This is a genomic window from Chromobacterium sp. Ag138 (assembly GCF_055181315.1).
Genome location: NZ_JBUPWA010000001.1, coordinates 1,035,516 through 1,093,186, shown reverse-complemented (window position 1 = coordinate 1,093,186; position 57,671 = coordinate 1,035,516). Strand labels below are relative to the sequence as shown.

At 63.3% G+C, this 57,671-nt stretch carries 42 protein-coding genes (2 of these 42 cut by a window edge); 26 read left to right on the top strand and 16 right to left on the bottom strand.

Features of this window, described 5'->3' with window-relative positions:
* Positions 1 to 530, bottom strand: partial view of a cation:proton antiporter gene (locus tag ACY3GB_RS04530; protein WP_463087699.1) — the start only. Its footprint begins 676 nt before the window's first position; only the first 530 of its 1,206 coding nucleotides appear in the window; its start codon is at positions 528 to 530; its stop codon lies beyond the left edge, outside the window.
* A gap of 93 nt (positions 531 to 623) precedes the next feature.
* Between ACY3GB_RS04530 and ACY3GB_RS04525 the strand changes: the two genes are divergently transcribed.
* Positions 624 to 1,424, top strand: a complete 801-nt coding sequence (locus ACY3GB_RS04525; protein WP_463087698.1) for a M90 family metallopeptidase — start codon at positions 624 to 626, stop codon at positions 1,422 to 1,424.
* On the opposite strand, the gene ACY3GB_RS04520 is transcribed toward ACY3GB_RS04525, so the two are convergent.
* Positions 1,412 to 2,725, bottom strand: coding sequence for an MFS transporter (locus tag ACY3GB_RS04520; RefSeq protein ID WP_463087697.1), 1,314 nt, complete (start codon positions 2,723 to 2,725; stop codon positions 1,412 to 1,414). The two genes, ACY3GB_RS04525 and ACY3GB_RS04520, sit on opposite strands and share 13 nt — an antisense overlap.
* Before the next feature lie 195 nt (positions 2,726 to 2,920).
* Here ACY3GB_RS04520 and ACY3GB_RS04515 point away from each other — a divergent pair, with 195 nt between their 5' ends.
* On the top strand, positions 2,921 to 3,214 hold the full coding sequence (locus ACY3GB_RS04515) for a hypothetical protein (RefSeq protein ID WP_463087696.1): 294 nt from the start codon (positions 2,921 to 2,923) through the stop codon (positions 3,212 to 3,214).
* 46 nt (positions 3,215 to 3,260) lie between these two features.
* Here the strand turns inward: ACY3GB_RS04515 and ACY3GB_RS04510 are convergent, their stop codons facing one another.
* From ACY3GB_RS04510 to ACY3GB_RS04490, 5 genes are all read right to left on the bottom strand, one after another.
* Complete coding sequence (locus ACY3GB_RS04510) at positions 3,261 to 3,653, bottom strand: hypothetical protein (RefSeq protein WP_463087695.1); 393 nt, start codon at positions 3,651 to 3,653, stop codon at positions 3,261 to 3,263.
* Between the two features lie 100 nt (positions 3,654 to 3,753).
* The gene (locus tag ACY3GB_RS04505; protein WP_104947456.1) at positions 3,754 to 4,599 is read right to left on the bottom strand and encodes a carbohydrate ABC transporter permease; all 846 of its coding nucleotides are present in this window, start codon (positions 4,597 to 4,599) and stop codon (positions 3,754 to 3,756) included.
* Between the two features lie 7 nt (positions 4,600 to 4,606).
* Positions 4,607 to 5,476 carry a carbohydrate ABC transporter permease gene (locus tag ACY3GB_RS04500; protein WP_463087694.1) on the bottom strand — a complete coding sequence of 290 codons (870 nt, stop codon included), beginning with the start codon at positions 5,474 to 5,476 and terminating at the stop codon, positions 4,607 to 4,609.
* Positions 5,477 to 5,555: 79 nt separating this feature from the next.
* Positions 5,556 to 6,812, bottom strand: coding sequence for an ABC transporter substrate-binding protein (locus tag ACY3GB_RS04495; RefSeq protein WP_463087693.1), 1,257 nt, complete (start codon positions 6,810 to 6,812; stop codon positions 5,556 to 5,558).
* A gap of 10 nt (positions 6,813 to 6,822) precedes the next feature.
* Entirely contained in the window at positions 6,823 to 7,704 is an 882-nt protein-coding gene (locus ACY3GB_RS04490; protein ID WP_463087692.1) for a glucosamine kinase nucleotide-binding domain-containing protein, read from the bottom strand.
* Positions 7,705 to 7,860: 156 nt separating this feature from the next.
* On the opposite strand from ACY3GB_RS04490, the gene ACY3GB_RS04485 reads away from it, so the two are divergent.
* The 3 genes from ACY3GB_RS04485 (at position 7,861) to ACY3GB_RS04475 (ending at position 11,530) form a co-directional block, all read left to right on the top strand.
* Positions 7,861 to 9,072 (top strand): ROK family transcriptional regulator, encoded by a 1,212-nt coding sequence (locus tag ACY3GB_RS04485; RefSeq protein ID WP_463087691.1) that lies wholly within the window; start codon positions 7,861 to 7,863, stop codon positions 9,070 to 9,072.
* A gap of 28 nt (positions 9,073 to 9,100) precedes the next feature.
* Positions 9,101 to 10,783 carry a glycoside hydrolase family 9 protein gene (locus ACY3GB_RS04480; RefSeq protein WP_463087690.1) on the top strand — a complete coding sequence of 561 codons (1,683 nt, stop codon included), beginning with the start codon at positions 9,101 to 9,103 and terminating at the stop codon, positions 10,781 to 10,783.
* Between the two features lie 138 nt (positions 10,784 to 10,921).
* Positions 10,922 to 11,530 carry a hypothetical protein gene (locus tag ACY3GB_RS04475; RefSeq protein ID WP_463087689.1) on the top strand — a complete coding sequence of 203 codons (609 nt, stop codon included), beginning with the start codon at positions 10,922 to 10,924 and terminating at the stop codon, positions 11,528 to 11,530.
* A gap of 62 nt (positions 11,531 to 11,592) precedes the next feature.
* Here ACY3GB_RS04475 and ACY3GB_RS04470 read toward each other — a convergent pair whose 3' ends face one another.
* Positions 11,593 to 12,909, bottom strand: coding sequence for a DEAD/DEAH box helicase (locus ACY3GB_RS04470; protein ID WP_463087688.1), 1,317 nt, complete (start codon positions 12,907 to 12,909; stop codon positions 11,593 to 11,595).
* Positions 12,910 to 13,341: 432 nt separating this feature from the next.
* On the opposite strand from ACY3GB_RS04470, the gene ACY3GB_RS04465 reads away from it, so the two are divergent.
* Positions 13,342 to 14,385: an EAL domain-containing protein gene (locus ACY3GB_RS04465; RefSeq protein WP_463087687.1), complete on the top strand. Its 1,044-nt coding sequence runs from the start codon at positions 13,342 to 13,344 to the stop codon at positions 14,383 to 14,385.
* Positions 14,386 to 14,473: 88 nt separating this feature from the next.
* Positions 14,474 to 15,301 (top strand): hypothetical protein, encoded by an 828-nt coding sequence (locus ACY3GB_RS04460; RefSeq protein WP_463087686.1) that lies wholly within the window; start codon positions 14,474 to 14,476, stop codon positions 15,299 to 15,301.
* A gap of 93 nt (positions 15,302 to 15,394) precedes the next feature.
* On the opposite strand, the gene ACY3GB_RS04455 is transcribed toward ACY3GB_RS04460, so the two are convergent.
* Entirely contained in the window at positions 15,395 to 16,192 is a 798-nt protein-coding gene (locus tag ACY3GB_RS04455) for a response regulator (RefSeq protein WP_463087685.1), read from the bottom strand.
* 245 nt (positions 16,193 to 16,437) lie between these two features.
* Here ACY3GB_RS04455 and flgB point away from each other — a divergent pair, with 245 nt between their 5' ends.
* Genes flgB through flgL form a run of 11 tightly spaced genes read left to right on the top strand, consistent with a single transcriptional unit; the run spans position 16,438 to position 26,558 of the window.
* Complete coding sequence (flgB, locus tag ACY3GB_RS04450) at positions 16,438 to 16,851, top strand: flagellar basal body rod protein FlgB (protein ID WP_463087684.1); 414 nt, start codon at positions 16,438 to 16,440, stop codon at positions 16,849 to 16,851.
* Between the two features lie 4 nt (positions 16,852 to 16,855).
* On the top strand, positions 16,856 to 17,266 hold the full coding sequence (gene flgC, locus ACY3GB_RS04445; RefSeq protein ID WP_021477269.1) for a flagellar basal body rod protein FlgC: 411 nt from the start codon (positions 16,856 to 16,858) through the stop codon (positions 17,264 to 17,266).
* A gap of 21 nt (positions 17,267 to 17,287) precedes the next feature.
* The gene (locus ACY3GB_RS04440; protein WP_463087683.1) at positions 17,288 to 18,028 is read left to right on the top strand and encodes a flagellar hook assembly protein FlgD; all 741 of its coding nucleotides are present in this window, start codon (positions 17,288 to 17,290) and stop codon (positions 18,026 to 18,028) included.
* Between the two features lie 40 nt (positions 18,029 to 18,068).
* Positions 18,069 to 19,322 carry a flagellar hook protein FlgE gene (gene flgE / locus ACY3GB_RS04435; protein ID WP_463087682.1) on the top strand — a complete coding sequence of 418 codons (1,254 nt, stop codon included), beginning with the start codon at positions 18,069 to 18,071 and terminating at the stop codon, positions 19,320 to 19,322.
* 15 nt (positions 19,323 to 19,337) lie between these two features.
* Entirely contained in the window at positions 19,338 to 20,078 is a 741-nt protein-coding gene (locus ACY3GB_RS04430; RefSeq protein ID WP_463087681.1) for a flagellar basal body rod protein FlgF, read from the top strand.
* A gap of 34 nt (positions 20,079 to 20,112) precedes the next feature.
* Positions 20,113 to 20,895 carry a flagellar basal-body rod protein FlgG gene (flgG, locus tag ACY3GB_RS04425; protein WP_463087680.1) on the top strand — a complete coding sequence of 261 codons (783 nt, stop codon included), beginning with the start codon at positions 20,113 to 20,115 and terminating at the stop codon, positions 20,893 to 20,895.
* A 39-nt stretch (positions 20,896 to 20,934) separates the two neighbouring features.
* Positions 20,935 to 21,618: a flagellar basal body L-ring protein FlgH gene (locus tag ACY3GB_RS04420; RefSeq protein WP_463087679.1), complete on the top strand. Its 684-nt coding sequence runs from the start codon at positions 20,935 to 20,937 to the stop codon at positions 21,616 to 21,618.
* A gap of 20 nt (positions 21,619 to 21,638) precedes the next feature.
* Complete coding sequence (locus ACY3GB_RS04415) at positions 21,639 to 22,736, top strand: flagellar basal body P-ring protein FlgI (RefSeq protein ID WP_463087678.1); 1,098 nt, start codon at positions 21,639 to 21,641, stop codon at positions 22,734 to 22,736.
* 50 nt (positions 22,737 to 22,786) lie between these two features.
* A complete protein-coding gene (gene flgJ, locus ACY3GB_RS04410; protein WP_463087677.1) occupies positions 22,787 to 23,749 on the top strand; it encodes a flagellar assembly peptidoglycan hydrolase FlgJ in 963 nt (320 codons plus the stop codon).
* 50 nt (positions 23,750 to 23,799) lie between these two features.
* Entirely contained in the window at positions 23,800 to 25,611 is a 1,812-nt protein-coding gene (gene flgK / locus ACY3GB_RS04405) for a flagellar hook-associated protein FlgK (RefSeq protein WP_463087676.1), read from the top strand.
* An 11-nt stretch (positions 25,612 to 25,622) separates the two neighbouring features.
* On the top strand, positions 25,623 to 26,558 hold the full coding sequence (gene flgL, locus ACY3GB_RS04400; RefSeq protein ID WP_463087675.1) for a flagellar hook-associated protein FlgL: 936 nt from the start codon (positions 25,623 to 25,625) through the stop codon (positions 26,556 to 26,558).
* A gap of 63 nt (positions 26,559 to 26,621) precedes the next feature.
* On the opposite strand, the gene astE is transcribed toward flgL, so the two are convergent.
* Positions 26,622 to 27,608 (bottom strand): succinylglutamate desuccinylase, encoded by a 987-nt coding sequence (gene astE, locus ACY3GB_RS04395; protein WP_463087674.1) that lies wholly within the window; start codon positions 27,606 to 27,608, stop codon positions 26,622 to 26,624.
* Between the two features lie 469 nt (positions 27,609 to 28,077).
* Between astE and speA the strand changes: the two genes are divergently transcribed.
* Positions 28,078 to 29,958 carry an arginine decarboxylase gene (gene speA / locus ACY3GB_RS04390; RefSeq protein WP_463087673.1) on the top strand — a complete coding sequence of 627 codons (1,881 nt, stop codon included), beginning with the start codon at positions 28,078 to 28,080 and terminating at the stop codon, positions 29,956 to 29,958.
* Between the two features lie 64 nt (positions 29,959 to 30,022).
* Here speA and ACY3GB_RS04385 read toward each other — a convergent pair whose 3' ends face one another.
* Both ACY3GB_RS04385 and ACY3GB_RS04380 read right to left on the bottom strand, forming a co-directional pair.
* Entirely contained in the window at positions 30,023 to 30,550 is a 528-nt protein-coding gene (locus ACY3GB_RS04385) for a GNAT family N-acetyltransferase (RefSeq protein ID WP_463087672.1), read from the bottom strand.
* 112 nt (positions 30,551 to 30,662) lie between these two features.
* A complete protein-coding gene (locus tag ACY3GB_RS04380; RefSeq protein ID WP_463087671.1) occupies positions 30,663 to 32,063 on the bottom strand; it encodes an L-serine ammonia-lyase in 1,401 nt (466 codons plus the stop codon).
* A gap of 512 nt (positions 32,064 to 32,575) precedes the next feature.
* Here ACY3GB_RS04380 and ACY3GB_RS04375 point away from each other — a divergent pair.
* From ACY3GB_RS04375 to ACY3GB_RS04365, 3 genes are all read left to right on the top strand, one after another.
* Positions 32,576 to 34,267: a ShlB/FhaC/HecB family hemolysin secretion/activation protein gene (locus ACY3GB_RS04375; RefSeq protein WP_463087670.1), complete on the top strand. Its 1,692-nt coding sequence runs from the start codon at positions 32,576 to 32,578 to the stop codon at positions 34,265 to 34,267.
* Between the two features lie 36 nt (positions 34,268 to 34,303).
* Positions 34,304 to 48,583: a two-partner secretion domain-containing protein gene (locus ACY3GB_RS04370; RefSeq protein ID WP_463087669.1), complete on the top strand. Its 14,280-nt coding sequence runs from the start codon at positions 34,304 to 34,306 to the stop codon at positions 48,581 to 48,583.
* A gap of 1,029 nt (positions 48,584 to 49,612) precedes the next feature.
* A complete protein-coding gene (locus tag ACY3GB_RS04365; RefSeq protein ID WP_463087668.1) occupies positions 49,613 to 51,202 on the top strand; it encodes a methyl-accepting chemotaxis protein in 1,590 nt (529 codons plus the stop codon).
* 170 nt (positions 51,203 to 51,372) lie between these two features.
* Here the strand turns inward: ACY3GB_RS04365 and ACY3GB_RS04360 are convergent, their stop codons facing one another.
* Positions 51,373 to 52,290, bottom strand: coding sequence for a SphA family protein (locus tag ACY3GB_RS04360; RefSeq protein ID WP_463087667.1), 918 nt, complete (start codon positions 52,288 to 52,290; stop codon positions 51,373 to 51,375).
* Positions 52,291 to 52,608: 318 nt separating this feature from the next.
* Here ACY3GB_RS04360 and ACY3GB_RS04355 point away from each other — a divergent pair, with 318 nt between their 5' ends.
* Positions 52,609 to 52,872, top strand: coding sequence for a hypothetical protein (locus tag ACY3GB_RS04355; RefSeq protein ID WP_463087666.1), 264 nt, complete (start codon positions 52,609 to 52,611; stop codon positions 52,870 to 52,872).
* A gap of 53 nt (positions 52,873 to 52,925) precedes the next feature.
* On the opposite strand, the gene ACY3GB_RS04350 is transcribed toward ACY3GB_RS04355, so the two are convergent.
* Positions 52,926 to 53,492, bottom strand: coding sequence for a YqaA family protein (locus tag ACY3GB_RS04350; protein ID WP_463087665.1), 567 nt, complete (start codon positions 53,490 to 53,492; stop codon positions 52,926 to 52,928).
* 305 nt (positions 53,493 to 53,797) lie between these two features.
* On the opposite strand from ACY3GB_RS04350, the gene aqpZ reads away from it, so the two are divergent.
* Positions 53,798 to 54,487, top strand: coding sequence for an aquaporin Z (gene aqpZ, locus ACY3GB_RS04345; protein ID WP_463087664.1), 690 nt, complete (start codon positions 53,798 to 53,800; stop codon positions 54,485 to 54,487).
* A gap of 68 nt (positions 54,488 to 54,555) precedes the next feature.
* Here the strand turns inward: aqpZ and ACY3GB_RS04340 are convergent, their stop codons facing one another.
* On the bottom strand, positions 54,556 to 55,590 hold the full coding sequence (locus tag ACY3GB_RS04340) for an LLM class flavin-dependent oxidoreductase (RefSeq protein WP_463087663.1): 1,035 nt from the start codon (positions 55,588 to 55,590) through the stop codon (positions 54,556 to 54,558).
* 198 nt (positions 55,591 to 55,788) lie between these two features.
* Here ACY3GB_RS04340 and ACY3GB_RS04335 point away from each other — a divergent pair, with 198 nt between their 5' ends.
* Positions 55,789 to 56,187 (top strand): nuclear transport factor 2 family protein, encoded by a 399-nt coding sequence (locus ACY3GB_RS04335; protein ID WP_463087662.1) that lies wholly within the window; start codon positions 55,789 to 55,791, stop codon positions 56,185 to 56,187.
* A gap of 67 nt (positions 56,188 to 56,254) precedes the next feature.
* Here ACY3GB_RS04335 and ACY3GB_RS04330 read toward each other — a convergent pair whose 3' ends face one another.
* Positions 56,255 to 56,920 carry a 7-cyano-7-deazaguanine/7-aminomethyl-7-deazaguanine transporter gene (locus tag ACY3GB_RS04330; RefSeq protein WP_463087661.1) on the bottom strand — a complete coding sequence of 222 codons (666 nt, stop codon included), beginning with the start codon at positions 56,918 to 56,920 and terminating at the stop codon, positions 56,255 to 56,257.
* Between the two features lie 262 nt (positions 56,921 to 57,182).
* Between ACY3GB_RS04330 and ACY3GB_RS04325 the strand changes: the two genes are divergently transcribed.
* Positions 57,183 to 57,671, top strand: partial view of a methyl-accepting chemotaxis protein gene (locus tag ACY3GB_RS04325; protein ID WP_463087660.1) — the beginning only. 1,128 nt of this gene lie beyond the right edge of the window; 489 of the gene's 1,617 nt are visible here — the first part of the coding sequence; it begins with the start codon at positions 57,183 to 57,185; its stop codon lies beyond the right edge, outside the window.

The window sequence follows — 57,671 nt, the reverse complement described above, 5'->3', positions numbered from 1 at the left end:
GACAGCGCCAGCGCGAAGCCGGCCATCGCCAGCAGGCTGGACAGCGCGGTGGCGGTCAGCAGCCGCTCGCTGACCTGGCCGTCGGCGCGCGATTCGCGCACGATCTCCAGCACCACGATGGGCGAGGTGGCCATGCCCAGCGCCGCCAGCATCAGGCTGGCCGGCGCGCCGAAGCCGTTGCCGTTCAGCAGCGCGAACAGCGCGCCGAACACCAGCAGGCAGTAGAGCAGGGTGGTGGCGAGCAGGGTTTTCTCCACCCGCAGCCAGCGCAGGTCCACGCGGCGGCCGGCTTCGAACAGCGCGATGCCCAGCGCCAGCTGCACGAACAGCGAGGCTTCGTTCAGCAATTGCTGGTTGAGCAGGTTGAGATTGTAGGGGCCGATGATGAGGCCGGTAACGATGTAGCCGGTGATGGCGGGCAGGCGCGCGACGCGCACCGCGATCTGGCCGCCTATCACGCCCAGCGCCAGCAGGATGCCGAACGCGGCCAGCGGGTTCAGCATCAGATTGTGCCAGAGAGGGAGGGTCATTATGGTTTCTCCTGTATTGCGGGGCGGGGCATTGAATTGCTCCTTCCCCGCCCTAAGGTATCAATGACTGACGCGATTCCGAGCCAAGAGTTCATGCTATTAGACTGGATGCGCCGCCTGGGCGGCAAACGGATACCGGCCGCCTTGCTGTCGCGGTTGCGGGACGAGGCGGGCGGCATGCCGCTGCTGGTCGGCTTGTCGGCCGAAGAAACAGACCGTCTGGTCAGGCTGGCCGGCGAACTGCTGCTGGCCAAGACCATCACCGGCCTGGAAGACATGGAAGTGGACGACGCCATGCGCTGCCGGTTGGCGCTGCAACTGGCGCTGCCGGGCATGAACCTGGGCATGCGCGCCTATGAAAACTGGCGCGAGGCGATACTGTACCCGGCCCCGTTCGTGGCGCGCAACCGCTGGCAGGATGGGATAGGGCTCACCCACGAGGGCGAGCAGGTGCTGATCGGCCAGGCCCACTACCAGGGACCGCTGGTGTTTTCCTGGCCGGACGTCAACGAATCGCCGCTGCTGGACGGCTGGAACGTGGTGATCCACGAGACGGCTCACCAGTTCGACATGCTGGACGGCCCGGCCAACGGCGCGCCGCCTTTGCACAAGGGCATGGACCGCGCCGCGTGGAGCCGGGCCTGGAACCAGGCCTACCGGCAGTTCTGCCGCGAGGTGGACCACGGGGTGGAGGGCTGGCTGGACCCATACGCCAGCGAAAACCCGGCGGAATTCTTCGCCGTGCTCAGCGAGGCCTTCTTCGAAATCCCGCATCTGGCGCGGCGGGATTATCCTGAGCTGTACCGGCTGCTGAGCCAGTTCTATCGCCAGGACCCGGCGGCCAGGCTGCCGCCGGTGGACGAGGAGAGCGTGATGCCGGTTCAGCCTTCCTGAGCCAGCGCCGCCGAGCCGGTTTTCTTGCCGGCGAGCAGCAGGTAGCAGCCGACCAGCAGGCCGATCAGGCATTGCAGCATCAGGTAGTAGGCCGGCGCCAGCGCGTCGTACTTCAGCCAGATGGACAGCAGGATGGGCGTGAGGCCGCCGGCGAAGGCGTAGGCGACGTTATACGAGAAGGACAGGCCGGAGAAACGCACTTGCGGCGGGAAGGCGCGCACCATCACCAGCGGCACCGCGCCGACGATGCCCACGCTGAAGCCCAGCAGCGGATACAGCGTGTACAGCTGGCCGGCGTGCGCCGCCATCGACGAATAGAAGGCATAGCTGCTGGCGGCCAGCAGCAGGCTGCCGCCGAGGAAGGTGGGGCCGCTGCCCAGGCGGTCGCTGGACACGCCGGCCACCAGGCAGCCCAGCGTCAGCGCGACGATGGCCAGGCTGTTGGCGCGCAGCGTGTCCACCGCCGGCAGGCCGAACTGCTTCTGCAGATAGGCCGGCGCCATCAGGATGGCGACGACGATGGAGATGGCCAGGAACCAGGTGACGAACATCGACAGCGCGACGGCGGCCTTGTGCTTCTTCAGCACGGTTTTCAGCGGCAGCTCCTCGGACAGGGCCTTGCGCGCCTGCATCTCGGCGAATACCGGCGTTTCGTGCAGCCATTGGCGCAGCTGCATCGCCACCAGGCCGAACACGCCGCCCGCCAGGAAGGGCACGCGCCACGCCCAGTCGGCGATCTGCTGCGGGCTGAAGGCCAGGTTGATCGCGGTGGCGATCAGCGAGCCCAGCAGGATGCCTATGGTCAGGCCGGAGGTGATCACGCTGCAGGCGAAGCCGGTATGGCGCGCGGGCGCGTGCTCGGCGACGAACACCCAGGCGCCCGGCACCTCGCCGCCTATCGCCGCGCCCTGCAGGATGCGCATCGCCAGCAGCAGCAGCGGCGCGGCCATGCCGATATCGTGATAGGTGGGCAGCATGCCCATGGCCAGCGTCGGCAGCGCCATCAGCACGATGCTCAGCGTGAACATGCGCTTGCGGCCCATCAGGTCGCCGAAGTGCGCCATCACGATGCCGCCCAGCGGGCGCGCCAGATAGCCGGCGGCGAAGATGCCGAAGGTTTGCAGCTGGCTCAGCCAGTCCGGCATGGACGGCGGGAAGAACAGCTTGCCCAGCACCACGGCGAAAAACACGAAGATGATGAAGTCGTAGAACTCGAGCGCGCCGCCCAGCGCGGCCAGGAACAGCGTCTTGCAGTCCTGCCGGTTCAATGGGCGGTGCGGTGCGAGGGAGCGGGTGTCCATGCGGCGATTTCCTTTGTCTTGGTATGGTTATGCATCGACCGTATGGCTGTTGAATGTAAGGTCGTGCCGAGCAGATTAAATGACGGCGGCGATGTCTGACAATAAGACTCGTTCGCGCCGCGGGGTGGCTCAGGCGAGGCTTGCATTCGGCCATGCTAGACTCGGGCCGTCGCGTATCGAATCATGGAGGCGCCGATGCTGGAGTTCATCGGCAGGATGCTGCTGGGCGCGCTGGATTTTGTCCTGGATCTCTACCTGATACGCGTGATCCGGCGGGGAAGGGGCCATCCGCCGCGTCCGAAGGCGGAGGATGCCGCCAACCTGGCGCTATGGGAGTGGCTGATCCTCCCCATCTACGGCTTGGCGGCGGTGCTGGCCGGCTTCCTGATGCGCGCGGCGGGCGCTCCCGTCTTCCTGTGCGTGGCGATACCCGGCATCGCGGCGCTGGTCTGCGCGTTGAGGTCTTTCAGGAAACGGATGGATCTCTAAGCCAGCCCCTGTCGAGGCTGCGGCTATCCCGCGGCGGCTGGCGGATTTAATCCGGATTGTCTTTGCCCTGCGGAAAGGTCTTTGAGCTGGCGGCGTATTGTTTGGTCACTTCGGCATGGGCCATCAGCCTGGATGGCTTCAGGATGGGGCCCGCCGCCGCGTATAGCCGGTCCGGATCGGGGCCGTACAGGTACAAAAAGCCGTCATTGCCGTCCAGGTGCAGTTCGGTTTCGCCCAGTTCGCCGGCCTTGGCGCGTTTGATCGCGCTGGCGAGCTTGCGCTCCAGCGCGCGGATTCTGCCGAGGTCTTGCGGGTAATAGTCGAAGCGGACGGTGATGGCCGGCTCCGGCAGTGTCTGCGTCGGCGGCGCGGCAGCGGCGCCAGCGCAAAAGGCGAGAAACAGGCAGGCGAGAGGCCCTCTTTTGCCGATATCGCTCATGCACGGCTCCCGAGAGAAAGATGAAGCGCAATGATACGGGCTGGCTGGGCCCATGTAGCGGGGCGACGGCGTGGCCGGCCAGTGCCGCCGCGCGGCTTTCTCATTTCACGGCCCCGTCCATTCCCCGCATGAAGTAGCGCTGGCATAGCGCGAATACCGCCAGCACCGGCAGGATGGTCAGCACCGCGCCGGCGGCGACCATCCGGGTGGAGGTGGCGAACGCGCCTTTCAGGTAGAGCACGCCGACCGACAGCGGATACAGATCCGGCGTCTTCAGCACCACGCTGGGCCAGACGTAGACGTTCCACGACCACACCAGCGTGAAGATGCCCAAGGTGGCGAGGTAGGGCAAGGACAGCGGCAGGCAGATGCGCCGGAACACCTGCCAGTCGCTGGCGCCGTCCATCCGCGCGGCGTCGACGATCTCGTCCGGAATCTCCTCGAACGCGTGCTTCATCAGATAGATGCCGAAAGCGCCGGCGATGGACGGCAGCACCACGCCCAGCCGGCTGTCGTCCAGGCCCAGCCGGCTGATGGTGACATAGTTGCTGATGAAGTTGATCTCGCTGGGCAAGAGCAAGGTGGCGATGATGGCGTAGAACACCGCCTGCCGGCCGCGGAAGCGCAGCTTGGCCAGCGGAAACGCGGCCAGCGCCGACACCGCCAGCGTGCCCAGCGTGGTCAGGCCGGAAATCCACAGCGAATTCCAGAAGAAGCGTCCCAGCGGGATGGCGTCCCACACCGCGGCGAAGTGCCGCCAGCCGGCGTCCTTCGGCCACAGCGGCGGCGGGAAGTCGAACACCTGCTCGCCGTCGCCGACGGCGATGCCCAGCGTCCACAGAAAGGGATAGACGCAGGCGAAGGACAGCGCGAGCAGCAGCAGGTAGTCGGGCAGCCGGCGCAGCAGCTTGCGCGGCGCGGCGCGGTTCAGGGCGATGGCGGTCATGTCGTCCTCAGCGGTGATCGGCGCGGATCAGCTTGAAATTCAGCCAGGCCAGCAGCAGGCAGACCAGGGTCAGCACCAGGCCGGCGGCGCTGCCGCGGCCGAAATCCAGCTGGTTGAAGCCTTGATGGAAGGCGTAGTAGAGCGTGGTGTAGGTGGAGTTCATCGGCGCGCCGCGCGTCATCACCAGCACCTCCTCGAAAGCCTTGATCGCGTCCAGCGTGGAGATCAGGCTGCAGAACAGGATGGTGGGCTTGAGCATGGGCAGGGTGATGCGCCAGAAGCGCTGCCAGGCATTGGCGCCGTCAAGCCGCGCGGCCTCCTGCATCTCGGCCGGAATCGCCTGCAGGCCGGCGAGATACAACACCATGTAATAGCCGATGCCGCGCCAGAAGGTGACGAACATCACCGAATACAGCGCCAGGTCCTCGTCGCTGAGAAAACCGACATCGTGTTCCTGCGCCACCCATCCCAGCCAATGCAGCGCGCCGTTGAGCACGCCGTAATCGGCGTACATCCAGTTCCACATGATGCCCACCACCGACACCGTGGTGATCACCGGCAGGTAGAAGGCGGCGCGGAACCACTTGATGCCTGGCAGCGCCCGGTTCACCAGCACCGCCAGCGCGATGCCGGCCAGCTGGATGGCCGGCACCACCAGCAGGTAGCGCAGCGAGTTGCCCAGCGCCTGGATGAACACCGGGTCGTCCAGCAGGTAGCGGAAGTTGTCCAGGCCTGCCCATTGGGGCGGCGAGACCAGATCGTAGCGGGTGAAGGCGACATAGCTGCCGAACAGCAGCGGCCAGAAGGTGAACACGCCCATCAGCAGCAGGGCGGGGGACAGGAACAGCCAGGCGTTGCGGGTGGAAGTCGGCGTCATGCTTGCGGTCCGGCTTGGCCTTCGAAAGAAAAAGCGCCCCTGCCGGAAGACGCGGCGAGGGGCCGAGGAGGGAAGCGGTTTATTTCAGCCGGCGGTTCCAGAAGGCGACGGCGTCGTCCAGCGCCTGCTGCGCGTCCTTCTTGCCGGTGACCGCGGCTTCCACGTTGTCGACCAGATTCTTTTTCAGATCGCCGACATTGGGCACGCCGGTCAGCACCAGGGTGCGGATGTTGAGCGCCACCTTGGCGCCCGCGATGCGCGAGCTCTCTATCGCGCCGCCGCCGGCCGAGGTCTTGACGAAATAACTGTCGGCCAACGCCTGGCGGGTGGACGGGAAGGTGGCGCCGGTCACTTTGGCGAAGGCCAGCTGCTGGGCGTCGCCGGTCAGAAACCTGGCGAACTTGACCGCCTCCTGCTGGGTGCGAGCCGGCAGGCCCTTGGCTACCGACCAGCTGAACAGATAGCCGCCCTGGGCGATCTTGGTCGGCCCCAGCGGCGCCGGCTGCACCACGGTGGCGGCGTAGATGTTGCGCGCGTCGCTCTGAGTGCGCTGGGCCGAGGTCGGCGCGGTTTCCATCATCGCCAGCCGGCCGCTGTTGTACAGCTTGATGCTGGCCTGGTAGTTGTCGTCGGCGAACAGATTGTCCCTGGCCAGCGCGCCGGCCTTGTAGGCGTCGGCCAGCTTGCGGATCAGCGCGACATGCGCGGGGCTGTTGAACACGGCCTTGCCGTTCTGGATCAGCGGCAGGCCCTGGCCCAGCATGATGCCGTCTATCTGGCCCAGTTGCGGCAGCAGGCCGGGCACGCCGGTCTTGGCCTTGATGATCTTGGCCAGGCGTAGCTCGTCGTCCAGGCTGGCGATCGGCTGTTTCGGGTCCAGGTCGGCTTTCTTGAACAGCTCGCCGTTGATCACCAGCACATTGATGTTGTTGTACCACGGCAGGCCGTACAGCTTGCCGCCGAAGCTGAGGTCGGCCAGCGCGTTGGGCAGATAGGCGGCCTTGTCCGCGCCCAGGGCCGCATTCAGCGGGATCAGCGTGCCTTTTTGCGCGTATTTGAACAGGCGCGGCACGTCGTGGTTGACCAGCGCCGGCGGCCGGCCGGCGGCGATGGCGGCGTTGAGCTTGGTTTCGAAGTTGTCGTTGAACACGTCCACCCATTGCACTTCCACGTCGGGATGGTGCGCCTCGTAGGTTTTCTTGACGTTGGCGAAGTAGCCGTCGAAGGTGGGCTTCAGCGAGTCGGTCCAGAATTCCAGCCTGATTTTCTCGGCATGGGCGGACAGGCAGTAGGCCAGCAGCGCGAATGCGGCCAAGGCGGGGCGGAACGGTCTCATCGTCTTCTCCTTATTGTTGGGGGGGCGAGCGTTGCAGCAGTAGCAAGGCGCCTTGGGCGGAGTCGCCGCGTGGCGCGACCAGGCGCTGGCGGAAACCCGGCGGCAGCCAGTCGTGCAGCGCCTGGCCCAATCCGCCGCACAGCGCCACCGGCAGTTCGTCCCGCGGATCCAGCGCGCGGGCGATGGCCCAGGCGTCTTCTCCGGCCTGGCGCAGCAGCGCGTCGGCCTCCGGGTCGACGCGGGCGGCGCTCAGCGCCAGCGGCGCCAGCCGGGCGAACTGGGACGGCGTGGCGCGGCCGTTCCAGTGCATCATCGCCTGCCAGTCGCCGCCGACGAATTCCAGCACCGCGCGCGTCAGCGGGCTGTGGCTGCGGCGGCCGTCCAGCGCCATTTGGGTGAGCTGGGCGGCGCGCTGGCCCAGCCAGGCTCCGCTGGCTTCGTCGCCGCTGGGATAGCCCCAGCCGCCCACCTCGCGGTGGCTGCCGTCGGAATACAGTGCTTCGCCTATGCTGCCGGTGCCCAGCGCGACGATGATACCGGGCTGGCCGCCGTGCGCCCCCAGCAGGGTGGTGTAGCCGTCGGTGGCCAGGCGGAGCTCGGCGAAGTCCGGCGCCTGCGCCTTGAATTCGCTCGCCCACTGCTTGTTGTGGACGCCAGACAGACCCAGGCCCAGCGCGCATTCCTGGACGGGCGGCACAGGAAGGCCGGCCTGCTCGAAAGCGTCGTTCAGGGTGGCGCGCACGGTTTGCCAGGCTTTGCCGATGCCCAGTGACAGCGCCGACGCGCCGCCTTCCGATTGGGCCAGCGGGGAGCCGTCGGCCGCGTTCAGGCGGATGCGGGTGCCGGTGCCGCCGCCATCCACCCCTATCAGGTATCGGATGCTTGGATTCATCGCTTGCCGGGCATGCGGCCCGCCTCGTTCTGATAATGACATTTGAATTTTCATCAGTAAAGCATTCGAAATTTATTTCGTCAACTTGATTTATTTAAATGGCTTGCCATGACAATGGCTTGTTTGGACGGTGCGTCGCCGTCATACTTCCGCTTCATGAGAAAAACATCATCAGCCGCCGAGCCGCGCACGGTATCGGGCACCAATCTGGAATACGCCCGCTCGCATAACCGCCGCGCGGTGCTGGAAACCGTGCGCCTGAACGGCCAGTTGACCCGGGCCGATCTGGCCCGGCTGACCGCGCTGACGCCGCAGACGGTGTCCAATATCGCCGCCGAGCTGCTGGACGCGGGCATGCTGCTGGCCGGCCAGCCTTTACGCGAGGGGGCGCGCGGACAGCCCGCCATTCCGCTTACCCTCAATCCGGACGGCGCCTACGCGGTAGGGGTGCAGCTGGATCACCAGATGCTGGTGGCTTTGGCGCTGGATTTGTCGGGCCGGGTGAGGGCCCGGCTCGAGGCGCCGGTGAAGCGCCCATCGCCGGGCGAAGCGCTGCCGTTGATCTCGGATCAGCTGCAGCGGCTGCGGCGAGAGTCCGGTCTGGACTGGGGGCGTTTGTTGGGCTTGGGCCTGGTGATGCCGGGGCCGTTCGGCGTGGAGGGCATGACCTCGGTGGGGGCGACCACGTTGCCGGGATGGGAAGGCGTGGACGCGGCGGCGCTGGAACGGGCGCTGGGCCTGCCGGTGCTGCTGGAGAAGGACGCCACCGCCGCGGCGATAGGCGAGCGGCTGTACGGAATGGCCAGCGAGCTGCGCAATTTCGTTTACCTGTTCGTCGGCGCCGGGCTGGGGGCCGGCCTGTTTCTGGATGGCCGGTTGTACACCGGCGGCAGGCGCAACGCCGGCGAAGTGGGGCACATGATGGTGGTGCCGGAGGGGCGGCGCTGCGATTGCGGCAATCGCGGCTGCCTGGAGCGCTATGTGTCGCTGCAGGCGTTGTACGAGGAGCTGGGCATCGCCGGCAGCCCGCTGGCCACGCCGGAGCACTTGGCCGTTAGGGGGATGGACGCCGCCGGAGAGCGCTGGTTGGACGCGGCGGCCGGGCCGCTGCGGCAGGCGATCAATATCCTGGAATCCATGCTGGACATCGACGCGGTGGTGCTGGGCGGATTGCTGCCGCCAGTCTGGCAAGAGGCCTTGATGGCGCGGCTGCATCCCTTGCCGCTGTCGGTGCGCAGCAGCAGCGGAGAGCGCGTGCGGCAGGGCAGCGCCGGCCGCGACGTGGTGGCGCTGGGCGCGGCGGCCTTGCTGGTGTTCGACGAATTCAATCCGCAATACGAGGTGCTGCTGAAGGGCGGCCGGCGCTGAGCGCGAGGAATCAGACTGGAGGGCGACGATGGCGATGCGGTTCCTGTTCAATCATCTGGGTTTCGAGCGCAAGGCGGCCAAGCCGGTATTGCTGCAAGCGGAAGCCGGCGCGGCGGTGGATAGCGCGGCGGTGCTGGATTCCGACGGCAAGGTGGTGATGCGCGCGCCCTTGCGGGCGCAGGGCGGCGTGAGCGGCTGGGGCGACGATCGCTATTGGCGCGCCGATCTCGACCAACTGACTAAGCCCGGGCGCTACCAACTGTGGCTGGAAGGCACCGCGCCGCCGTTGGTGTCGGCGCCGTTCGAGGTGGCGGATGGCCTGTACGGTCCGGCGCTGTTGTCGGATCTGGTGTTTTATTTCAAATCGCAGCGTTGCAGCGGCCTGTACGATCAGGCCGACCGCGCGGCGCCGGAAGAGGGCGGCGATGCGCGGCGCGACGCGCACGGCGGGTGGTTCGACGCCTCGGGCGACTGCTCCAAGTACTTGAGCCATCTATCCTATGCCAATTATCTGAACCCCCAGCAGACGCCGCTGCTGGTGTGGAGCCTGACTCAGACGCGGCAAGCCTTGCCACGGCAGGGCAAGTGGTTCGACGAACGGCTGGCGGACGAGGCGCTGCACGGCGCCGATTTCCTGCTGCGGATGCAGCACGAGTCGGGTTTCTTCTACCAGACCCTGTTCGACGGCTGGAGCAAGGACGAGGACAGACGCAGCCTGTGCGCCTATTCCACCCAGCAGGGTGTTCGGTCTTCGGCTTTCCAGGCGGGCTGGCGCCAGGGCGGCGGCATGGCGGTGGCGGCGCTGGCGGCGGCGTCGACGCTGCCGCGCGGCGGCGAAAACGAGCGGGCCGCATATCTGGCGGCCGCGCGGCAGGGGTTCGCCCATCTGCGGGAGCATGGCCGCGATTATCTGCCGGACGGTGAGGAAAATCTGATCGACGACTACTGCGCGCTGCTGGCCGCCTGCGAACTGTACGCGGCCTGCGGCGACCGCGATTACGCCGATGCGGCGGCGGAGCGCGCGGCGGGCTTGCTGGCCCGGCAGCACCGTGACGGCTGGTTCTGGCTGGACGGCCGACAAAGCCGCAGCTTCTGCCACGCGTCCGACGCCGGCCTGCCTTATATGGCGCTGGCGCGCTATCTGGACGCGCTGCCCGACGGGCGTTGCGCCGAGTCCGCCGAGCGGGGATGGAAGCTGGGGCTGCAAGGCGAGCTTGACCGCAGCGCGGCGGGCAACCCTTTCGGTTATCCGCGGCAATGGGTGAGGCAGGCCGGCGAGATCGAAGGCGCGCGTTTTTTCATGCCGCAGCGCAATGCCAGCGGCTATTGGTGGCAGGGCGAGAACGCGCGGCTGGGCTCGCTGGCGGCCGCGGCCTGGCGCGGCGCCGCGCGCTGGCCCGAACTGGCCGGCAGCCTGGATGCCTACGCGCAGTCGGCTGTGGACTGGGTTTTGGGCCGCAACCCTTTCGATATGTGCATGTGGCAGGGGCATGGGCGAAACAACCCGCGTTACGAGCCGGGCTACTACAACGCGCCGGGCGGAGTCTGCAACGGCGTCACCGCCGAGCCGGGAAGGAGCGACGGCATCGCCTTTCTGTTGCCGGAGGAAACCGACATCAGCCAGTCATGGCGCTGGAGCGAGCAGTGGCTGCCGCATGGCGCCTGGCTGATGCTGGCTTTGGCGCGGCGGCAGGCGGTAGGCGGGGAGTAGGGCTATTGACATCAATCAAATTTTTTGCTTGTTTTTTTGATATCAATGTCATTTTTTCTTGGTTTGCTTCACGATAGACGGCGCGGCGAGGAGGCCACTGGCATCGATCGCCGCGATGACAACAGGAAAGGAACCGTGATGAAGTCCAAGATACTGCTTGCCCTGGCGGCAGGCGCGGCTTTGGCAGGAGCCAGTCCCTCCGTTCTGGCCGATTCGAATCAGGATTGCGATACGCGCTTCGCGATCATAGGACCGGGGTTCAACCAGTTGAACACCAACGCCACCATCAACTACATCGGCGCGGTGTCGCCCAACCGGCTGTTGATCGCAGGCAACGTCAACGGCTACAAGGTCACTGGTTACATGGACTTGGTGGGTTTCACCGCCAGCGGATCCTGGGGCGACGAGGCGGGCGCGGCGGGCAGCGGCGGCGGCATCACTTCGATCGAAGTGCGAGACAAGGTGATGATCGTGTCCGGACAGGTCAGGCAAGGCGGGCCGTGGGGGCCCATCGGCTACCGGACTTCCCAGATCCAGTTCTCGGGCGACGTGTCGTTCTCCGGAGGCAGCGCCGGCAGTTCCGGCATCTCCAAGATCAATTACATCATTCCCTGGCCGTCCAATGTGACGAATCCCAACAAGGGCCTGCTTCTTGGCGGGACCGTGTTCGACAATCGCGGCCTGCCCAGCGGCAGCTTCCACTCGCCGAGCGCCATGTTGTGCAAGCCGGGTGCGGCCAAGAAATAAGGCGCGGCGCGGACGCAAAAAAACGGCGGGGATTCCCGCCGTTTTTCATTTCAGGCTCAACCTTACTGCGCGTTGCTGCGCGGACCGCGGTTGCCTTGATAGCCGCCTTCGCGGCGCTGGCCTTGGTAACCGCCTTCGCGGCGATTGCCTTGATAGCCGCCACGATTGCCGCCATTGCCGCGACGATCGCCGTAACCACCCGGCTTGCCGTTGCGGCGCGGGCCGCCTTTGGACGGGCGACGGGTCGGCTCCATGCCTTCGATCACGCCTTCGGTGATGGAACGCTTCAGGTATTGCTCGATGCGGCGCACTTTGTGCGACTCTTTCGCTTCCGCCAGGGTGATGGCAGTGCCGTCGCGGCCGGCGCGGCCGGTACGGCCGATGCGGTGCACGTAGTCTTCAGCTTGCTTCGGCAGGTCGAAGTTCACCACGTGGGTGATGGTCGGCACGTCGATGCCGCGAGCGGCCACGTCGGTGGCAACCAATACCTTGATGCGGCCGCGGCGCAGGTCGTTCAGGGTGCGATTGCGCCAGCTTTGCGGCATGTCGCCGTGCAGGCAGGCGGCGGAATAGCCCTGGTCGGACAGCTTGTCGGCCAGCTCTTCGGTGTACGCCTTGGTGGCGGAGAAGATCACGCACTGGTCGAAGCCGGATTCCTTCAGGATGTGATCCAGCAGGCGATGCTTGTGGTTCAGGTCGTCCGCGTACAGCAGGTGTTCTTCGATGGTGCCGCCCGAGGTTTCGGTGCGGGCGATTTCGATGCGCTGCGGATCGCGGGTCATTTTTTCAGCCATGCGGCCGACGATGCCGTCCAGCGTGGCGGAGAACAGCACGGTCTGGCGCGATTCCGGCGTAGCCTTGACGATGGCTTCGATGTCGTCGATGAAGCCCATGTCCAGCATGCGGTCGGCTTCGTCCAGCACCAGCATTTCCAGGCGGGAGAAGTCGATGCGGCCAGAGCGCATGTGGTCCATCAGTCGGCCCGGCGTGGCCACGATCAGATCGATCGGGCGGGACAGGGCGCGAATCTGGAAGCCGAAGGAGGAGCCGCCCACCAGGCAGGCGGTCTTCATCCAGCGCAGGTCCTTGCCGTATTCCAGAGCGTTCTTTTCAACTTGCTGCGCCAGTTCGCGGGTCGGGGTCAGCACCAGCACGCGCGGGCCTTGGCCCTTGCCGGTGGAGCGTTCCGACAGCTTGGTCAGCGCCGGCAGCAGGAAAGCGGCGGTCTTGCCGCTGCCGGTTTGAGCGGAAACCAGCAGGTCGCGGCCAGCGATGGCGGCCGGGACGGCTTCAGCTTGAACCGAGGTCGGGGAGGTGTAGCCGGCAGCTTCCAGAGCGCGCAGGATGGTCGGGGCGATGCCCAGATCGGAAAAGTTCATGTATATCCTTTCAGGCCGGATGATGCCGGCGTCACTTATAGCCAGATTTCGTGGCGGTTATACGGCGCCTTTGGGCCGCAAATCATCGGCACTAACCTGGCAAGCGGCGAACAGCGGTCCAGTCGAAAGCGACATTATTGCTTGGACGAAGCCTGGAAAGGGTCAGGGACGATGAAAACACACTCGGGCAGAGGCGTGGTGTGGGTTTGCCCGGTGAAATTACAAGAGGCCGGACTGTACATTAATTACGGCCTCAAGGCAACTGTTTTCTGAAAAATGGCTGGATAAGTATTTGATTGTTTGTGTCTTGATTTGGACTGTCCGCAAAAATAGCCAGCGATCGATTCGCGGCGGCGGCGGCGGGGCTGGCGAAGCCATCCCTGCTCGCTACACTGCACTATAAGGCAGAGGGCTGGGGGCGGGCGGATGCGGATGGGGTGGAAGTTGGCGGTGTGGCTGTCGAGGAAGGCCGCCGGGGCGGGTGCCGCGCCGGTGTATGCGCTGGCGGTGCTGGCGTGCGCGCTGCCGGCGCTGCTCTTGCCGTGGTGGCTGGGGCGGGCGGACTTTGATCCGCCCGACTGGCGAGGATGGGCGCTCGGCGCGGAAGTGGGGGCGCTGGCCGCGCTGGCCGGCGCGATGGTCGCCGGCTGGCTGCGGCGCGGCGCGGGCGTGCGCAGCGCGAGCGACTGGGAAATACTGGAAGGCATACGCAACCAGGAGTTTTTCGTCCATTACCAGCCCATCGTCACCGCCGCGGGCGGAGAGTGCGTCGGCGCGGAAGTATTGGCGCGCTGGCGCCATCCGGTACAGGGCAATGTGAGGGCCGACCTGTTCATCCGGGAGGCGACCGAGGCCGGGTTGATCGTGCCGCTGACCCGCTACCTGCTTAAACGGGCGGCCGGCGAGTTGCGCCAGGTGGCCTTGCCGCCGGGTTTCATCGTCGGCGTCAATATCGCCGGCGAGCATCTTGCGATGCAGGAGCTGGCGGGCGATTGCCGCGAGATGCTGGAAATGCTGCGCGCCAAGCAGGCGGCGCTGGTGCTGGAGGTTTCGGAGCGGGCGCCATTGAGCGAGGCGTCCGGCGCGCAGGAGGTGATCCGAAGGCTCAAGCGGGAGGGCGTGAAGCTGGCGCTGGACGACTTCGGCTCCGGCTACGCCGACAAGGACTATTTGCGGCGCTGGGATTTTGATTATTTGAAGGTGGAAAAAGGCTTCGTCTCCGCATTGGGGCAGGACACGTTGCGCGGCAATGTGCTGGACGGCCTGTTGTTGTCGTCCCAGGAGTTGGGCGTGAGCGTGATCGTCAAGGGGGTGGAGACGTCGAGCCAGCAGAACTATCTGAAAGCGAATGGCTTCGAGTTGCTGCAGGGGTTTTATTTCGGCAAGCCGATGGCGCTGAACCATTTCCGGCAGTGGCTGTACTCCGGGGTCATCCAGGACCGGTCGCCGACGCGGCGAAAGGACGGCGGCCGATAGCGGCGGGGAGCGGGTTTTGTCGACGGGTTGGGGCATGGGGCCGCGTTTGCTACAATGCGGCCCTTTTTATTTCGAAGGAAGCAGTGGCATGGAATACGCCGTGCAACGCTACGCCGCCACTCGGCCCTGGGCCAAGCGAGTGGGGCAGCTGTATGCCCAGACGGTCCAGGCCGCCGAGGCGCGGGCGCAGATGAAGGATGTGATCAAGCGCGAGTTGGAGCGCGCGGCGCAAGTGTTCGAGATTCCGCAGGCCACCATCGTCTGCGAATTGGCGCTGGCCCAGGCCTGGGGCCACTTCGCGCGTCATGGGCGCGTGGTGTCCCATCTGGATGACGCGTTGGCGGCCGCCTTGGCCCACACCCGGCAACCGTCGAACCTGCCTGATACCCTGAATCTGCCCGCGGCAGCCTTCTTCCTGCATGTCCCGGGCGAGGGCGGAGCTTTCATCGCGCATCAGCCGGAGCGCCGCGCCTTGCTGTTGACCCTGGTGCGAATGGGCTTCGCGCCGGATGGCGTCAATTGGCTGCAGGCGGCGGATCAGGTCGAGCTGGCGCGGGTGGAGTACCCGGGCGAGCTGGCGCCGCAGTTGGAAAATGTGGCTGCCGATTGGCAGGGGCTGTTGTCCGCCGTGCTGAACGGTCTGGCGATGATGACCCAGCCCAAGCTGGAATTGGCCAAGGGTTGGGAGGCTTCCGCGCCGGCGGAGTGGGTGGCTGACGCCGCGCATCCCTCGTGCGTCAAGACCCGGCAGAAGGCGCGCAGCCGGTTGTTGAAGTCCGGTTTCGGCGAAGTGACCTTTTGCCGGGTGGCGGAGCTGGCCGACGGCGCCGAATATGCCAGCCAGGGTTATTGGCGCCGCCAATCCTTCGGCGCGGACAAGGCGCATTCGCGCCTGGTGTGGGTGGCGCCGCGTTGAGGACGGGCGCCTTGCGCCGAACGCGCTGATCTGAAGAGGCGAAACGCCCGGCGATGCCGGGCGTTTCTTTTTTTGACGCCGATTGCTTGGGCATCAGTACTCGTTGAGCAAGGTGCGGATCAGCTCGCGCATCTTGTCCATGTCGAATGGCTTCTGGCAGCAGGCGGCGATGCCGGCGTCTTCCAGGTCATCCTTGCCGATATTGTCGCTGTCGCTGGTTATCATCATCACCGGCGTGTCCGGCTGGAGGCCGCTGCCGCGGATGTGGCGGGCGAAGTTCAGCCCATCCATGCCCGGCATGTGGTAATCGGTGATGATGAGCTTGAACGCCTCCTGCTCCAGATACGGTATGGCCGCCTCGCTGCTGGCCGCCTCGCAGAAGTGCTCGAAGCCCAGCTTTTCCAGCACCTGCCGGATGTGATGGCGCGAAGTGCTGCTGTCGTCGACGATGAGCACGTTCATCAGCGCCATGTCGGAGTCGATTTCAGCGCCCAGGCTGGGGCAGTTCAGAAAACTCATCACCGACTGCATCGCCTGGTCGAACTCTTCCGGGGTGAACGGCTTGGGCAGGATGGCCAGGCTGCCGGCCTGGCGTATGGTTTCCAGTCTTTCCGGGTTGGTTTCGCTGGAGATCAGGATGAAGGGCAGGTCGTACAGGTCGGTGCTTTCGCGCAGCTCCCGCACCAGCTCCGCGCCCGTGATGTCGGGCAGATGGTAGGCGCTGATGATCAGGTTCGGCCGCCTTTGCCGGGCCTGCTCTATCAGCTCGCGGCCGGATGGGTGGATTTCTATCTGGGCGGCGCCCATCGCCTCCAGCGCCTTGGTGATGATTTGCGCCTGCACCTGCGAGGGTTCGGCCAATGAGATCAGCAGTTGTTCCAAAGCCAGCATCGCTCTGCTCCGACATTCTACTTATTTACATTATTGTCGGTTTGGCACGATTTGGATGGGCCGGCAAGCAAAATCCTCAAATAGCTTGATGCGGATGAGGGCGGCAAGTTTTGCCGCCGCCCGCGCCGCGGCGGACCCGCAAACTTGCCGCCTGCGGCCGAAACGGCGTGAAAACTTGGCTTTGCGCGGCTTTCAAGCACTGGCACACTTCGTGCTTTAGCGTAGGCCAGCGAGGAGATTGCCCAATGCTAGACAAGATTGCCCACTATTTCGATTTTCAGCAGCGCGCTCTGAATTTGCAGGCCTATCGCGCCGAAGTGATAGGCAGCAATATCGCCAACGCTGAAACGCCGTATTACAAGGCGGTGGATTTCGATTTCAAGTCCGCGCTGCAAGCCCAGGTGGACAAGCAGGGGCAACTGAAGCTGGCGCAGACCGACGCGCGCCACATCGCCAACCAGACCGGCGAAGGTTCCGGCACGCCGCTGCAGTACCGCAGCGCGGTGCAGCCCAGCCTGGACGGCAACACGGTGGACATGGATGTGGAGCGCGGCGCTTTCGCCGACAACGCCTTGCAGTATCAGACCACGCTGACCTTCCTCAACAAGAAGATCGGCGGGCTGAGCTCGGCGATCCAGGGCAGCGGCACGGGAGGCTGATTGAATGTCACTGTCCAATCTCTTCAATATTTCAGGTTCGGCGCTGTCGGCGCAATCGATGCGGCTCAACGTGGTGGCCAGCAATCTGGCCAACGCCGAAAGCGCCACCAGTTCCACCGGCCAGCCTTACAAGGGGCGCCACGTGGTGTTCACCGCGATTCCGGTGGACAACGCCCAGCCGCAAGTGGCCGGCGTGCGCGTGACATCGGTGGTGGAAGACCAGTCGCCGCCGAGGCTGAAGTACGAACCGGGCAATCCGCTGGCCGACGAGCGCGGCTATGTGACCATGCCCAACGTCAACGTGGTGGAGGAGATGGCCGACATGATCGCCGCCTCTCGCGCCTACCAGAACAACGTTGAAATGATGAACACCGCCAAGACGCTGCTGCAGAAGACGCTGCAGCTCGGTCAATAAACTAGCTAAAGGGTGACGGCCATGGCTACCGCAGCAACGAACGGCATCGGAAACGGATTCGATTACTCCAACGTGAACAGCGGCCAAGTACCGGCCGGCTCCATTCAGTCGACCAACAACGCCGGTGCGAAGTCCAGCAATTCGTCGGTGACCAGCGCGCAGGCGATGCAGAACAATTTCCTGACGCTGCTGACCGCGCAGCTGAACGCGCAGGATCCGCTGAATCCGATGGACAACAGCCAGATCACCAGCCAGATGGCCCAGATCAGCCAGGTGGCCGGCCTGCAGACCTTGAACCAGACCATGCAGCAGATGGTGTCGGCGCAGAGCGCCACTCAGTCGCTGATGGCTTCCAGCATGATAGGCAAGAATGTGATGGTGGCCGGCAATACGCTGACCGCGCCGGCCGCCGGCCAGACGACGCAGGCAGGCGTGCTGTTGAACGGGCCCGCCGCCTCGGTGCAGGTCAATGTGCTGGATCAGAACGGCAATCTGGTGGATACGGTGCCGCTGCAGAACCCGGGCAAGGGCCTGACAACCTTCAGCTGGGACGGCAAGGACGCCAACAACAACCAGTTGCCGGCCGGCGGCAGTTACACTTTCCAGGTCAAGGTGGCGCAGGCCAGTTCGTCGGGCAACACCACCGCCACCGCCTACAACACCCAGCAGGTCCAGGCGGTATCCTGGGCCAATGGTTCGCCGATGCTGGTGCTGCCGGGCAACAACCTGGTGCCGTTGTCCAATGTCGCGCAGATGTCCTGAAGCACTCTGCCTAAATAAAGCTTGATGAGGAGCAGTTGAGATGGGCTTTCAACAAGGTCTGAGTGGTTTGAACGCGGCGTCCGTGCAATTGGACACCATAGGCAACAACGTGGCCAACGCCAATACCGTCGGTTTCAAGAGCTCGCGCACCGAGTTCGCCGATCTTTACGGCAACAGCCTGTACGGCATCACCGCGACCACGCCGGGCATCGGCACCCAGGTGCAGGCGGTGACGCAGAACATGGGCAATGGCAATCTGGACTCCACCGGCCGCAGCCTGGACCTGGCGATCAACAATGCCGGTTTCTTCATCATGGGCTTGCCCAACGGCACGCAGGCATATACCCGCAACGGCCAGTTCCAGGTCAACAGCCAGGGCTACTTGGTCAACACGGCCGGCAACTTTGTCCAGGGTTGGACCGCGAATGCGAGCGGAGCCGTTTCCCAGGGACCGGTTGGCAATCTGCAGCTGACCACCACGTCCATCGCGCCGCACGCCACCACCAAGCTGAGCATGCCGGTGCAGTTGAATTCCAATCAGAAAACGCCCACCGGCGTGCCCCTCAACAATCCGGCGGACCCGACGTCGTATAACTGGCCGAATACGGTGCAGGTGTTCGACAGCCTGGGTAATCCGCACCAGATGGTGTTTTATTACTCGCTGACGTCGTCGGCGGCCACCGGCAATACCTGGACGGTCAATACCTATGTCGACGGCAAGCCGACGACTACAACCGGCGGCGGCGCAAGCTTCACATTGAATTTCGACACCAGCGGCAACCTGACCCCTTCCCCCTTCACGCCGGTGCCGATCACGTTCACCACCGCGCCGGTGAATGGCTCCGCGATTCCGCAGACCGTGACCGTGGATTTCACCAACTCGGTGCAGAATAACCAGCAGTTCGGCACCTTGTCGCCGCAGATTCAGGACGGCACGGCGCCGGGCACGCTGCAAGGGGTGAACATCTCGGCCAACGGCCTGATTCAGGCCAGTTTCTCCAATAGCCAGACCAAGACCATAGGCCAGATCGCCCTGGCCACCTTCGTCAATCCGCAGGGCTTGCAGGATGTCGGCGGCAATATGTGGTCGCAGACCGGCAATTCCGGCTCGCCGACGGTCAACAACCCGGGGGCGGGCAATGCCGGCACGTTGTCGTCGGGCCAGGTGGAGGATTCCAACGTCAACCTGACCAACGAGCTGGTGAACATGATCACCGCCCAGCGCTACTACCAGGCCAATGCGCAGACGATCAAGACGCAGGACACGCTGATTCAAACCCTGTTGAACATCTAAGCGGCGAGTTGAAGCATGGATAGAATGCTGTATCTCGCGATGACCGGCGCCAAGCATGAAGCTTGGCAGCAGGCGACCACCGCGAACAATCTGGCCAACATCAATACCAACGCCTTCAAGGCGGATCTGGCGGCATACCGCGCGCTGCCGGTGATAGGCGACGGCGCGCCGACCCGAACCTATGTCGTCGACAATACCATCGGCTTCGACGCCAGCCAGGGCGCTTTGCAGCATACCGGCAACCCGTCGGACTTCGCGCTCGGCTCGCCGGGCTTCTTCGCGGTGCAGGGCGCGGATGGGCAAGAATCGTATACCCGCGATGGCGGCTATGTGCTGGACGCCAATGGCTTGATGCATACCCGCACCGGTCTCGTCATCATGGGCGACGGCGGCCCGATCACGGTGCCGGCGGGTACCCAGGTTCAGCTGGGGCAGGACGGCTCGGTGATGGCGGCGCCGCTGACCGGCGCCAATCGCGCGCCGCAGCTGGTGGGGCAGATCAAGATGGTCAACCCCGGTCCCAAGGACGTGTACAAGGGCGAGGACGGCCTGTTTCACGTCAATGGCGGCGGCACACTGCCGGCCAGCGCCGATGTCAAGCTGGTGCCGGAGACGCTGGAGTCGTCCAACGTCAATTCGGTGGAGGCGCTGGTGCAGATGATCTCCCATGGCCGCCAGTACGAACTCAATATCAAGATGATGCAAACCTCGCAGCAGAACGATCAACAGGCTGCGCAGTTGCTGTCCATGAGCTGATGCCGGGACGGAAGAAAGAACAAGGTAAAACGCCATGATGCGCGCACTGTATATCGCCAAGACCGGCATGGATGCCAGCCAGTTTCAGCTGGACGTGGTGTCCAACAACCTGGCCAACGTCAACACCATAGGCTTCAAGCGCAGCCGCGGCGTATTCGAGGAGCTGTACTACCAGACCCTGCGCCAGCCGGGCGGACAGCTCGCCAACGGCAGCACCTTGCCCTCGGGCCTGCAGATCGGCACTGGCGCGGCAGCTGTCGCGACCTCCCGCATCCACGCCCAGGGCATACCGACGCAGACCGGCCAGCCGTTGGACATGCAGATCGACGGCGATGGTTTTTTCCGGATCCAGCTGCCCAATGGCACCACCGCGTACACCCGCGACGGCGAGTTCCAGCGCAATGCCAACGGCGACGTGGTGACGGCGATGGGGTATCCGATGAACCCCAATATCAATATTCCTGCCAACGCGAAGCAAATCACCGTGTCGACCGCCGGGGTCGTGCAGTACACGCTGCCCGGCGCCACCGCGCCGCAGACGGCGGGCACGATTCTGCTGACCACCTTCATCAATCCCCAGGGCCTGGAGAGCGCGGGCGGCAATCTGTACCTGCAGACCGCAGCCTCCGGCGATCCGCAGGACGGCGACGCTCAAACCGACAACCGGGGTTCGATCCGGTCCGGCTTTCTGGAAATGTCCAACGTCAACGTGACCGAGGAACTGGTCAATATGATCACCGCGCAGCGTTCGTTCGAGATGAATTCGCGCGCGGTGACCACCGCAGACCAGATGCTGCAAAAGCTGAGCAATCTGTAACGATGGGCCGAGCGCGGCCGGCATGATGGGAGTAGGGCGATGAAAGCCAATCTGGCGATTTTGCTGTCCGCGGCAGCTTTGCTGACGGGATGCGTGGTGCAGGAGCCGCCGCTGGTGCAGGGCCCCACCACCGCGCGGCCGCAGCCGCGCTCGGTGGGTCTGCCGGCCAATGGCGCGATCTTCCAGGCGGCCAGTTACCGGCCGATGTTCCAGGATTCGATGCCGGTACAGGTGGGCGATACGCTGCAGGTCACGATTCAGGAGAATTCTTCCACGTCGCAATCCGAGCAGACCACCGACACCCGCACTTCCGGGCTGACGTCCAGCATTACGGCGGGGGTGAAGATTCCCTTCCTGCCCAGCGGTTTGGCCAGCGGCCTGGGCGGCACCAGCTTCAACAGCTCGGGCACCGCCAACAATACCGGCAAGGGCAACAATCAGGTTGCCACCACCTTCGTCAGCTCCATCACAGTGACGGTGATCGACATGTTGGCCAACGGCAACCTGGTGATCAGTGGCGAGAAGCTGGTGCGCATCAACAGCGACACCGAGTCCATCCGCCTGTCCGGCGTGGTCAACCCGAGGGATATCTCTCCGGACCGCACCGTATCGTCGCTGAAAGTGGCGGATGCGCGCATCGAACAGCAAACCAAGGGCAATAACCGGCTGTACAACGAGCCGGGTTGGCTGTCCAAGATTTTCATGTCGCTGCTGCCGATTTGAGCGCGGCGAGGGATGGAATGATGAAGAAATGGATTGTGTTGGCCAGCCTGTTGCTGGCCTCGCTGCCGGCCTTGTCGGCGCAGCGCTTGAAGGACATCGCCAATATCGGCGGCGTGCGTCCCAACCAGCTGATCGGCTATGGCCTGGTGGTGGGTTTGGACGGCAGCGGCGACAAGGTGACTTCCTCGCCGTTCACCGGCCAGGCGATGGCCAATATGCTGAACCAACTGGGCGTCCAGGTTCCGCCGGGCACCAAGATCGACCCCAAGAATGTGGCCGCGGTGACGCTGACCGCCACTTTGCCGCCGTTCGCCAAGCGAGGACAGACGATCGACATCACGGCGTCGTCTATCGGCGACGCCAAGAGCCTGCGCGGCGGCACGCTGCTGCTGTCGCCCCTGAAGGGCGCCGACGGCCAGATCTACGCGATGGCCCAGGGCAATGTGGTGGTGGGCGGCGCCGGCGCGTCGGCCGGCGGCAGCTCCACCCAGATCAACCAGCTGAGCGTCGGCCGCATTCCGGGCGGCGCCACTGTTGAGAGAGAAGTGCAGACCGCGCTGGGCGACGGCGAATTCATTCACCTGGAGCTGCAGGAGGCGGACTTCACCACCGCCAACCGCGCGGTGCAGGCCATCAACAAAGTGTTTGGTTCCGATACCGCCCGCGCGGTGGATGGCCGCCTGATCGAGGTGAGGGCGCCGTTCGACAGCAACCAGCGCGTGCAATTCCTGTCGCGGATGGAAAATATTGCCGTCGATCCGGCAGATCTTTCCCCGCTGGTCATCATCAATGCCCGCACCGGCTCCATCGTGATGAACCAGGCGGTGACGTTGAGCTCCTGCGCGGTGTCGCACGGCAATCTGTCCGTCACCGTCAACAACACGCCGCAGGTGAGCCAGCCCAATCCCCTGTCGGGCGGCAAGACCGTCGTCACCAACCAGGCCGAGATCACCATCAACAGCACCAGCGGCAAGGTGGTGGGCCTGAAGGGCGGGGCCAACCTGTCCCAGGTGGTGAACGCGCTCAACGCGCTGGGCGCCACGCCACAGGATCTGATTTCCATCTTGCAGGCAATGAAATCGGCAGGCTCGCTGAAGGCCGACTTGCAGATCATCTGAATTTGGCGCAGCTGGCATGATTGTTGCTGTTATGCGGCGAGGAGTGATTGATGACCGCTAAATTCCAGTCTGTTCTGCCGCAGGACGCGCTCAGCCACCAGTTGGCGGTAGACCCGAGCCACCTGCGCAGCCTGCGCGCCAAGGCCGCTTCGGACCCCAAGGCCGCCGCGCGGGAGACTGCGGCCCAGTTCGAGTCGCTGCTGATGGGCACCATGCTGAAAGCCATGCGCGAAACCAAGTTCGACGATTCGGACCAGTCCAACAGCATGGACACCTTTCGCAGCCTGTCCGATCAGCAGATGATCCAGGCGATGAGCGCCAACGGCGGACTGGGGCTGGGGGACATGATCTACCGCCAGATTGCCAAGCAGTCGGGTTTCAGCCCGGATGAAGGCAAGACCGCGCTGGCGCATCGGCAGGCGGGTCCCGCGTTGATGGTTCAACCGGCGGGGCAGCGCATGCTGCAGGCTTACCGGAGCGCGCAGTCCGAGGCTGACGGCGCGGTGGCCAGCCTGGCCCAGCCGCCCGCGCCGCAAACGGCGGGAGGCGGCAAGAGTTTCGCCAACAGCTTGTTGCCGCATGCCCGCGGGGCTGCGCAGCAATTGGGCGTGGCGCCCGAGTGCGTGGTGGCGCATGCGGCGCTGGAGAGCGGCTGGGGCAAGCGCACGATACGCAATGGCGATGGTTCGGACAGCCATAACCTGTTCGGCATCAAGGCCGGTTCGGACTGGCAAGGCAAGACCACTACCGTCATGACCACCGAGTATGTGGGCGGCGCGCCGCAGAAGCGGATGGAAACCTTCCGTTCCTACGGCTCTTATGCCGAGGCGTTTTCCGATTACGCCAAAGTGCTCAAGGGTTCCTCGCGTTACAAGAACGTGCTGAACCAGGGGCAGAACATGTATGGATTTGCCCAGGGGCTGCAGGCAGGCGGTTACGCCACCGATCCGCGCTATGCGCGCAAGCTGGTGGACGTGGCGGCGAGTCTGGCGCAACAAGTGGCCAAAGCTTGATCAAGTTTTGGCGGAAACAGCCGATAAGGACGGCAGGATAGGGGATAATCATGGCAATCGTCGGAGCAGACATATTTGGCATCGGGCTAAGCGGCCTCAACGTCGCTCAGAACGCGTTGTCGGTGACGAGCAACAACATCTCCAATGCGTCCACGCCAGGCTACAACGTCGAATATCTGACCCAAGCCAACCGTCAGCCGCAGAATGCCGGTTTCGGCTATCTGGGGCAGGGTGTCGACGCCACCAATGTGCTGCGTACTTATAGCAAATTTCTGTCCACTCAAGTGCAGAGCGCGCAGGCCAACAGCAGCTTTTACTCTTCGCAGCTGCAGCAGCTGAATCAGATCAACAATACCATCGCCAACTCGTCCCAAAGCCCGAATCCGGCCATACAGTCTTTCTTCGGCGCGCTGCAAACGCTGTCGCAGCAACCGGCCTCGCTGCCTATCCGTCAGAACGTGCTGAGCATGGCGCAGGCGCTGGCCACGTCGATGACCTCGATGAACAGCCAGCTGGTGCAAATGCAGCAGGGGATCAACGGCCAGATCGACACCACGGTGCAGAGCATCAACGCCCTGGGTCAGCAGATCGCCGATTTGAATCAAAAAATCGGCGCGGCGACCGGCGGCAACGCCTCCGCTCCCCAGGCGCAGCCCAATGGGTTGCTGGACGCGCGCGATCAGGCGGTGCTGCAACTGAACAAGCTGGTGGGCGCGACGGTTTCCATCGCCAGCGACGGCACCTATACCGTCAATATCGGTAGCGGGCAGACGCTGGTGATCGGCGGCACGGTCAATCAACTGACCACCCAGGCCGACCCCAACAACAACACCAACCGCCAGGTCGGTTTCGTGAATCCGGCCGGCGGCTCGCCCATCATTCTGCCCAACAGCGTCCTGGGCAGCGGCCAGCTGGGCGGCTTGCTCAATTTCCGCGACGGGGCGCTGTTGCAGACGCAAAACCAACTGGGCACGCTGGCGATCAATTTCTCTGCGGCGATGAATTACCAGAACTCGCTGGGGCTGGATTACAACGCGCAGCCCGGCGGTCCCATTTTCCAGGACTTGTCGTCTTATGCCGCCAAGCCGCAGTTCGCGGCGGGGCAGTTTCAGGTGTTGATGGGGGATCCGAAGGCGTTGGCCACTGCCTCCAATCTGGTGCCGACGGGCACGGCGGGGGGCACCAGCGGGGTGACGATGACCGGCGTGTGGTCTTCCTTGCCCGGCACCTACGCGGGCAGCATCAATGGCTCGCCTCCTGCTTTGCCGTTTCCGACCAATGCGACCCACCCGTCGAATGGCCTGACCAATATGACGGTCACGGCGTCGGGCGTCGCGCCTGTGACGATGACCGCCACCATCACCGGTCCCAATGGCGGCGGCCCCTACAATGTGGTGGCCAATACCGGCCAGCCTAACAGTTACAAACTGCAGACCACGGCGGTGCCGCCGGTCGATGTCGGCATTGGCTTCCAGCTGTCCGGCACGCCGGATTTGGGCCAGAGTTTCACTGTAGGGCCCGCGACGGTGGGCGCGCCGAACCTGAAGGCATCCGGCGACAATAGCAATTTGCTGCAACTGACCGCCCAGCAGAATATCAATCTGGTCAATAATCAGTCGTATCAGGTTTATTACACCTCCATGGTGGCTTCGGTGGGCAACCAGGGATTCGCCGTCGGGCAAATGAATGCCGGCGCGCAAAAAACGCTGGAACAGGCCACCACCAACAACTCGAATTATTCAGGCGTGAACCTGGATCAGGAAGCCGCCAATCTGATCAAGTACCAGCAGTCCTACCAGGCCTGCAGCAAGGTGATTCAGATTGCGCAGAGCACCTTTTCCAGCATTCTGAACATCATGTAAGGAGAGCGGCGATGCGCATCAGCTCGACAACGCTATATCAGTCCGGCGTGAACAACATGTCGAATCTGCAGGCACAGCTGGTTCAGGTGAACACGCAGATCGACTACCAGAAGCGTGTGGTCATGCCATCCGACGATCCCGTCGCCGCGGCGCGCATCGAATTGTTGAACACCTCCAACGGACAGAATACGCAGTACAAATCGAATACCCAGGCGGTGGACAGCTGGCTGTCGTATTCCGACACTGCGCTGAAAGGCGCGATCGACCTGATGAATTCGCTGAAGGGCCAGGCGATCTATGCCGGCGATGGCGCCTTGTCCACCACGCAGCTGCAGGCGATTCAGAAGACGGTGAAGGAAGGCTTGTCCGAGCTGGTGGGCTATGGCAATGCCACCGACGGCAACGGCAGTTATCTGTTCAGCGGCAATCAGATCAATACGCCGCCCTTTGCGCTGAACCTGTCGAGCAATCCCCCGACCATCGCGTACAACGGCGACAATGGCCAGCGCAGCGTGCAGGTCAGCGCCTCTCGGATCATGGCGATTTCCGATCCCGGCAATATGGTGTTTGGTTCGCTGGCGAGCGGCGGCAGCCCGACCGCCGCATACGATTCGGTGATCAGTTTGTACAACCTGCTGGGGCAGAATCCCAAGCCGGCCACTTTCGCGACGCAGTTGAACACCATCATCAACCAGATGAGCGACGCGACCCAGCAGATGAACATCGGGCTGGCGTCGGTGGGCGCGCGCGAGCAGGAAAACGCGAATCTGCAGGGCATGAGCGACAACCTGAGCCTGCAGTACAACAGCGGCATCAGCGCTTTGCAGGATCTCGACATGGCTCAGGCGATCTCCCAGTTCACCCTGACCCAGACCTCGCTGCAGTACACGCAGAAAACCTATGCCCAGGTCGCGCAGCTGTCCTTGTTCAATTACATTTCCGGCTGATCTGCCCTCGGGGCGAAAACGGGCCGCGACGCGGCCCGTTTTCTTTTGCGCATTCCGGCTCGCTCAGTCCAGGCTTGCCGGCTCCACCACGATGCCGGCGCGCAGGCCCGGCTTCACCGCGGGGTTGGGGAACAGGATGCGTTCCTGGCCGCCGCTGGCCACGTAGCGGACATCCCCATCCTCGGCGATCAGCATGCCGTCCGGCAGCTCGGTGAAATTCTCGACATCGTCCGCAAGGTGCAGGCGGAAAGCATCGCTGAGTTTGACCAGATCATATTTGGCGCGGAACAGGGGCAGCGCCGCCTGGGCGCCGCTGCCTGAGGCTTCGGCCGACAGCAGCGCGCGCAGCGCTTGGTCTATGCCGGAGAAACGCGACAGATCGTTCTGGCCGAACGGGCGCGCCTTGCCCAGCTCCAGCGTGAAGGCGTCCGCTCCGCAGCGGCGGCTGGTATGGTAGCTGAAGGTGTTGGCCGGCTGGCTGTGCAGCAGCACGGCTTCGATTCCGCATTGTTGCAGCCAGGCCAGTTGCTCGCGATTGTGCGCGCGTTCATGAATGAAGGGGTAGATCGCGAATTTTTCGAACGCCGAGCCGCGAATGGCGGTGTGAAGGTCGTAATGCAGGCGGCGGCCGCGAGCCGGCGCGAAAAAGGCTTCGGCCACGCGTTCCAGTTCCGCGGCCCGCGCCGACTCGGGCCATTCGGCTTGCTTGGCATGGGCGCCGTTGAACAGGCGGTTCATGTCGTAGCTGCCGTAGCGGACGCCCTGACGGATGGCGTCGAGGTTGGCGAACATCACCAGCAGGCGGCAGCGCGGCGCCAGCCGGCCTTCGGCGATGTCGCGCAGGATGCCGTCCACCACTTCGATGGGCGCGGTTTCGTTGCCGTGCACGCCGCAGGACAGCAATACGGAGTCGGTCTCGACGGCGCCGCCATTCAACTCCACGCAGCCCGGCGCCAGCCAGCGCGCGGCCAGGCCGCCGGCCAGCGGCCATTCGACGAGGGAAGTGGGAGCGGATAGCGCGTGCTGCAGGAAGGATGGCGTGTTCGTCATGGCGTGGCGGTTCGATGGCGATGGATGATGTCCGATTGTAATCGCGGTCCGCTGTCCGGTCATGTCGTGGCGCGGCAGCAGGCGGTTGCGAGTGTTGCGGATCTGGTTAAAAAGCTTGTCGTTTGCGAAAAAACAGGCATGCTTCAGGAGGGCGCGGATGGTGCCCGATGTCATGGCCGGGGGGCGCGCGCGCGCGCAATCCTTTGTTTTGCTTGCCTTGATTTTTCCGGCTAGAGGATGCTGTTTGAGAGCGGCGGCGGAAATCGATCCGGACGGGTCCGAACGAACGCATTTTTTTACTTGTCAATCAGCGAGATGTTGTTACAATCCGCGCTCGTTTGCGCTATGCAACAACTGACAATTCATTCTGTTTCGCTCCGACATCCCAGGCCCACATAAAAGCTGTAGAGCCCGAAAGCCGTGCACTAAGGAGCGGGGTTATCCATCATAAGTTCTGAGAGGAAAACTCATGGCTTGGTCTGTGGCTGATAGCCGGAGCCTGTACGGCATCCGGCATTGGGGGGCTGGTTATTTCGACGTCGGAGACAACGGCAATATCGTCGTGCGTCCCAATGTGCGCCAGCGCAAGGAAATCGATCTGTATCGCCTGGTGAGCGATCTGGGCGGCAAAGGCCTGGATCTGCCGCTTCTGGTCCGTTTTCCGGACATTCTGCAGGATCGCGTGACCCGCCTGTGCGGCGCCTTCGACAAGGCCATCGCCGAACAGGGCTACGGCAACCGCTACACCGCCATCTACCCGATCAAGGTCAACCAGCAGGAAGCGGTGGTCAAGAGCATCATCGCCACCCAGGACGTGTCCATCGGCCTGGAAGCCGGCTCCAAGCCGGAATTGATGGCGGTGCTGGCCTTGGCGCCCAAGGGCTGCACCATCGTCTGCAACGGCTACAAGGACCGCGAATTCATCCGTCTCGCGCTGATCGGCGAGCGTCTGGGCCACCAGGTGTTCATCGTGATCGAGAAGGAATCCGAAGTCGATCTGGTGATCGAGGAATCCCGCAAGCTGGAAGTGCGCCCGAATATCGGCCTGCGCGTGCGCCTGTCGTCGCTGGCGTCCAGCAAGTGGTCCGACACCGGCGGCGAGAAGGGCAAGTTCGGCCTGTCCGCCGGCCAGCTGATCTCGGCCACCGACAAGCTGATCGAGGCCGGCCTCGGCGACTGCGTGCGCCTGATGCACTTCCACATGGGCTCGCAGATCGCCAACATCGCCGATTACCGCCTGGGCTTCCGCGAGGCGATCCGTTACTTCGCCGAGCTGCGCGCGCTGGGCCTGCCGGTCGACCATGTCGACGTCGGCGGCGGCCTGGGCGTCGATTACGACGGCACCCACTCGCGCAACGACAGCTCGATCAATTACGACATGAACGAATACGCGCATGTGATCGTGTCTATGCTGTCCGAGTTCTGCGGCGAAAACGGCATTCCGCATCCGCGCATCCTGTCCGAATCCGGCCGCGCGATGACCGCCCATCACGCGGTGCTGCTGATGAACGTGACCGACGTCGAGCGGCTGCCTGACTCGGTGGCTCCGATCGGCAACGCGGAAGAGCTGTCGCTGCCGCTGCGCAAGCTGGTGGAGCTGGCCAACCTCAACGACGAGGAACTGGTCACCGAGATTTACTACCGCGCCAGCCACTGCGTGTCGGAAGTGAGCGAGATGTACGCCGAAGGCCGCCTGTCGCTGAAGGAAAAGGCGCTGGCCGAAGACCTGCACGCCACGCTGTGCCGCCGTCTGCACAGCCAGCTGCAGGCCAGCCAGCGCTCGCAGCGCCAGGTGTACGACGAGCTGACCGATCGTCTGGCCGACAAGTACTTCTGCAACTTCTCGGTGTTCCAGAGCCTGCCGGATACCTGGGCCATCGATCAGGTGCTGCCCATCATGCCGGCGCACCGTCTGGCCGAGCAGCCGACCCGCCGCGCGGTGCTGCAGGATCTGACCTGCGACTCCGACGGCAAGCTGAAGCAGTACGTCGACCAGCAGAGCATCGAGTCCAGCATGTCGGTGCACGAGGTGAAGCAGGGCGAAGAGTACCTGATCGCGGTGTTCTTGGTGGGCGCCTACCAGGAAATACTGGGCGACATGCACAATCTGTTCGGCGATACCGACTCGGTCAACGTCTATGTCCGCGAGGGCGGCGAGCTGGAGGTTTCCGGCATCGAGGAGCACGACACCATCGAGGACATGCTGCGCTATGTGCACCTGTCGCCGGAGGATCTGCTCAACCGCTACGAGGCCAAGACCCGCGAGTGCGATCTGAACCCTGAAGAGCGCAGCCTGTACTTCGCCGAGTTCTGCCGCGGCTTGAAGCAGTCGTCGTATCTGGCGGTGTGATTTCCGCCTTCGCCAGCAAAAAAAACCGGGCTCCAAGCCCGGTTTTTTGCGTCTGGGGCGCCGATCAGGCTGGCTCGGAGCCTGGCGGCACGAAGTACAGGCTGGGGCCGTCGATGCCGGGGAGGTCGAGCGTGCGGTCGTAGACCAGGCCCAGCTTCTCCAATACCCGGATCGAACCCTGATTGTGCGGCGCGGTGATCCCCACCACGTAGTGGATGTTCAGCCGGGCCCGACCGTGCTCCAGGCAGGCGGCCCCCGCCTCGCTGGCGTAGCCGCGGCCCCAGTGGCGCGCCAGGAAGGCGTAGCCGATGTCGGGGTGGGGCAGGCTGTCGCGTTTAACCAGGCCGCAGATGCCGACCGGCTCGCCGCCGTCGCGCAAGGCCACCATCAGCAGGCCGTGGCCGTGCTGGCGGTAGCTGGCCTGCGGGCCTTTTTCGATGTAGTTGCGCGCGCCGGCCAGGTCATGCACGTCCTTGTCGCCGATATTGGCGAGGAAAGCCGGCTCATTGACCAGCTCCAGGATAAAGGGGGCGTCGCTTTCCTGCAGCGGGCGCAGCAGCAGGCGCGGCGTTTCTATGTCTAGTGAGTGCACGGAGTGAAGCTCTGGTGTGGGTGGGACAGGTTACAGTGTGCCAGCGGGCAGGAGCTTAGCCAATAAAAAAAGCCGCGGTTTTCGCCGCGGCTTTTTTGCTTGGAGCAGGGGGTCAGCACTCGACGATGTTGACCGGCACCTCGATCACATTGATCGCCAGGCCGCCGCGCGCGGTTTCCTTGTACTTGGTGCTCATGTCCATGCCGGTGTCGCGCATGGTCTTGATCACGCGGTCCAGCGACACGAAGTGCTGGCCGTCGCCGCGCAGCGCCATCCGCACCGCGTTGATGGCTTTCACCGAAGCCATCGCGTTGCGTTCGATGCAGGGCACCTGCACCAGGCCGCCCACCGGATCGCAGGTCAGGCCAAGATTGTGTTCCATGCCGATTTCCGCGGCGTTTTCAACCTGTTCCGGCGTGCCGCCCATCACTTCGCACAGCGCGCCGGCGGCCATGGAGCAAGCCGAGCCCACTTCGCCCTGGCAGCCGACTTCGGCGCCGGAGATGGACGCGTTGAGCTTGAACAGGATGCCGATGGCGCCGGCGGTCAGCAGGAAGCGGACGATGCCGTCGTCGCTGGCGCCCGGCACGAAGCGGGCGTAGTAGTGCATCACCGCGGGGATGATGCCGGCGGCGCCGTTGGTGGGGGCGGTGACCACGCGGCCGCCGGCGGCGTTTTCTTCATTGACGGCCAGCGCGTACAGGTTGACCCAGTCCATCACCGTCAGCGGGTCGCGCATCGCGGCTTCCGGCGAGGCCAGCAGCTTGCGGTGCATGTCGGCGGCGCGGCGCTTCACCTTCATGCCGCCCGGCAAGATGCCTTCGCGCTCGCAGCCGCGCTTTACGCAGGCCTGCATCACGCTCCAGATGTTGAGCAGGCCGGCGCGCACTTCTTCCTCGCTGCGCCAGGACAGCTCGTTCTCCAGCATGATCTGGCTGATGCTCTTGCCGTGGCGTTGGCACAGCGCCAGGAGCTCGGCCGCGCTCTTGAACGGGTGCTTCAGCTCGGTGACGCCCGGCGGGACGAAGCCGGCGTCGATCGCCGCCTCGTCCACCACGAAGCCGCCGCCCACCGAGTAGTAGGCGCGCTTGGACAGGCTTTCGCCGGCGGCGTCGAAGGCTTCGAAGATCATGCCGTTGGGGTGGTAAGGCAGGGTTTTCTTCTTGTGCAGGATCAGGTGCTCGCCTTCGACGAAATCGATCTCGCGCTTGCCCAGCAGCTTCAGTTTGCGCTGTTCGCGGATGGCGGCCAGCATGCCGTCCACGGCATCAGTGTCGATCAGGTCAGGCTGTTCGCCCTGAAGGCCCAGCAGCACGGCCACATCGGTGCCGTGGCCCTTGCCGGTGGCGCCCAGCGAGCCGAACATCTCGGCGCTGACGCGGACGGTGGCGTCCAGCTGGCCGTCCTTTTCCAGGCGGCTGATGAATTGGCGGGCGGCGCGCATCGGGCCCACGGTATGGGAGCTGGATGGGCCGATGCCGATTTTGAACAGGTCGAAAACACTGATTGCCATGGTAATGCTTCTCTAAGGGAAATTCCCGGCTCGGGCCAGGTTGTTGTCGGGCGCCGCGAGGCGTCTCTTAGTTTGTATTGTAATGGTTGCCGGGCGAAGGTGCGCGGGCGGCGGATGATTGCGCCGCTGGCGAGTAGCCTGGCTGGCTCGTCGGCAGATTACCGCAGAGCGCAATCCCGCACCACCCTGTCGAGAATATGGTCTTATTTGGAATATGTCGTTGTTTTTTTAAAGGAATGCGAGGATGTCGAGTGCGGCGCGGAGGACGGCTTGGGACTGAAGTCAGAATTGTTGTCGTATTTCTGCTCATGGCATTTGCATGTCATGTTTGGAATTTAAAATCTACATTATTGATTTTTGTGAAATTTATACGTTTTGAATGAATGATGGATGGATTTATCAATCAATTGCAGATTGATTACGTATTTTTACGTAATCCGATTATGTAAACAAATGGTTAACATTTCCGGAGAAATTTTAAACAAACTTAAATATTTACTCTAATTGCCGCGATGAACTTTGCCTCCAAAGCCGCCCGCCTGGGCGGCTTGCTCTTTCCCGCCTGGGTTTGCGCCGCCACCGTGCCGGACGCGGTGCTGCAACAGAACGACCAACAACTCCGCCACCAGCAGCAACAACTGGAACAGCGCCGCCAGGAACTGCAGCAGCGCCCGGACGTGTTCTCACTACCGCCAGCGGTATCGCCGCAGACGATTGTTCCCACATCCAATGCCCAACGCTGCTTCGCCCTGAAGCGGGTGGAACTGGAAGGCGCGCCGGCTGGTTGGCTGGCCTGGCTGCAGCCGCTGGCCGACTCTGGCCTGGCCGGCTGCGTCGACCTGGCCCGGATCAACGGCCTGACGGCGGCGCTCACCAACGAGATGGTGGCGCGCGGCTTCGTCACCAGCCGGGTCTACCTGCCGGAGCAGAACCTGCGCGGCGGCCAGCTGCGGCTGGCGGTGGTGCCGGGCCGCATCCACGCGATCCGGCTGAAGGCGGGCGGCGGCGACATCGGCCTGCGCAGCGCCTTCCCGGCCGGGCCGGGCGACTTGCTCAATGTACGCGACCTGGAGCAGGGCCTGGAGCAGCTGGGCCGGGTGCCGGGACAGCAGGCGACGATGGAGCTGACGCCGGCCGATGCGCCGGGCGAGAGCGACGTGGTGGTGGACCGCGGCGGCGGCCGTCTGCTGTCCGGCCTGCTGTCGCTGGACGATTCCGGCCAGAACGCCACCGGCCGGCTGCAAACCTCCGGCAGCCTGACGCTGGGCGGCGCCACCGGCCTCAACGACGCGCTGTCGCTGTCCTGGAGTCAGGACGCCGAGCATCTGGCGCATCCGCTGAGCCAGTCGGCGTCACTCTCCTGGCTGCTGCCGCTGGGCAACTGGACCGGCTTTGTCAGCTATAGCGGCTTCGCCTACCACCAGACGGTGCAGGGGGTGAACCAGAGCTTCACCTCCAGCGGCCATAGCCGCAACACCCTGCTGTCTCTATCGCGGCTGCTGCGGCGCAATCAGAGCGGCAAGACCGAACTGAAGCTGAGCCTGACGCGCAAGGCGTCGCGCAGCTTCATCGAGGATGCCGAGGTCGTGCAGCAGCGGCGCGACCTCACCATCGCCGGGCTGGAACTCAGCCACCGCCAGTACCTGGGCGAGGCGGTGCTGGACGCGTCCTTCGGCTACCAGCGCGGAATCGGCGCCTGGGGGGCGCAACCGGACGCGCTGGCGGCGCAGGGCGGCCCGACCGCCCGCCACGAGCTGTACCAGGGCCGGCTGGCGCTGCAGCTGCCGCTGCATATCGCGTCGCAGACGCTGCGCTGGAGCAGCGAGCTGCGCGGCCAGTACAGCCCGGATCTGCTGATGTCCAGCGAGCAGTTCGCCATCGGCGGACGCGGCAGCGTGCGCGGCTTCAATGCCAGCACGCTGGTGGGGCAGAGCGGCTATTACCTGCGCAACGAGCTGAGCTGGCCGTTGCCGCCGGCTGGTCCGCTGGCGCTGGAGCCCTACCTGGGGCTGGACGCCGGCCAGATCGCCCGCCCGGCTTATGACGCCGGCCCGGACCGCAGCCTGTCCGGCTGGGCCGTCGGCCTGCGCATGAGCCTGGGCGGCCATCTGTCCGCCGAACTCAGCCACGAGCGCGCGCTGCACCAGCCGCAGGGCTGGGATCGTCCCGCCATCACCCATTTCTCGATCACCGCGCAGTGGTGAACCCGCTGCCCTGTCCCGTCTTATTGAGCTGACATCATGAACAAACACCTTTATCGGATCATCTTCAACCAATCCCGCGGCCAACTGATGGTGGTGCAGGAAGACGCCAGCGGACAGGGCAAAGGCAATGGCGCGGAGGGCGTCGCCGCGACGCTGGCGGCGGCATGCAAGGCATTCTCGCTGCGCCTCAGCGTGCTGTTGATCGGCCTGGGATTGGGCAGCAGCGCCCTGGCGGCCGACATCATCGCCGATCCCAACACCGCGGCCGGCAAGCAGCCGGGCGTGATCCAGTCGGCCAACGGCCTGCCGGTGGTGCAGATCGCCGCGCCCACCGCCGCCGGCGTATCGCACAACCAATACCAGCAATTCAACGTCGGCCCCGGCGGCGCGCTGCTCAACAACAGCGCGGTCAACGTCAATACCCAGCTGGCCGGCTACATCAGCGGCAACCCCAATCTGAAGAACGGCAGCGCCCGCATCATCCTCAACGAAGTGACGCAGGCGAACCCGTCGCAGCTGCGCGGCTACCTGGAAGTGGCCGGCCAGCGAGCGCAGGTGGTGATCGCCAACCCCTGGGGCATCACTTGCAGCGGCTGCGGCTTCATCAATACCCAGCAGGCCACGCTGACCACCGGCGCGCCGCAGCTGAACGCCCAGGGCGCGCTGACCGGCTACCAGGTGGCCGGCGGCCGCGTCAGCATCGATGGCGCCGGCCTCAACGCCGCCAATGTCGACAGCTTCGCCATCATCAGCCGGGCGGTGTCGATCAACGCCAATCTGTACGCGCAAAAGCTGGACCTGGTGCTGGGCCGCAACCAGGTGGACGCTGCCACGCTGGCGGCCCAGCCGCTGACAGCCAGCCCGAGCGACGCGCCTGCCTTCGCGCTCGACGTGGCGCAACTGGGCGGCATGTACGCCAACACCATCAAGCTGGTGGGCACCGAGAAAGGGGTCGGCGTCAACCAGCTGGGCACCATGGCGGCCCAGGCCGGCGATTTGCAGCTGACCAGCGCCGGCGACCTGATCCTGCGCGGCCAGACTCACAGCCAGCAGAACCTGATCCTGCGCGCCGACGGCCAATTGCGGCACGACGGCATCACCCGCGCCGAAGGCAATCTCCAGGCCGATATCGCCGGCCAGACTACGCTGCATCAGACGCTCAGCGCCGGCGGCGACCTGACGTTGAACGCCGGCTCGATGCAGGGTGACGGCGCGCTGGCCGCCGGTGCCCAGACCGACGGCAAGCTCGGCGACCATGGCCGCCTGACGGTGACCAGCGCCGGCATGCTGCAGCACAGCGGCCAGCTGCTGGCCGGCGGCGATGTCAGCCTGCAAGCCGGCGCTGCCGATCTGTCCGGCGCCGTCGTCAGCGCCAGCCACGGCGCGCTGGACATCCATGCCGCCGGCGACGTGAACGCGCAGCAGGCCCGCCTGAGCGCCGCCGGAGCCGCCCGGCTCACCCTAGACGGCCAGCTCGACAACCGTAGCGGCCAGCTCGCCGCCGCCCATGTAGACCTGCAATTGGGCGCGCTGGACAACCGCGAGGGCAAGATCGTGCAGACCGGGCAAGCCGACTCGGCCTGGCGCATCAACGGCCAGGCTGACAACCGCCAGGGCCTGCTTGCCAGCGCCGGCCACGATCTGAAGCTGCACAGCGGCAATCTAGATAACCGTGGCGGCGAGATCAGCCACGCTGGCGCCGGCGCGCTGCGCCTGAGCGCCGACACGCTCGACAACCGCGAACAAGGCCGCATCGCCAGCGATGGCCGGCTGGACGCGCAGGCGGCGCAACTCGACAACCGCCAGGGCCGGCTGGCCGGCGTCCAGTCGGCATCCGTCGACGCACGCCTGCAGCTGAATAATGATGGCGGCGTGCTGGGCAGTGACGGCAAGCTGGACCTGAGCGCTGGCGCGCTCGACAACGGCGTCGGCCTGATCCAGTCCGGCAAAGATCTACAGTTGAGCGCATCGAGCCTGACCAACGCCGACAAGGGCCAGATTCTGGCGTTGGGCAAGGATGCTGCGAGCCAGGTGGATGTCAGCGGCGAGCTGCATAATCAGGGCAAGGTCGCCGGCAACGCCGACCTGACCATCAACGCGGCGACCATCGACAACAGCAAGGGCACGCTGCAAGCGGCCAGCCATCTGGAGTTGAGCAAGCAAAGTAGCCTGATCAACGACGGCGGCCACCTCGCTGGCCAGAGTTTGACGCTGAAGGCCGATTCGCTGAGCAATAAGAGCGGCGAACTGTATGCTCAGGGCCAGCTCACCAGCCAACTGAAGACGCTCGACAACAGCCAAGGCAGCCTGATCGGCGGCCAGGGTGTCGATCTGACGGTGGCCGATAGCCTGCACAACGACGGCGTGGTCGGCAGCGACGGCCAAGTCAAACTCAATGCCGGCACGCTGGAGAACGCCGCCGGCACCATCCAGTCGGGCAAGGATCTGCAACTGAGCGCATTGTCGCTGACCAACGCCGACAAGGGCCAGATCCTGGCGCTAGGCAAAGATACGGCGAGCAAAGTGGATGTCAGCGACGAGCTGCATAACCAGGGCAAGGTCGCCGGCAACGCCGATCTGACCGTCAACGCAGCGAGCATTGACAACAGCAAGGGCACGCTGCAGGCGGCCAGCCATTTGGAGCTGACCAAGCAAAGCAGCCTGATCAATGACGGCGGCCATATCGCCGGCCAGAGCCTGAAGCTGAACGCCGATTCGCTGAGCAACCAGGCGGGCGAGATCTACGCCCAGCAGCAGCTGAGCAGCACGCTGAAGACGCTGAACAATGCCCAAGGCAGCCTGATCGGCGGGCAGGGCGTCGACCTGACGGTGGCCGATAGCCTGCATAACGACGGCGTGGTCGGCAGCGACGGCCAAGTGAAGCTGACCGCCGGCGCGCTGGAGAACGCCGCCGGCACCATCCAATCTGGCAAGGATCTGCAACTGACGGCTAACAGCCTCACCAATGCCGACAAAGGCCAGATCCTGGCCCTCGGCAAGGACGCCGTCAGCAAGGTGGATGTCAGCGGCGAGCTGCATAACCAGGGCAAGGTCGCCGGCAACGCCGACCTGACTGTCGACGCGGCGACGATAGACAACGCCAAGGGCACGCTGCAGGCGGCGGCAGGTTTGAACCTGACCAAACAAACCAGCCTGACCAACGACGGCGGCCATATCGCTGGCCAGAGTTTGAAGTTGAACGCCGACTCGCTCAGCAACCAGGCCGGCGAGATCTACGCCCAGCAGCAGCTGAGCAGCCAACTGAAGACGTTGAACAATAGCCAGGGCAGCCTGATTGGTGGCCAGGGTGTCGATCTGACGGTGACCGACAGCCTGCGCAACGACGGTGTGGTCGGCAGCGACGGCCAAGTGAAGCTGAGCGCCGGCAAGCTGGACAATGCCGCCGGCACCATCCAGTCCGGCAAGGACCTGCAACTGAGCGCATCGTCGCTGACCAATGCCGAAAAAGGTCAGATTCTCGCCCTTGGCAAAGACGCGGCGAGCAAGGTGGATGTCAGCGGCGAGCTGCACAACCAGGGCAAGGTCGCAGGCAACGCCGATCTGACCGTCAACGCAGCGAGCATTGACAACAGCAAGGGCACCCTGCAGGCGGCCAGCCATCTGGAGCTGTCGAAACAAACCAGCCTGATCAACGACGGCGGCCATCTCGCCGGCCAGAGTTTGAAGTTGAACGCCGACTCGCTCAGCAACCAGGCGGGCGAGATCTATGCCCAGCAACAGCTGAGCAGCCAACTGAAGACGTTGAACAATAGCCAGGGCAGCCTGATCGGCGGCCTGGGCGTCGACCTTACCGTCAGCGGCCAACTGCATAACGACGGCGTGCTCGGCAGCGACGGCCAAGTGAAGCTGAGCGCCGGTTCGCTGGAGAATGCGTCCGGCACCATCCAGTCCGGCAAGGACCTGCAACTGACCGCTGCATCCCTGACCAACGCCGACAAGGGCCAGATCCTGGCCCTCGGCAAGGACGCCGTCAGCAAGGTGGATGTCAGCGGCGAGCTGCATAATCAGGGCAAGGTCGCCGGCAATGCCGATCTGACCGTCAACGCGGCGACGATAGACAATGCCAAGGGCACGCTGCAGGCGGCCAGCCATCTGGAGCTGAGCAAGCAAACCAGCTTGATCAACGACGGCGGCCACATCGCCGGCCGGAGTTTGAAGTTGAACGCCGACAGCTTGAGCAACCAGGCCGGCGAGATCTATGCCCAGCAACAGCTGACGAGCCAGCTGAAGACCTTCGACAATACCAAGGGCAGTGTCATCGGCGGACAAGGCGTCGATCTCACCGTCAGCAGCCTGCTGCACAACGACGGCGTGGTGGGTAGCGATGGCCAGGTGAAGTTGAGCGCCGGTACGCTGGAGAACGCCGCCGGCACCATCCAGTCCGGCAAGGACCTGCAACTGACCGCATCGTCGCTGACCAACGCGGACAAAGGCCAGATCCTGGCGCTGGGCAAGGATGCGGCGAGCCAGGTGGATGTCAGCGGCGAGCTGCATAACCAGGGCAAGCTGGCCGGCAACGCCGACCTGACCGTCAATGCGGCGACGATAGACAACGCCAAGGGCACGCTGCAGGCAGCCAACCATCTGGAGCTGTCGAAACAATCCAGCCTGATCAACGATGGCGGCCATATCGCTGTCCAGAGCCTGAAGCTGAATGCCGACTCGTTCAGCAATAAGGGTGGTGAACTATATGCCCAAGGCCAACTGAGTAGCCAACTGAAGACCCTAGACAACAGCCAGGGCAGCTTGATCGGCGGCCAGGGCGTCGACCTCACCGCCAGCACCCTGCTGCGCAACGACGGCGTGGTCGGCAGCGACGGCCAGGTCAAGCTCAACGCCGGCACACTGGAGAATGCGTCCGGCACCATCCAGTCCGGTAAGGACTTGCAGCTCAGCGCGTCGAGTCTGACCAACGCGGACAAAGGCCAGATCCTGGCCCTCGGCAAAGACGCGGCGAGCCAGGTGGATGTCAGCGGCGAGCTGCACAACCAGGGCAAGCTGGCCGGCAACGCCGACCTGACTGTCAACGCGGCCAGCATCGATAACAGCAAGGGTACGCTGCAAGCGGCTGCAGGTTTGAATCTGACGAAGCAAACCAGTCTGACCAACGACGGCGGCCATATCGCTAGCCAGAGTTTGAAGCTGAACGCCGACACCCTCAGCAACCAGGCCGGCGAGATTTATGCCCAGCAACAACTGACGAGCCAACTGAAGACCTTCGACAATACCAAGGGCAGCCTGATTGGCAGCCAGGGCGTCGATCTCACCGCCAGCAGCCTGTTGCATAACGACGGCGTGGTGGGCAGCGACGGCCAGGTGAAGCTGAGCGCCGGCACGCTGGAGAATGCCGGCGGCGCCATCCAGTCCGGCAAGGATTTGCAATTGACTGCCGCGTCGCTGACCAACGCCGACAAGGGCCAGATCCTGGCGTTGGGCAAAGACGAGGCGAGCACTGTTGATGTCAGCGGCGAGTTGCATAACCAAGGCAAGCTGGCCGGCAACGCCGACTTGACCGTCAATGCAGCCAGCATTGACAACGCCAAGGGCACCTTGCAAGCGGTCCGCCACCTGGAGCTGAGCAAGCAAAGCACGCTCACCAACGATGGCGGCCACATTGCAGCCCAAGGTCTGAACCTGAAGACCGACACCCTCAGCAACCAGTCCGGGGACATCCGCCAGATTGGTGCGGGCGAGGCCAAGCTGAAGATCGGTCAGGCCTTCCACAACCAGCAGGGCCAGTTGTTGAGCAACGGCGGCTTGACGCTGGATGCCGGCCAGCTCGACAACAGCCAGGGCACGCTGGGCAGCCAGGGCGCGCAGGCCCTGACCGTGCGGCAGGACCTGAACAATCAGGGCGGCACGCTGGCCAGCGGCCAGGCGCTGACGTTGATTTCGCAGGGCGCGTTGGACAACCAGAAGGGCACAGTGCAGGGTGACAGCCTGCAACTGAACGCCGCCAGCCTGGACAACCGCGGCGGCGGCATCAAGACGCTGGGCGTCGGCGACAGCCGGATCCAGCTGGATGGCAAGCTGGACAACTCTACCGCGGGCACGCTGGCCGCCAACGGCAATCTGACGCTGACCGCCAATCAGCTGGACAACAGCGGCAGTGTGCTGCAAAGCGCCGCCAAGCTGGATGTCCAACTGAAGCAGGACGCGCAAAACGGCGGTGGCACGTTGCAGGCGGGCCAGCTGAAACTCAGCGCCGCCAGCCTGGGCAACCAGCATGGCCAGATCGGCCAGGCAGGCGCGGGGCAGGCCACGCTGGCCATCAGCGGCCAGATCGACAACAGCAAGCAGGGCAAGATCACCTCCGGCGGCCAACTGCAAGTGACCGCAGGTGACCTCAACAACAACCAGGGCGTGCTGAGCAGCCAGGGCGACCTGACCCTGCGCGGCAGCGCGCTGAACAATCAGCAGGGCACGCTGGGCAGCAACGGCTCGCTGACGCTGAACGCCGGCAGCCTGGACAACAGCGGCGGCCTGCTGCAAGCCGGCCAGACGCTGCAACTGGACAGCGGCAGTCTGCGCAACGCCGGCGGCAAAGTACTGGCGCTGGGCGCCGGCGACAGCCGGCTGACCGTTACCGGCCAACTGGCTAACGGCGGCCAGATCGCCGGCAACGGCAACTGGCAGCTGAAAGCGCAGGGTCTGGACAACGGCGGCGGCAGCATCTACGGCCAGCGCAACCTCGCCCTCGACACCGTGTCACTGGCCAACGCCGGCAGTCTGCTGGCCGGTCAAGACCTGTCGCTGAAGCTGCAGGGAGACTTCGTCAATACCGCCGGCACCCAGCTGCAAGCCAACCGCAACCTCAGCGTCAGCGCCAGCGGCAACCTGGTCAACAACGGCCAGCTGCAAAGCAGCGGCAACCTCAGCCTGACGGGCGTCAACTGGACCAATAACGGCAGCGTCAACATCGGCGGCACGCTGAGCACCCAGCTCAGCCAGAGCCTGGTCAATGCCGGCAGCCTGGGCGCGGGCGCGCTGGACATTCATGCCGCCAGCCTTAGCAATACCGCCTCCATCACCGCCGGCGACATTGCCATCCAGGCCGGCAGCCTGGATAACAGCGGCGGCAAGGCGCTGCTGGCCTCGGCCGGGGGCATGGCGCTGAATATCGGCGGCACGCTGAATAACCATGACGGCGCTTGGTTATACAGCCAGGGCGATATGAGGATCGGCCAATCCGGCGCGGCGGTGGGGCAGGTGGTGAATCACATCGCGACCTTGCAGTCGGATGGGAATATGTTTATTGAAGCGGGGCGGGTGAGTAATGAGTCGAATCCTGTGACGGTTACACAATCGTCAACAACAGTTACCGTGAAGAAGGAAACATATCGTCTTCCACGAGCAGTAACAAGTTATACGGAATGTGGGCATGACGGACGAAACTCATGTCCATCGGGGTGGGTGGATTATGTTGGGCGATATGATTTTGTTGATGGCATTCAGGTTTTGAGCAGATATGTACAGAATGAATGCAATGGTGATCATTGTGGATCTGGTTATTATGAATCGACTAGGTATACATTGCTTAATGATGATAAGCAATCCCAGCTGTTGACTATTAGAAAGGAGCGGGCAAGGGATGGGCGATGGGATTCTAGATGGAACATCAGTTCTATTGAGAAGGTCTATTATGTTAAGAGAGATAGAGGTGGGTATGTTTACTTGCCGGGGTTTGATCCTTCTGTAAACTTAACGCCTAACTCTCTTCCCGATGTGGCTTCGGCAATATCCCCTCTTGCTGTTGAGCTTACGAAGCCAGAGATGATTTATGGAGATTTTAAATCTAAGACTACTCTTGCAGATGCGTCGAGACTGTCTGAAGTTGCCGGCAGGTTTGAAGCCTCTAGGGAAATAAAAATCACGACAACTATAGATATGTCCAGTGGAGGCGTTTTGCCATCTAAAATTTTGGTTGGTAAGGGCATGGTTGTTAGTGCGGGGGAGTTTTCAAATAAATATAGCGATATATCGGTAGGGTCGAATATATCTATGCTGATGGGAAATGAGGTCTCCAATGTTGGCCAACAGTTGAAGAGAACAGTAACAGTTTCATCAATTTCTAACGTTTATGATCCTAATAATGGATATTTGGCAGCACTAGGGGCCTGTTTGACATCTTATTGGGCCGCGTGCCCAACAGTACCGGTCGTGTCTAGCTTAGCACCTGGAGTGACTAATACTGAGATTATCGGTTCTCTCGACGCCACCATCGCCACCAACCAACACCTGAGTCTGCAAGCGCCCTCTATCATCAACGGCAAGGACGCGGCACGGATGAATGCGTCTGCAGTGGCCGGCAATGCCGTCAATAACCAATCGGAGGTGAGCCAGGCGCAAGGGCAGGCGGTCAATGGCGCCGGCCAGCAGGCCGCGACAACTGGTCAAACTTTGCAAGGCAACGTGGGGCAGGCTCTGGGCACGCAACTGAACGGCGCTCTATCCAGCGTGGCCGGTCAGGCCTTGGGCGGGACTGGGCTGCAAGGGGAGACGGGCAAGACTTTGCAGGGGGTAGTGGGCCAGACCCAGGGCGCGCAGTTAAACGGCGCGCTGTCCGGCGCGGATGGCCAGCGTTTGAAGAACGGTGCGGTCGATGCCACCGCCGGCGGCGCATTGGGCAATACCTATCGCCCGGCACCGGCCACACAGCAGGTGACGATGTCCGCCGGCGGCGCCAAGGCCGCCAACCCGGTGGAGAAGGGCTACGCTGTGCCGGACAACGGTCTGTTCCACGCCAAGCCGGCGCCGCAGCAGCCTTACCTGGTGGAAACCAATCCGCAATTCACCCAGTACAGCAATTTCATCTCGTCTGATTATTTGCTCAAGCAGCTGAATTACGACCCGAGCAAGGTGGAGAAACGCCTGGGCGACGGCTTCTACGAGCAGCAGCTGGTCACCCGCGCCGTCACCGACATGACCGGCAAGCGCTTCCTGTCCGGCTATGGCAGCGCGATGCAGCAATACCAGCAGCTGATGAGCAATGGCGCGCAGTACGCCAAGCAGTTTCAACTGACGCCGGGCATGGCGCTGTCGGCCGACCAAATGGCCAAGCTCACTTCCGACATGGTGTGGCTGGTGAAGCAGAATGTGGGCGGCCAGGACGTGCTGGTGCCCATGGTTTATCTGGCCAATGCCGATCAAAAATCGCTGCGCGGACAAGGCGCGGTGCTGGCCGGCAACAGCATGAGCTTGTTGGCTAGCGGCGATCTGGTCAACACCGGCACGCTGAAGTCCGACACCACGCTGCTGGCGCAGGCCAACAATATCCGCATCGAAGGCGGCAAGGTGCAGGCCGGCGGCGATCTGGGCCTGCTCGCCGCGCAGAACCTGACCATCACCGACGACAGCCAGCACAGCCAGGCCGGCAGCAGCGTCAAGGCCGGCGGCGATTTGCAGCTGCAGGCCGGCAATGATCTGAAACTGCAGGCGGCGGCCATCGACGCGGCCGGCAGCGCCAGCCTGCAAGCAGGGCACGATCTGGACATCGCCAGCCGTGAAACCCGTTACGACCTGGGCGGCGGCAATCGCTACAGCAGCTACCAATACCAGCAGGCGGACCACGTCGGCAGCCAGCTCAATATCGGCGGCAGCCTGGCGCTTGCCGCCGGAAATGACCTGACCCTGTCCGGCAGCGCCGCCAAGGCCGGCGGCAGCGTGCTGGCCAGCGCCGGCGGCAGTCTGGCCTTGGCGTCCACGCTGGACAGCAAGCACGGCGCGGGCAGTTGGTGGGGCGGCGGTTACGACACGCTGAGCCAAACCCATAACGCCTCGCTGCTGCAAGGCGGCGGCGATGTATTGCTGAAAGCCGGGGGCGACCTGAGCCTGACCGGCTCCTCCGCGCAATCCACCGGCGGCAGCCTGACGGCCCTGGCCGGCAAGCAGCTGAGCGTGCAGAGCGAGGTCAATACCCATCACGACATTGGCTACAACTGGGGCAACAGCCATAACTGGCAAGCCGACAGCCTGACCGTGGCCGGCCTGGCCGGCAAGGGCGACCTGCAACTGCGCGCCGGCGGCGACGCGCTGCTGAACGGCGCCAGCCTGGCCAGCGGCGGCAAGCTGGTCCTGTCCGCAGGCAACGACATCAAGCTGGGCGCGGTGGCGACGGAAAGCCGCAACGACAACACCTGGGGCGAGACCATCCGCAATAATTACGACCTCACCCAGCACGGCGTCGCCGCGCATGGCGAGGGCGGCTTGATCCTGCAGGCGGGGCGCGACATCTCCACCCAGGCCGCCAGCTTGACCAGCAACGGCCAGGAAGCGCTGGTGGCCGGGCGCGACGTCACGCTCGGCAGCGCCCAGGAGCGGCACAGCGATTACAGCAAGACCGTCCACCATTCCAGCGGCTGGTTCAGCAGCAGCACCACCACCGATATCGTGGCCCACGACAGCACGCACGAAGCTGGCAGCACGGTATCGGCCGACACGCTGATCCTCAAAGGCCAGCGCGACATCAATATCCACGCCAGCCAGGTGGCGGGCAGCGGCGACGTGACGCTGGACGCCGGCCGCAATCTCAACATCACTTCCGGCACCGATACCAGCCGCCTGTTCCAGTACCACAAAGAGGAGACCTCAGGCCTGTTCTCCGGCGGCGGCCTGGGTTTCACCATCGGCAGCAAGGAGTTGACGCAGCAGCTGGATGGCGCGGGCACCACCCAGAGCCAGAACCGCAGTCTGGTGGGCAGCATAGGCGGCAACCTGAACATCAAGACCGGCGACACCCTTACCCTGCAAGGCAGCGATGTCACCGCCGGCGGCAATCTGCTGCTGGACGCCAAGAAGCAGAACCTGGACGTGGCGGTGGACACCTGGCACAGCGTGCAGAAGACCGTCAGCAAGTCCAGCGGCCTGACGCTGCAGCTCACCAGCCCGCTGATCAACGGCTTGCAGGCGATGGAGTCCGCCACCGAAACCGCGCTTAAGAGCAAGGACGACCGCGTCAAGGCGCTGTCCACCGCCACCGCCGCGCTGGCCGGCTACAACAGCTACACCGCCTACCAGCAAGCGATGAGCGACGCCGGCCAGAAGACCAAGGGCGGCATCCAGTTGAGCCTGACCGTTGGCGGCAGCCGCAGCGAAAGCACCACCGTCAGCGACAGCCATAACGAAAGCGGCAGCCTGCTCAAGGCCAGCGGCAATGTGATGGACCTGGCGCACGGCGCGGGCAAGGACAGCACCATCACCGCCAAGGGCGCGCAGTTCATCGCCGGCAAGGATCTCACCTTGCAGGCTGAGGGCGACATCACCCTGTTGGCGGCCAAGAGCGCCAGCAGCGAGCACACCACCAGCAGCGCCAGCAGCGGCGCGGTGGGTGTGGCGATTGGTTTCCAGGAGAACAGGCCGCAATTTGGCTTTACCGCCAACGGCAGCCTCAGCCGCGGCCGCGTGGATGGCAGCGGCAGCCAATATCAGCTGAGCGAACTGAATGCCGGCGGCAAGCTGAACCTGCAGTCCGGCGGCAACTTCACGTTGCAGGGCATCGTCAGCGGCCAGCAAGTGGTGGGCGATATCGCCGGCGACCTCAAGATCGATAGCCTGCAGGACACCAGTACCTACCACAGTCTGAATCAGTCGATCAGCGGCAACGTGACCATTGGGCCTGTCGGTTCGGGTGGCAGCGTCAGCCTCAGCCGGCAGAAAATGGATGCCGACTACGCCAGCGTGCAGCGCCAGTCAGGCATCCAGGCCGGAGACGGCGGCTTCCAACTGACGGTGAAGGGCACCACCGCCTTGAACGGAGCGGCAATCGCCAGCACCGACAAGGCGGCGCAGGATGGCAAGAACAGCCTGCAAACTGGCGCGTTGGTGCTGAAGGACATCGACAACCACGCCGACTTCACCGCCAGCAGCATCAGCGTCACCGCCGGCAGCGGCGGCGTATCTGGCATGGCCATGGCCGCGTCGGACCACGACAACAGCACCACCCGCGCCGGCATCAGCGCCGGCAGCCTGACCATCACCGACAATGCGCTGCAGCAGGCGAAAACCGGCCAAACCGCGGCGCAGGCCGCCGCCATGGCCAACCGCGACGTCAGCACCGGCCGCGACGGCAGCGGCAAGCTGGCCAACAACTTCAACGCCAGCGAAGTGCAGGGCCTGTTCGACGCCGCCAACGCGCTGAACCAGCAGGTGGGCACCTTCATGGCCAACAAGGCGGCAGAGGCCAAGGCCGCCGCGGACGATTTGAAGAAGGCGGATCCCAACAGCCCGGATTACGCCAGCAAGAAACAGGCCGCGGACGATACCGCCAAGTGGGCGCCGGGCGGCAGCTACAGCCAGATCCTCACTGCTGTCACCGCCGGCATCGGCGGCAACCTGGCCAACGGTCTGACCGGCATGGCGCAGAATGCGGGCATCGCCTACCTGCAGGGATTGGGCGCGCAGGAAGTCAAGGCGCTGGCGGATGATCTGGAACGGGCGCAGAGCAACGATCCGGATCATGCGGACAAGAAGCCGGAAGGCGAAGTCGTCCGCGCGGTGCTGCATGCCGCCCTGGCTTGCGCCGGCGCGGAAGCCAGCGGCCAGAGCTGCGGCGCGGGCGCGGCGGGCGGCGCAGCCAGCGTGGCGTTGAACAACGCGCTGGACAAGCTGCAGCATACCGACGCCGACAAGATGACGGCGGAAGAGAAGCTGCAGCGCGAGAATCTGGTCAACGGCTTGTTGACGGGGTTGTCGACGGCGACTGGTGGAGCTGAGACGGCAGCGACGACGGTGAATGCGGCTAAAACGGAGATGGAGAATAACTATCTTGGTCGTAAAGAGATTCAAGAGTTGGATGCTGCTGAGAAGCGTGGAGACAAGAAAAAGATCAAGGAGCTATTGGCACTTAGCGAGTTGCGCGATAGGGAGTACCAGCAAGCGTGCGAAAAGTCTGACAGTCCTGCATGTCATGCTGCAGAACAAAAACTACGTAAAGCAGCTGCGGATATCATCAGAAGTGGATATATAGCGAAAGGAATCCGCTCCAGCATTGAGCAGCAAAATACGATTACGGAAGCCGATGCATCCTTGATATCTATTGATCGAGCAAAAGGTGTAGTGCAAGGCTACGTCGGTAGCATGATCGATGGAATCAAAGGGATGGCTAAGGGGGCCGAAGCTGCAGTTTTGGCTGCAACTGGAGACGTGAATGCTCAACGCGAGCTTACGCAGACCAAAGATACGTTACTGAAACTAGCCGACCCTGATGTGCTGGTTAACGTATTGCAGCATATGGATGCCGCACACCGAGAAGCTCTGGCCAATGCTTATGAGCGTGGGGATGGTGTTGCTTTAGGCAAGCTCTCTGGCGAGTTGCTGGCTTTGATGCCGGGAGGAGGGAGTGTCGGTGGAGTGAGCAAGCTGGCTGAATTGCAAGATGTGAGCAAAACGGTCAAAGTTGTGCAAAAAGTTGATAAAACAGCAGTGGAAACCGCTGGAGCGGGTAATAAAGTTGAAAAGGGTGATGCTGCGCTTGGTGTGTGCACGACGCCTAATAGTTGCTTTGTCGCTGGTACGCAGGTGTTGACTGACAAAGGGCTCAAAGCCATTGAGACCTTTGTTGGCGGAGAGTTGGTTTGGTCGCGCAGCGATCAAACCGGTGAATATGGCTTCCAACCAGTTGTAGCGCACAAGGCGACACCGTACCAAGCAATTTACCGCGTGGTAGTCAAAAATGGTTCAGGCTATCGGGAGACTTTCAGAACCACGGCAGAGCACCCGTTCTGGCTCAAGGACCAAGGCTGGTTGAAGGTATCGCTGCTGCAAGCAGGGATGGTGCTGATTAACCATACTGGCCAGCTGCTGACGGTGGTGAGCCAAGCAGAGGAGGGCGAGCTCGATACCGTCTTCAACATTCAGGTAGCTGAGTTCCAGACTTACCATGTGGGTGAGCTTGGGGTTTGGGTGCATAATGCTGACTGTTGCCCTGTTTTAGCAGGTACTCCAAACAAGATTTCACCTGTAGAGTTGACATTTGACAAGTCTACGCAGACTTGGACATCGCCAGCTGGGCTTGATTATGGGCCTGGTTCTGTTCACGGCAATCGCGTAAAGCATGTTCTTGATCATGCAGAGTTGAATCCAGACAAGACGACTCATAGTGTTTTTAATGTGGATAGAAAAGAGGTATTAGGTCTAATTGATCAAGCATGGCTGCAGAAGGGAAATTCTTTGCCAAATGACCCAGGGGCTTTTGTAGTTCAGATGGGGCGTGTGGTTGGAACTGCAGGTGAGACGAATGTAAAAATTATTGTTCGTCCTGGTACGCAGAAAGTTATTACTGCTTATCCGATAAAGTGAAAGAAAGGGGTTGGTTATGCTGTGCCCAAGGTGTGCTCAAGGTGATGTTGTGAAAGCAAAAATAAAAAAAACAGATACAGTTTTGTTTGTGTGCCAAGAGTGTGAGGCAACGTGGTTCTCGCAATTAGATATTGGAGTGGTACCATTTTGGGATTTTGGGACGTATATGGAGGAGATTGGTTTGATGCCTCTGTGGGATGAGTTGGAAGTTATTATGAATAAGTAGGTGTGTGGATTGGGAGAGGCTTGCGAAGCCCAACGTTTACCGCGAAAAACACGATGATTTCTATGAGTGGAATCTGTTCGTTCTTGGTAAACGTTGGGCTTCATTTCACTTGGCTCAACTTACGGTCCTGGAAAGGATAAGAAATGATGCCGTCAAATATAAGCGAGGAGGGGTATAGGAAATTGCCTAAATGAGCTAAGGTAGCTTATGGGGCTATGTTTTTCCTTGTGATATATTTTATTGTTGGTGGGGTGTTTTTTGGAATTTGGCAGAGATATCACTAAGAGCCTGTTCATAGCATCTGTTCACCGTTGAAGGAAAGTAGGCCCGTAGCTTGGGCTAAGCTTGCGAAGCCTAACGTTTACTGCGAAAAGTGCGATGATCTCCATGGATGGAGTCTATTCGTCCTCGGTAAGCATTGGGCTTCATTTCATTCAGCTCAACCTATGGCCCTATCCTAGTGAACAAGCCTGCTAACAGGACTGCAAGTTTGCCTTATCTAGTATTTTCAGCGCCTCTCTAGCGTCCATGTTTGCAAAAAGTAAGAATCCTTATCATTTCTTGCTACGTCCTGCATCAATCTCTCGCCTGATTTTCCTGCATATCGGCTTTATTTCTGTTCTATATGTTTCTCTATGAAAAAGTAGAAAACGCTCGGCTGCCAAATAGTTTTCTGAATTGAAAATTGATCTCAATTGTACTCATTAGGAATGAGCGCGGGCCTCTGAAAACCAGGCTCTCACGTGCATGCGTTCCGGATTGCCTCGCCCATTTAGCAACAACTGAGACAGGAAGCGCCGCCCATGAAGAAAAATCTCCCCGTGGACAACATTGAATTGTTTTTGCTGCCCCATCGTCCCATCGTCACCAAGACTGATCTGAAAGGCCAGATCACCTATGCCAACCGCGCCTTCATCGACATCAGCGGCTTCAGCGAAGAGGAGCTGATCGGCCAGTCGCACAATGTCGTGCGCCACCCGGATATGCCCGAGGAGGCGTTTGCCGATCTTTGGGACACCATCAAGTCTGGCCGCCCGTGGAAAGGGTTGGTCAAGAATCGCAGCAAGCAGGGGCATTTCTACTGGGTGGAGGCCTACGTCACGCCGATTTGCGAGAGTGGCCGCCCTGTGGGCTATATGTCGGTGCGCAGCGCGCCATCCAAAGCGCAAACGGCGGAGGCCGAACAACTCTATGCCCGCATCAGGGAGCGACGCCAGGCTTTCCCGCAAACGCGTCATGCCACCCCCTTGGCGCTGAGCTGGGCCATGCTGTACGCGCAACTGCCAGCCGCGGCGCTGGCGCTGGCCGCCGCCCTGATGCCCGGCGGCGCCGGGCAGTTAACCTTGCTCATGCTGCTTGCCGTCTGGGTGCCGTTGGCCGGTTATCTGGTCGGCCGCTGGCAGACGCATCCGATAGAAACCGCCCGCAAGGCCCTGATGCGACTGGCGGAAGGCAATTTCAGCAGCCCGATTTCTCCTCTGGGGCTGCGCGAGCCTCGCGCGGTGCTGGAGGAAATGGAAACCTTGCGCATCCATCTGCGGGCTATCCTGGCTGATGTGGTGGCGGGCGCGGAGGATATCAGCGAGGCGGCCAGCGCCACCCATACCGAAGCCGAGTCGCTGAATTCTCGCGGCGAGCATACCCAGGAAGGCATCGTCCGGGTGGCCGCCGCGTTGGAGCAGTTGTCGGTGGCGGTCAACGAAATCTCCCAGGCAACCCGCACCGGCGCTGAATTCGCGGGCCAGGCCACCGAACTGGCCACCCAGGGGGAAACGCAAATGAGCGGAACCCGGCAAGCCGCTCAAGCGGTAGTCAACGAAGTGTCCGGCACGCGCGATACCATCATCAAGCTGGAGCAGTCCGTCGAATCGATCAATACCGTTACCGGTGTGATCAAGGAAATCGCCAATCAGACCAATCTGCTGGCGCTCAACGCCGCCATTGAAGCTGCGCGGGCTGGGGAGCAAGGGCGGGGATTCGCGGTGGTGGCGGATGAGGTGCGCAAGCTTGCCGAGCGGACCGCCGGCAACACGCTGGAAATCGAGCAATCGATAGCCTTCTTGCGCGAGCGTTCGTCGGAGGCGCTGGCGGATGTCAAGGCGGCGTTGGACAAGGTGCATACGGCGGAGGCGACGATACAGGTGGCGGCGCAAGGGCTAGAAGCGATACGTACCGCCAATGAGAAAGTGTCGGAGTCTTCCGCCAACGTGGCCAATATGCTGCGGCAGCAGTCGTCGGCCTCTACTGAGGTCGCGCAGAACATGGAAACCATGAGCCGCCTGACCGAGCAGAATGGCTTCAGCATTTCCAACACCTTGCAAGTCGCCCATAAATTGCACATGACCGCCAGCGACCTGCGCCGGCTGGTCAGCCAATTTGAAAAATATATGTGAAGCGCCGGGGGCTGGTCGCCATGCGTGGCGGCTTCGCCGAGAGGCTTATCGCGTCATTGACGGGATAGGGCTGCAGATACCGTCTTTCACGTCAAGCGGCTCTTGCGTAGTCGGTCCGGTAAGGTTGGCGTGTTTCCAGCCCTGCGGCAGCGAAAAGGGCCGTCCATCAGTTACTGGAACGGGAAGCTCAGCCGCAGATTGAAGGAGTCGCCGCCGACATCGCTGGTTGTGTGGAAGCCGTGGTTGTAGATCGCCATCAGCTTTACTTTGCCTATTTGATAGCCAAGCAGCGGGCCGATGCCGTAGTTGCTGGCGCGGCAGCCGCCGGTCTGCGCGCAGGCCGCGGCGCCGCTGCCGGAGTCATCGCTCAGCTGGTTTTCCTGGTAGCCGCCCAGGCCTATCGTCCATTTGCCTATGGTTTTGGCGACGGTATAGTCGATCGCCAGCTGTTGACCAGACTTGTACTGGGTGTCCGGATTGCGGAAATTGTAGGCGTAGGTGGCGTCCATGCTCAGGTTCCAGCCATTGCGCAGCCAGCTCAGCGCCAAGCCGGGCTGCAGCGTCCAGAAGCCATTGGCGGCGCCGAGATAGGTGCCGTTCGGCAGCCGGCGCGGCGATGAGCTGCCGGTGGGCAGGTAGACCGCCAGGCTGGCTTTGAGGTGAAGGTTGTTGGGCAAGGCCCAGGACAGCTGTCCTGGAACCAGGATGGTGTTGAAGGTGCCCCAGCGGCCATTGGCGGGCAGGCCGTCGCCGCTAAGCGTGGTGTAGTCGATGGGCTGGGCGATGGCCACGGCGTAGTCGGCGCCGAACACCTTGAGTCCGGTCGACCACAGCACTTCCGGCAATTCGATCAGCGCTCTGACCCGCAGGCCGGTCTTGTCGCCGTTGTGGTCGTATTTGTCCACCCAGGTCCAGTAGTTGTTCAGCACGCCATAGACGCCTTTCGGCGGCAGCACGCCCGCGGCTAGGCCTTCGTTGACGCCGCGCAGGTGAGGATCCCACAGTTCTTGCCCATTGGCGCTGAAATGCGGCAATAGGCAGGCGATGGCGACAGATGCGGCCTGCGCGATCATTTTTGATGGTTTCATCCTGAAAGTGTCCCTGTTCGGTTTCGCTTTGTGATTGGCGGCATGCTGGGAAACTGTATGCAGGCCTGGCGTTAGGCAAACTGAGTATAGGCTGCGTATTCCAAAGAGGTGGTGCCTGCTCGCTGGCCATGAACATGGATTGATGGCGGAGGAGGCGTGCATGGATCGGATGCCTCTGAGAGCGGATTTTCCGGCGTGGGCGGTTCGGAAAATGTCGGCAAAAGGAATATCATGTGCCGGAATGCGAATGCGCATGAAAAGCGTTGTAGTTAGGAAACCCGGCCCCGCGCAGGGGGCGGTTGGATAAGTGGAGCATTAATGAGGGAAGCAGGGATGGAGCAGCCGTTGAAGGCTTATCAGGTTGGCGGCAACGATATCGTCGCCGCCGGTTCCGTGGAAGAGGCTTTGGCCGTGCTGGAGGAGCTGGCAGGCGAAACCGATCTGACTATCGGGGATGTCGCTCCGATTGCGGAGGATGAACTGGACGTGCCGGTGGAAGACGAGGAGGGCAACGCCTGTCCCACCATCCGCCAGATGCTGGCCGAGTTGAGCGAGTCGGCCTATCTTTTCGGTTGGGACTGACGGAGAGTGCCGCTCTCAATAGGATGGGGTTGCAGCCAAAACGCCGCCCCGCCTCAAAACCACTGCCCCATACTCCGCCAGAAATCGTCCGGCACCCACAGCAGGGCGGCGGTGGTGAGGACGTAGCGCAGGAATTTGCCGATCGCCATGTAGCACACGCTGGGCCAGAACGGGATGCGCAGCCAGCCGGCCAGGGTGCACAGCGGGTCGCCGATGCCCGGCAGCCAGGACAGCAGCAGCATCGGCGCGCCGCGCTTGCGCATCCAGCGGAAGTAGCGCGGGTTCAGCGCCGGCTTGCCGCTGCGCGGCGGGCGGCTTGCCGATTCTGCATGCGGGTGCGCGTGCGCGCGGTGGCTGCGGCGCAGGCGGTAACGCAGCAGCGCCACCTTGGCGCCGTAACCCATCCACCAGTCGATCATGCCGCCCAGGGTATTGCCCAGCGTGGCGACGGCGATCACCTGCCAGAACATGTCCGGCCTGAGCTTGATGTAGGCGAACACCGCGGGTTCGGAGCCCAGCGGCAGCAGCGTGGCGGATACCAGGCTGATCATGAAAATGGCCGACAAGCCCACTTTGGGCAGGGCCAGGGTTCCGAGCAGCCAGTCGAGCAGTCCTTCCATGGGGCGGGTTTGTTGTTGTGGGTGGCCGTCGATGATAGCACCGGCTGGCCGGGTTTCGCCCCGTGTCGCGTGGCAAGCGCCGCGGCGGCTCGGATGTCCGGCGCGCATCGTGCCGTTTCGCCGTGAAAGTTAGGTCAGGAATTTAGGCCAGTTTGCAGCGCCGGATGGCGCGGGCATGCTGGCCGTTTTCATTTGCTATGGTTAAACGGCATGCGATCAGGCGTCCGGCACGCATAAATATGCTTGGGCATGGCGAATCGAGGGCGGGACGCCTGGTCTTTATCGAAACCTGAAGGGGAGAGACGATGAAATCGTATGGCGCGGAGTTTCTGGGCACTTTCTGGCTGGTGCTGGGCGGCTGCGGCAGCGCGGTGCTGGCGGCGGGGTTTCCCAACCTGGGCATCGGATTCGCCGGCGTGGCGCTGGCTTTCGGTCTGACGGTGGTGACGATGGCGTACGCGATCGGCCACATTTCCGGCTGCCACCTGAATCCGGCGGTCTCCATCGGCTTGTGGGCAGGCGGACGCTTTCCCGCCGGGCAACTCGCGCCGTACATCGTGGCGCAGGTGCTGGGGGGCATCGCGGCGGGTGCGGTGCTGTACGTGATCGCCAGCGGCGGAGCCGGCTTCGATGTGGCCAAGGGCTTTGCGTCCAATGGCTACGCCGAGCATTCGCCGGGCGGCTATTCGCTGCTGGCGGCCCTGGTGTGCGAGGTGGTGATGACCATGTTCTTCCTGTTGGTGATCATGGGTGCCACCGACAAGCGGGCGCCTGCCGGTTTCGCGCCGTTGGCGATAGGCCTGGCGCTGACCCTGATCCACCTGATCAGCATCCCGGTCACCAATACCTCGGTCAATCCGGCGCGCAGCACCGGCGTGGCCTTGTTCGTCGGCGGCTGGGCGGTGCAGCAGCTGTGGCTGTTCTGGCTGGCCCCCATCATCGGCGCGGTGCTGGGCGCGAAGGTGTACCGCTTGATCGCCGGCGAGCCAGAGTAAGCTCCGTTTCTGTTGGCGCATGGAAAAAGCCGCGGCGTTTGCCGCGGCTTTTTTTGTCCGCCCATGCGTCAATCGGCGAGGGTTGCCTGATGCGTTTTCAGCTGCGGCAGGATGCCGGCGACGATCTCGCAGCAGCGCAGCCGGTCGGAAAAGTCGTGGCAGTCGACCGACAGCATGATCTCGTCGACGCCGGTCTCGTCCAGCAGCTTTTGCAGCCCGGTTCTCACCGTTTCCGGCCCGCCGAACACCGCCGCGCCCAGCCATTCGCTGCGGACGGAGAATTCCTCGCGCGGGCTCCACAGGCCGTCCATGTTGTCCACCGGCGGTGGCAGCGGGCGGCGGTCGCCGCGGATCAGGTTGAGGAATTTCTGGTACGGCGTGGTGGCGAGGCGCTGGGCTTTTTCGTCGCTGTCCGCGGCCAGCACCGGGATGCAGGCCATCGCGTACGGCTGGCTCAGCGCGGCGGAAGGCTGGAACAGATGGCGGTACAACTGCAGCGCCTCATGCAGCTGGGCCGGGGCGAAGTGGGCGGCGAAAGCGAAGGGCAGGCCCAGCTGCGCGGCCAGCTGGGCGCCGTACAGGCTGGAGCCCAGCAGCCATACCGGCACGTTGGTGCCGGTTCCGGGAATGGCGCGCACGGCTTGGCCCTGCTGTTCCGGCCCCAGGTAGCCGCGCAGCTCCGCCACTTGCTGCGGGAAGTCGTCGCCGGCGCCCAGGCGCTCGCGGCGCAGCGCGCGGGCGGTGAGTGGATCGGTGCCGGGCGCGCGGCCCAGGCCCAGGTCGATGCGGCCGGGGAACAGCGTGGCCAGCGTGCCGAACTGCTCGGCCACCACCAGCGGCGCGTGGTTGGGCAGCATGATGCCGCCGGAGCCGACCCGTATGCGCTGGGTGTGGGCGGCGATATGGCCGATCAGCACCGCGGTGGCGGAGCTGGCCACGCCGGCCATATTGTGGTGCTCGGCCACCCAGAAGCGGGTGTAGCCCAGTTGCTCGACATGGCGGGCCAAGGCCGCGCTGTCGCGCAGCGCCTGGGCGGCGTCGCCGCCGGCGACGATGGGCGCCAGCTCCAGCATGGAGAGGCGGGGAGATGCGGAGGGTGTCATTCAATTCAGCCTGTGTTGGCGCGCGCGGACGGCGCCGGCGCGGGATGAGGCCAGTATACGGAGCGGCGCCGTTCGTCAGAAGTAGGCACTTTCAGGTGGGATAGTTGCCTTCCGGTGCGTATGGTATGAAAGAGCTGCCTTGAATTATCCGGGTACGGCCATATTTGAGAACGATTCCTGTTTGAGAGAGCAAGCATCATGACGAATCGCAGCAATCTGGACATCGTCCGCGCCACTTACGAAGGCAAATCCGAAGACAACGGCCGCAATCTGCTGGCGGCGCTGGCCCCTGACGCGGAATGGACCGAGGCGGCCGGCTTTCCCTACGCCGGCACTTATGTCGGCCCGCAGGCCATCGTGGAAAACGTGTTCCAGCGGCTGGGCGGGGAGTGGGACGGCTACCGCGCGGCGGTGGATCATTACTACGTGGATGGCGACAACGTGGTGGCCCAGGGGTTTTACCACGGCACCTACCGCGCCACCGGCAAGAGCTTCACCGCGTCCTTCGCTCATGTCTATACGCTGAAGGACGGCAAGATCGTCAAGTTCGAGCAGATTGTGGACAGCGCCAAGGTGTGGGAGGCGATGCGTGCCTGATCGCGTCGCGCGATGAAAAACGGCCAGCTCCGAAGGGAGGCTGGCCGTTTTGTTTTGTCCAGGCGGGTCAGACCGGCTGCAGTTGCTCGCCGACGCCGGCGCGCAGCAGGCGCTTCACGATCATTTTCAGCACCACGCCGTACATGGGCAGGAAGAACAGCATGCAGATCAGCACCTTGAAGCTGTAGTCCACCAGCGCGATCTCCACCCAGTTGGCTGCCATGAATGGATCGCTGCTCTTGTAGAAGGCGATGAAGAAGAAGGACAGCGTATCGCTGATGTTGCCGAAGAACATCGCGGCGGCCGGCGCTACCCACCAGGCCTTGAGCTGGCGCAGCCGGTTGAACACCTGCACGTCCAGAATCTGGCCCAGCGCGTAGGCGGCGAAGCTGGCCGCGGCAATGCGGGCGACGAACAGGTTGAAATGCTCCAGCGCCTGAAAGCCTTGCCACGCGCCCTGGTAAAACAGCGTGGACACCAGATAGGAGATCGCCAGCGCCGGCACCATCGCCGCCAGGATGATGCGCCGGGCTAGCGGCGCGCCGAAAATGCGCACGGTCAGATCGGTGGCCAGGAAAATGAACGGGAAGGTGAACGCTCCCCAGGTGGTGTGGAAGCCGAAGATGGTGATCGGCAGCTGCACCAGGTAGTTGCTGGAGGCGATGATGGCGATGTGGAACATCGACAGCTGTATCAGAGCGGACAGGCGTTGCCGGTCGGTAAAGGCAAACATTGGTGCATCCTTTTTGCTGAATGGGGTGAGGGAACCCAGTGAACACCCGCCGGAGGCCCGGGGCCCGGCGACAGAGGGGCGTGATGATACCGCTTTTTGTCTATACCTGAAAATATTTCTGCAAAATCAAGGCGGTCGCTAGCTGATATCTGAATGGCGGCATGCGGAATGACTTGTTGTTTGTTGGACAAAGAAAGCTATAAATATTCTAAGTAAATTCTCGTACTCGAATTCGGCGCGCCGGGCTTGCAAGGAGTTGGACATGACCATTACCAAAAGACTGCTGTTGACCACCATTCTGGCGCTGCTGGCGATGCTGGCCTTGGGCGTGCAGGGCTTGTGGAAGCAGCAGCAGGCCAATGAGCGCTTCGATTACATGAAGATCAATACCTTTCCCAGCATCCATACCCTGGACGACGCCAAGGAGGCGCTGGCGGATGTGAGGCTGACGCTGGCGCGCAGCGTGGCGCTGTCGGACCCGGCTGCCAGGAAGGCGGAGTTCGCCGCGCTGGCGGATCTGGACAAACGTTTCGACGCGGCATTGGACAAGTACGAGAAAGAGCTGATTTCCAACGATGCCGACCGCAAGCTGCTGCAGGTTGACCGCGACGACATGAAGCTTTACCGCCAGCAGCGCGACAGGTATCTGCAGCTGGTCCAGGACAACAACGTGGCGGCGGCCGACAAGCTGATGACCGGCGACATGGCCAACGAGGCCAAGGCGCTGAACCAGGCGCTGATCGATCATATC

Bases quoted from the DNA above. Each gene is read 5' to 3' on its own strand.
- flgJ (WP_463087677.1), top strand. From the start codon at position 22,787: ATGACCGCTAAATTCCAGTCTGTTCTGCCGCAGGACGCGCTCAGCCAC.
- ACY3GB_RS04430 (WP_463087681.1), top strand. From the start codon at position 19,338: ATGGATAGAATGCTGTATCTCGCGATGACCGGCGCCAAGCATGAAGCT.
- ACY3GB_RS04340 (WP_463087663.1), bottom strand. From the start codon at position 55,590: ATGACACCCTCCGCATCTCCCCGCCTCTCCATGCTGGAGCTGGCGCCC.
- ACY3GB_RS04365 (WP_463087668.1), top strand. From the start codon at position 49,613: ATGAAGAAAAATCTCCCCGTGGACAACATTGAATTGTTTTTGCTGCCC.
- ACY3GB_RS04525 (WP_463087698.1), top strand. From the start codon at position 624: ATGCTATTAGACTGGATGCGCCGCCTGGGCGGCAAACGGATACCGGCC.
- ACY3GB_RS04495 (WP_463087693.1), bottom strand. From the start codon at position 6,812: ATGAGACCGTTCCGCCCCGCCTTGGCCGCATTCGCGCTGCTGGCCTAC.
- ACY3GB_RS04360 (WP_463087667.1), bottom strand. From the start codon at position 52,290: ATGAAACCATCAAAAATGATCGCGCAGGCCGCATCTGTCGCCATCGCC.
- ACY3GB_RS04510 (WP_463087695.1), bottom strand. From the start codon at position 3,653: ATGAGCGATATCGGCAAAAGAGGGCCTCTCGCCTGCCTGTTTCTCGCC.
- flgK (WP_463087676.1), top strand. From the start codon at position 23,800: ATGGCAATCGTCGGAGCAGACATATTTGGCATCGGGCTAAGCGGCCTC.
- ACY3GB_RS04440 (WP_463087683.1), top strand. From the start codon at position 17,288: ATGGCTACCGCAGCAACGAACGGCATCGGAAACGGATTCGATTACTCC.
- ACY3GB_RS04515 (WP_463087696.1), top strand. From the start codon at position 2,921: ATGCTGGAGTTCATCGGCAGGATGCTGCTGGGCGCGCTGGATTTTGTC.
- ACY3GB_RS04465 (WP_463087687.1), top strand. From the start codon at position 13,342: ATGGGGTGGAAGTTGGCGGTGTGGCTGTCGAGGAAGGCCGCCGGGGCG.
- ACY3GB_RS04500 (WP_463087694.1), bottom strand. From the start codon at position 5,476: ATGACGCCGACTTCCACCCGCAACGCCTGGCTGTTCCTGTCCCCCGCC.
- ACY3GB_RS04330 (WP_463087661.1), bottom strand. From the start codon at position 56,920: ATGTTTGCCTTTACCGACCGGCAACGCCTGTCCGCTCTGATACAGCTG.
- ACY3GB_RS04475 (WP_463087689.1), top strand. From the start codon at position 10,922: ATGAAGTCCAAGATACTGCTTGCCCTGGCGGCAGGCGCGGCTTTGGCA.
- ACY3GB_RS04470 (WP_463087688.1), bottom strand. From the start codon at position 12,909: ATGAACTTTTCCGATCTGGGCATCGCCCCGACCATCCTGCGCGCTCTG.
- ACY3GB_RS04485 (WP_463087691.1), top strand. From the start codon at position 7,861: ATGAGAAAAACATCATCAGCCGCCGAGCCGCGCACGGTATCGGGCACC.
- flgE (WP_463087682.1), top strand. From the start codon at position 18,069: ATGGGCTTTCAACAAGGTCTGAGTGGTTTGAACGCGGCGTCCGTGCAA.
- speA (WP_463087673.1), top strand. From the start codon at position 28,078: ATGGCTTGGTCTGTGGCTGATAGCCGGAGCCTGTACGGCATCCGGCAT.
- ACY3GB_RS04490 (WP_463087692.1), bottom strand. From the start codon at position 7,704: ATGAATCCAAGCATCCGATACCTGATAGGGGTGGATGGCGGCGGCACC.
- flgG (WP_463087680.1), top strand. From the start codon at position 20,113: ATGATGCGCGCACTGTATATCGCCAAGACCGGCATGGATGCCAGCCAG.
- ACY3GB_RS04480 (WP_463087690.1), top strand. From the start codon at position 9,101: ATGGCGATGCGGTTCCTGTTCAATCATCTGGGTTTCGAGCGCAAGGCG.
- aqpZ (WP_463087664.1), top strand. From the start codon at position 53,798: ATGAAATCGTATGGCGCGGAGTTTCTGGGCACTTTCTGGCTGGTGCTG.
- ACY3GB_RS04370 (WP_463087669.1), top strand. From the start codon at position 34,304: ATGAACAAACACCTTTATCGGATCATCTTCAACCAATCCCGCGGCCAA.
- ACY3GB_RS04335 (WP_463087662.1), top strand. From the start codon at position 55,789: ATGACGAATCGCAGCAATCTGGACATCGTCCGCGCCACTTACGAAGGC.
- ACY3GB_RS04505 (WP_104947456.1), bottom strand. From the start codon at position 4,599: ATGACCGCCATCGCCCTGAACCGCGCCGCGCCGCGCAAGCTGCTGCGC.
- flgC (WP_021477269.1), top strand. From the start codon at position 16,856: ATGTCACTGTCCAATCTCTTCAATATTTCAGGTTCGGCGCTGTCGGCG.
- flgL (WP_463087675.1), top strand. From the start codon at position 25,623: ATGCGCATCAGCTCGACAACGCTATATCAGTCCGGCGTGAACAACATG.
- ACY3GB_RS04455 (WP_463087685.1), bottom strand. From the start codon at position 16,192: ATGCTGGCTTTGGAACAACTGCTGATCTCATTGGCCGAACCCTCGCAG.
- ACY3GB_RS04415 (WP_463087678.1), top strand. From the start codon at position 21,639: ATGAAGAAATGGATTGTGTTGGCCAGCCTGTTGCTGGCCTCGCTGCCG.
- ACY3GB_RS04380 (WP_463087671.1), bottom strand. From the start codon at position 32,063: ATGGCAATCAGTGTTTTCGACCTGTTCAAAATCGGCATCGGCCCATCC.
- ACY3GB_RS04520 (WP_463087697.1), bottom strand. From the start codon at position 2,725: ATGGACACCCGCTCCCTCGCACCGCACCGCCCATTGAACCGGCAGGAC.
- ACY3GB_RS04420 (WP_463087679.1), top strand. From the start codon at position 20,935: ATGAAAGCCAATCTGGCGATTTTGCTGTCCGCGGCAGCTTTGCTGACG.
- ACY3GB_RS04355 (WP_463087666.1), top strand. From the start codon at position 52,609: ATGAGGGAAGCAGGGATGGAGCAGCCGTTGAAGGCTTATCAGGTTGGC.
- flgB (WP_463087684.1), top strand. From the start codon at position 16,438: ATGCTAGACAAGATTGCCCACTATTTCGATTTTCAGCAGCGCGCTCTG.
- ACY3GB_RS04460 (WP_463087686.1), top strand. From the start codon at position 14,474: ATGGAATACGCCGTGCAACGCTACGCCGCCACTCGGCCCTGGGCCAAG.
- ACY3GB_RS04375 (WP_463087670.1), top strand. From the start codon at position 32,576: ATGAACTTTGCCTCCAAAGCCGCCCGCCTGGGCGGCTTGCTCTTTCCC.
- ACY3GB_RS04350 (WP_463087665.1), bottom strand. From the start codon at position 53,492: ATGGAAGGACTGCTCGACTGGCTGCTCGGAACCCTGGCCCTGCCCAAA.
- astE (WP_463087674.1), bottom strand. From the start codon at position 27,608: ATGACGAACACGCCATCCTTCCTGCAGCACGCGCTATCCGCTCCCACT.